General features: G+C 37.8%; 51 protein-coding genes, 1 riboswitch and 1 other annotated feature. Of the genes, 41 read left to right on the top strand and 10 right to left on the bottom strand.

Annotated features, from left to right (window positions below; all coding sequences use genetic code 11):
• Positions 1-144: 144 nt before the first annotated feature.
• Positions 145-1,287 carry a YncE family protein gene (locus tag ACFYKT_RS20590; RefSeq protein ID WP_449257599.1) on the top strand — a complete coding sequence of 381 codons (1,143 nt, stop codon included), beginning with the start codon at positions 145-147 and terminating at the stop codon, positions 1,285-1,287.
• Positions 1,288-1,396: 109 nt separating this feature from the next.
• Here the strand turns inward: ACFYKT_RS20590 and ACFYKT_RS20585 are convergent, their stop codons facing one another.
• On the bottom strand, positions 1,397-1,987 hold the full coding sequence (locus ACFYKT_RS20585) for a YdhK family protein (RefSeq protein ID WP_389223498.1): 591 nt from the start codon (positions 1,985-1,987) through the stop codon (positions 1,397-1,399).
• Positions 1,988-2,239: 252 nt separating this feature from the next.
• Here ACFYKT_RS20585 and ACFYKT_RS20580 point away from each other — a divergent pair, with 252 nt between their 5' ends.
• The 13 genes from ACFYKT_RS20580 (at position 2,240) to ACFYKT_RS20520 (ending at position 15,888) form a co-directional block, all read left to right on the top strand.
• The gene (locus tag ACFYKT_RS20580) at positions 2,240-2,794 is read left to right on the top strand and encodes a GNAT family N-acetyltransferase (RefSeq protein WP_389223495.1); all 555 of its coding nucleotides are present in this window, start codon (positions 2,240-2,242) and stop codon (positions 2,792-2,794) included.
• A 54-nt stretch (positions 2,795-2,848) separates the two neighbouring features.
• A complete protein-coding gene (locus tag ACFYKT_RS20575) occupies positions 2,849-3,193 on the top strand; it encodes a hypothetical protein (protein ID WP_389223492.1) in 345 nt (114 codons plus the stop codon).
• Between the two features lie 253 nt (positions 3,194-3,446).
• A complete protein-coding gene (locus ACFYKT_RS20570; RefSeq protein ID WP_389223489.1) occupies positions 3,447-4,703 on the top strand; it encodes an MFS transporter in 1,257 nt (418 codons plus the stop codon).
• 73 nt (positions 4,704-4,776) lie between these two features.
• Entirely contained in the window at positions 4,777-5,721 is a 945-nt protein-coding gene (locus tag ACFYKT_RS20565; protein ID WP_389223486.1) for a Gfo/Idh/MocA family protein, read from the top strand.
• A 364-nt stretch (positions 5,722-6,085) separates the two neighbouring features.
• A complete protein-coding gene (locus ACFYKT_RS20560; protein ID WP_389223483.1) occupies positions 6,086-6,793 on the top strand; it encodes a M48 family metallopeptidase in 708 nt (235 codons plus the stop codon).
• Between the two features lie 113 nt (positions 6,794-6,906).
• Positions 6,907-7,197 carry a hypothetical protein gene (locus tag ACFYKT_RS20555; RefSeq protein ID WP_389223480.1) on the top strand — a complete coding sequence of 97 codons (291 nt, stop codon included), beginning with the start codon at positions 6,907-6,909 and terminating at the stop codon, positions 7,195-7,197.
• A gap of 29 nt (positions 7,198-7,226) precedes the next feature.
• The gene (locus tag ACFYKT_RS20550) at positions 7,227-7,556 is read left to right on the top strand and encodes a DUF2085 domain-containing protein (protein ID WP_389223477.1); all 330 of its coding nucleotides are present in this window, start codon (positions 7,227-7,229) and stop codon (positions 7,554-7,556) included.
• Positions 7,557-7,590: 34 nt separating this feature from the next.
• Positions 7,591-7,956 carry a DUF4180 domain-containing protein gene (locus ACFYKT_RS20545; RefSeq protein ID WP_389223474.1) on the top strand — a complete coding sequence of 122 codons (366 nt, stop codon included), beginning with the start codon at positions 7,591-7,593 and terminating at the stop codon, positions 7,954-7,956.
• Between the two features lie 172 nt (positions 7,957-8,128).
• Positions 8,129-8,219: riboswitch (cyclic di-GMP riboswitch) on the top strand.
• Positions 8,220-8,332: 113 nt separating this feature from the next.
• Positions 8,333-10,024, top strand: coding sequence for a methyl-accepting chemotaxis protein (locus tag ACFYKT_RS20540; protein ID WP_389223471.1), 1,692 nt, complete (start codon positions 8,333-8,335; stop codon positions 10,022-10,024).
• Between the two features lie 344 nt (positions 10,025-10,368).
• Positions 10,369-11,607 carry a serine/threonine transporter SstT gene (gene sstT / locus ACFYKT_RS20535; protein ID WP_389223468.1) on the top strand — a complete coding sequence of 413 codons (1,239 nt, stop codon included), beginning with the start codon at positions 10,369-10,371 and terminating at the stop codon, positions 11,605-11,607.
• 215 nt (positions 11,608-11,822) lie between these two features.
• Positions 11,823-12,830 carry a hypothetical protein gene (locus tag ACFYKT_RS20530; RefSeq protein ID WP_389223466.1) on the top strand — a complete coding sequence of 336 codons (1,008 nt, stop codon included), beginning with the start codon at positions 11,823-11,825 and terminating at the stop codon, positions 12,828-12,830.
• 324 nt (positions 12,831-13,154) lie between these two features.
• Positions 13,155-13,634: a DUF6530 family protein gene (locus tag ACFYKT_RS20525; RefSeq protein ID WP_389223463.1), complete on the top strand. Its 480-nt coding sequence runs from the start codon at positions 13,155-13,157 to the stop codon at positions 13,632-13,634.
• Between the two features lie 25 nt (positions 13,635-13,659).
• Positions 13,660-15,888: an AAA family ATPase gene (locus tag ACFYKT_RS20520; RefSeq protein WP_389223460.1), complete on the top strand. Its 2,229-nt coding sequence runs from the start codon at positions 13,660-13,662 to the stop codon at positions 15,886-15,888.
• A gap of 58 nt (positions 15,889-15,946) precedes the next feature.
• Here the strand turns inward: ACFYKT_RS20520 and ACFYKT_RS20515 are convergent, their stop codons facing one another.
• The 3 genes from ACFYKT_RS20515 to ACFYKT_RS20505 all read right to left on the bottom strand — a co-directional run bounded on the left by ACFYKT_RS20515 (position 15,947) and on the right by ACFYKT_RS20505 (position 19,097).
• Complete coding sequence (locus ACFYKT_RS20515) at positions 15,947-17,356, bottom strand: trypsin-like peptidase domain-containing protein (RefSeq protein ID WP_389223457.1); 1,410 nt, start codon at positions 17,354-17,356, stop codon at positions 15,947-15,949.
• Positions 17,357-17,493: 137 nt separating this feature from the next.
• A complete protein-coding gene (locus tag ACFYKT_RS20510) occupies positions 17,494-18,237 on the bottom strand; it encodes an AAA family ATPase (protein WP_389223507.1) in 744 nt (247 codons plus the stop codon).
• A gap of 266 nt (positions 18,238-18,503) precedes the next feature.
• Entirely contained in the window at positions 18,504-19,097 is a 594-nt protein-coding gene (locus tag ACFYKT_RS20505) for a GNAT family N-acetyltransferase (protein ID WP_389223454.1), read from the bottom strand.
• Positions 19,098-19,487: 390 nt separating this feature from the next.
• Positions 19,488-19,757 (top strand) — a binding site (T-box leader).
• A 67-nt stretch (positions 19,758-19,824) separates the two neighbouring features.
• Between ACFYKT_RS20505 and ACFYKT_RS20500 the strand changes: the two genes are divergently transcribed.
• The 9 genes from ACFYKT_RS20500 (at position 19,825) to ACFYKT_RS20460 (ending at position 28,432) form a co-directional block, all read left to right on the top strand.
• Entirely contained in the window at positions 19,825-20,682 is an 858-nt protein-coding gene (locus ACFYKT_RS20500) for an SAM hydrolase/SAM-dependent halogenase family protein (RefSeq protein WP_389223451.1), read from the top strand.
• Between the two features lie 29 nt (positions 20,683-20,711).
• On the top strand, positions 20,712-21,269 hold the full coding sequence (locus tag ACFYKT_RS20495; RefSeq protein WP_389223448.1) for an ECF-type riboflavin transporter substrate-binding protein: 558 nt from the start codon (positions 20,712-20,714) through the stop codon (positions 21,267-21,269).
• Positions 21,270-21,306: 37 nt separating this feature from the next.
• Entirely contained in the window at positions 21,307-23,019 is a 1,713-nt protein-coding gene (locus ACFYKT_RS20490; RefSeq protein WP_389223445.1) for an ABC transporter ATP-binding protein, read from the top strand.
• A complete protein-coding gene (locus tag ACFYKT_RS20485; protein WP_389223442.1) occupies positions 23,010-23,840 on the top strand; it encodes an energy-coupling factor transporter transmembrane component T family protein in 831 nt (276 codons plus the stop codon). The genes ACFYKT_RS20490 and ACFYKT_RS20485 overlap by 10 nt, the downstream gene beginning before the upstream one ends.
• 113 nt (positions 23,841-23,953) lie before the next feature.
• Positions 23,954-24,499, top strand: coding sequence for a cupin domain-containing protein (locus ACFYKT_RS20480; RefSeq protein ID WP_389223440.1), 546 nt, complete (start codon positions 23,954-23,956; stop codon positions 24,497-24,499).
• A gap of 348 nt (positions 24,500-24,847) precedes the next feature.
• Positions 24,848-25,525 carry a PspA/IM30 family protein gene (locus tag ACFYKT_RS20475; protein ID WP_389223437.1) on the top strand — a complete coding sequence of 226 codons (678 nt, stop codon included), beginning with the start codon at positions 24,848-24,850 and terminating at the stop codon, positions 25,523-25,525.
• A gap of 59 nt (positions 25,526-25,584) precedes the next feature.
• Positions 25,585-26,613, top strand: a complete 1,029-nt coding sequence (locus ACFYKT_RS20470) for a TFIIB-type zinc ribbon-containing protein (protein WP_389223434.1) — start codon at positions 25,585-25,587, stop codon at positions 26,611-26,613.
• Positions 26,614-26,663: 50 nt separating this feature from the next.
• Entirely contained in the window at positions 26,664-27,410 is a 747-nt protein-coding gene (locus ACFYKT_RS20465; protein WP_389223504.1) for a TPM domain-containing protein, read from the top strand.
• A 26-nt stretch (positions 27,411-27,436) separates the two neighbouring features.
• On the top strand, positions 27,437-28,432 hold the full coding sequence (locus ACFYKT_RS20460; protein ID WP_389223431.1) for an SPFH domain-containing protein: 996 nt from the start codon (positions 27,437-27,439) through the stop codon (positions 28,430-28,432).
• Positions 28,433-28,484: 52 nt separating this feature from the next.
• Here ACFYKT_RS20460 and ACFYKT_RS20455 read toward each other — a convergent pair whose 3' ends face one another.
• Together ACFYKT_RS20455 and ACFYKT_RS20450 are read right to left on the bottom strand one after the other, a co-directional pair.
• Positions 28,485-29,576 (bottom strand): DUF1648 domain-containing protein, encoded by a 1,092-nt coding sequence (locus ACFYKT_RS20455; protein WP_389223429.1) that lies wholly within the window; start codon positions 29,574-29,576, stop codon positions 28,485-28,487.
• A gap of 35 nt (positions 29,577-29,611) precedes the next feature.
• Positions 29,612-29,992, bottom strand: a complete 381-nt coding sequence (locus ACFYKT_RS20450) for a GntR family transcriptional regulator (RefSeq protein WP_389223427.1) — start codon at positions 29,990-29,992, stop codon at positions 29,612-29,614.
• Positions 29,993-30,151: 159 nt separating this feature from the next.
• Here ACFYKT_RS20450 and ACFYKT_RS20445 point away from each other — a divergent pair, with 159 nt between their 5' ends.
• The 11 genes from ACFYKT_RS20445 (at position 30,152) to ACFYKT_RS20395 (ending at position 42,820) form a co-directional block, all read left to right on the top strand.
• Positions 30,152-30,973: an alpha/beta fold hydrolase gene (locus tag ACFYKT_RS20445; protein WP_389223424.1), complete on the top strand. Its 822-nt coding sequence runs from the start codon at positions 30,152-30,154 to the stop codon at positions 30,971-30,973.
• Between the two features lie 457 nt (positions 30,974-31,430).
• Positions 31,431-32,312 carry a GNAT family N-acetyltransferase gene (locus tag ACFYKT_RS20440; protein ID WP_389223421.1) on the top strand — a complete coding sequence of 294 codons (882 nt, stop codon included), beginning with the start codon at positions 31,431-31,433 and terminating at the stop codon, positions 32,310-32,312.
• A gap of 192 nt (positions 32,313-32,504) precedes the next feature.
• The gene (locus ACFYKT_RS20435; RefSeq protein WP_389223418.1) at positions 32,505-33,605 is read left to right on the top strand and encodes a sugar ABC transporter substrate-binding protein; all 1,101 of its coding nucleotides are present in this window, start codon (positions 32,505-32,507) and stop codon (positions 33,603-33,605) included.
• A 93-nt stretch (positions 33,606-33,698) separates the two neighbouring features.
• On the top strand, positions 33,699-35,219 hold the full coding sequence (locus ACFYKT_RS20430; RefSeq protein WP_389223415.1) for an ATP-binding cassette domain-containing protein: 1,521 nt from the start codon (positions 33,699-33,701) through the stop codon (positions 35,217-35,219).
• Positions 35,220-35,230: 11 nt separating this feature from the next.
• Entirely contained in the window at positions 35,231-36,406 is a 1,176-nt protein-coding gene (locus tag ACFYKT_RS20425) for a sugar ABC transporter permease (RefSeq protein WP_389223412.1), read from the top strand.
• 174 nt (positions 36,407-36,580) lie between these two features.
• The gene (locus ACFYKT_RS20420; protein ID WP_389223409.1) at positions 36,581-37,558 is read left to right on the top strand and encodes a sugar ABC transporter substrate-binding protein; all 978 of its coding nucleotides are present in this window, start codon (positions 36,581-36,583) and stop codon (positions 37,556-37,558) included.
• Complete coding sequence (locus ACFYKT_RS20415; protein WP_389223406.1) at positions 37,555-39,021, top strand: sensor histidine kinase; 1,467 nt, start codon at positions 37,555-37,557, stop codon at positions 39,019-39,021. The genes ACFYKT_RS20420 and ACFYKT_RS20415 overlap by 4 nt, the downstream gene beginning before the upstream one ends.
• A complete protein-coding gene (locus ACFYKT_RS20410) occupies positions 38,996-40,540 on the top strand; it encodes a response regulator (RefSeq protein WP_389223403.1) in 1,545 nt (514 codons plus the stop codon). The genes ACFYKT_RS20415 and ACFYKT_RS20410 overlap by 26 nt, the downstream gene beginning before the upstream one ends.
• 35 nt (positions 40,541-40,575) lie before the next feature.
• Entirely contained in the window at positions 40,576-41,667 is a 1,092-nt protein-coding gene (gene xylF, locus ACFYKT_RS20405; protein WP_389223400.1) for a D-xylose ABC transporter substrate-binding protein, read from the top strand.
• A 241-nt stretch (positions 41,668-41,908) separates the two neighbouring features.
• Positions 41,909-42,292 (top strand): DUF4183 domain-containing protein, encoded by a 384-nt coding sequence (locus tag ACFYKT_RS20400; RefSeq protein ID WP_389223397.1) that lies wholly within the window; start codon positions 41,909-41,911, stop codon positions 42,290-42,292.
• Between the two features lie 180 nt (positions 42,293-42,472).
• A complete protein-coding gene (locus ACFYKT_RS20395) occupies positions 42,473-42,820 on the top strand; it encodes a DUF4183 domain-containing protein (protein ID WP_389223394.1) in 348 nt (115 codons plus the stop codon).
• Between the two features lie 133 nt (positions 42,821-42,953).
• On the opposite strand, the gene ACFYKT_RS20390 is transcribed toward ACFYKT_RS20395, so the two are convergent.
• The 3 genes from ACFYKT_RS20390 to ACFYKT_RS20380 form a co-directional block, all read right to left on the bottom strand.
• Positions 42,954-44,051, bottom strand: a complete 1,098-nt coding sequence (locus ACFYKT_RS20390) for an ABC transporter ATP-binding protein (RefSeq protein ID WP_389223391.1) — start codon at positions 44,049-44,051, stop codon at positions 42,954-42,956.
• Between the two features lie 142 nt (positions 44,052-44,193).
• Entirely contained in the window at positions 44,194-45,090 is an 897-nt protein-coding gene (locus tag ACFYKT_RS20385) for a PucR family transcriptional regulator (protein WP_389223388.1), read from the bottom strand.
• A gap of 100 nt (positions 45,091-45,190) precedes the next feature.
• Positions 45,191-46,426 (bottom strand): helix-turn-helix domain-containing protein, encoded by a 1,236-nt coding sequence (locus ACFYKT_RS20380; RefSeq protein WP_389223385.1) that lies wholly within the window; start codon positions 46,424-46,426, stop codon positions 45,191-45,193.
• 119 nt (positions 46,427-46,545) lie between these two features.
• Here ACFYKT_RS20380 and ACFYKT_RS20375 point away from each other — a divergent pair, with 119 nt between their 5' ends.
• Complete coding sequence (locus ACFYKT_RS20375; RefSeq protein ID WP_389223382.1) at positions 46,546-47,844, top strand: MFS transporter; 1,299 nt, start codon at positions 46,546-46,548, stop codon at positions 47,842-47,844.
• 102 nt (positions 47,845-47,946) lie between these two features.
• The gene (locus ACFYKT_RS20370; RefSeq protein WP_389223379.1) at positions 47,947-48,228 is read left to right on the top strand and encodes a hypothetical protein; all 282 of its coding nucleotides are present in this window, start codon (positions 47,947-47,949) and stop codon (positions 48,226-48,228) included.
• A 59-nt stretch (positions 48,229-48,287) separates the two neighbouring features.
• Here the strand turns inward: ACFYKT_RS20370 and ACFYKT_RS20365 are convergent, their stop codons facing one another.
• Entirely contained in the window at positions 48,288-48,716 is a 429-nt protein-coding gene (locus ACFYKT_RS20365) for a VOC family protein (protein WP_389223376.1), read from the bottom strand.
• A 291-nt stretch (positions 48,717-49,007) separates the two neighbouring features.
• Between ACFYKT_RS20365 and nagA the strand changes: the two genes are divergently transcribed.
• From nagA to ACFYKT_RS20340, 5 genes are read left to right on the top strand one after another with little or no spacing between them, the layout of a single operon-like run.
• Positions 49,008-50,168 (top strand): N-acetylglucosamine-6-phosphate deacetylase, encoded by a 1,161-nt coding sequence (gene nagA, locus ACFYKT_RS20360; RefSeq protein WP_389223373.1) that lies wholly within the window; start codon positions 49,008-49,010, stop codon positions 50,166-50,168.
• A gap of 29 nt (positions 50,169-50,197) precedes the next feature.
• On the top strand, positions 50,198-50,920 hold the full coding sequence (locus ACFYKT_RS20355) for a GntR family transcriptional regulator (protein WP_389223370.1): 723 nt from the start codon (positions 50,198-50,200) through the stop codon (positions 50,918-50,920).
• Positions 50,921-50,925: 5 nt separating this feature from the next.
• Entirely contained in the window at positions 50,926-51,639 is a 714-nt protein-coding gene (locus ACFYKT_RS20350; protein ID WP_389223367.1) for a sugar isomerase domain-containing protein, read from the top strand.
• A gap of 19 nt (positions 51,640-51,658) precedes the next feature.
• The gene (locus tag ACFYKT_RS20345) at positions 51,659-51,928 is read left to right on the top strand and encodes an HPr family phosphocarrier protein (RefSeq protein WP_389223364.1); all 270 of its coding nucleotides are present in this window, start codon (positions 51,659-51,661) and stop codon (positions 51,926-51,928) included.
• Between the two features lie 37 nt (positions 51,929-51,965).
• Positions 51,966-53,153 carry a GNAT family N-acetyltransferase gene (locus tag ACFYKT_RS20340; protein WP_389223361.1) on the top strand — a complete coding sequence of 396 codons (1,188 nt, stop codon included), beginning with the start codon at positions 51,966-51,968 and terminating at the stop codon, positions 53,151-53,153.
• The last annotated feature ends 234 nt before the right edge of the window (positions 53,154-53,387 follow it).

Raw genomic sequence — 53,387 nt, 5'->3', positions numbered from 1 at the left:
GCGTACCCATGTGTTGGAATAGATTCACATAATATGAAAGTAATGTTAGGAAGCGTGTCGAAAAATATTTTTTTGACACCCCACCAACGGGTCAAACCGTTGATAAATCAATATTTATAGAGGGAGGAACACATTATGAAAAAAATGACTGTTTTAGCTATTTCTTTAATAACAAGCATTTCTTTGGCTGCTTGTGGAAATACAACGGACAACAAAGATAAAGAAGAGGTAAGCCTAGCGCAAAATGAGCAAGTGGAAAGTGCTTCATTTTACTTTACCGCTAATGAAGGTGGTATTTCAAAAGTTGATGCTACTACGAATAAAGTGATTGAAACGATTGAAGTTGAGGGTTCGGTGCATAACGTACAAATATCACCTGATGACAAAATTATCGGTGCAACGGTTGTTCCTTCAGGGGCACATGGAGCACATGCAGAGCAAACTGAAAAAGCAGAAACACAAGATGAACATGGTAAAGCCCATGGGTCAAATGGTGAAGAAACAACTGAAGCACACTCAGAACATAATGAAGATGGACACGGGGAGAAAATTAATGGAATGGCATTATTCTTTAATGCAGAAACAAATGAACTTATAAAACAAGTAGATGTTGGTTCACACCCTGCACATATTGTTTTTACTGAAGACAATAAATATGCTGTTGTAACAAATAATGAAGATAATAATATCTCAGTGATAGATTTAACAACATATGAAGTTTCTACTCAAGTTACAACTGGTAAAGGTCCACATGGATTTAGAATTTCAAAGGACAGCAAGTTTGCGTATATTGCAAACATGGGCGAAGATACTGTAAGTGTAATTGACATGGAAAGTATGAAAGAAACAAAAAAAATCACAGTAGGAAAAGTTCCTGTTACAACTGGTATTACAACAGATGGGAATACACTTGTGACAACACTAAATGGTGAAAACTCATTAGCGATTGTGGATCTTACAACTGATGAAGTAGAAAAAGTTGAAGTTGGCGAAGGCCCTGCACAAGTTTATATCCAATCAGATGATAAGTTCGCATTTGTTGCGAATCAAGGAACACCGGAAAATCCTTCAAATAGTGTGACGAAGGTCGATTTAGAGACTAAGGAAGTTGTTGCAACAATTGAGGTTGGTAAAGGTGCTCATGGAATTGTAACGAGTGATGATAACAAATATGTGTATGCAACCAATATGTATGATAATACCGTAAGTGTTATTGACAACAATAGTAATGAAGTGATTGCTACTGTTAGTGTTGGTGGAGTTCCAAACGGAATTACTATACAGTAATTGTGTTTAAAAACAATAATGAGTAAAAATTACTTCAATTGATAAGGTTCATGCAAAAAAAGAGCTTGGAACTCCAGGCTCTTTTTAAAATTATTATAGGGTTTTATCCTTATTCGGCTCCAAGTTCATCCTCGGTTACCCATTTATGGTTCGTTACTTTTTCTCCGCTAGTAGTTGTAGTAAAGTCAATCATGTACACAGTGGTTTGTTCGGCTGAATCTATTTCAGCGGTCGCACCATCCATTCCTTCCATATGAGAGGCATTAATAACTACTTCTGTACCAGGTTCTAGTGGTTCCTCGCCCACGTCTTTTAGTTCTTCGTGGATTACCCATTTATGATTTTCAACTCTTGCCCCACCTGTTGTTGGTGTATATGAAACAGTATAAACTGTTGTATTATAGGCACCAACAATTGTTGCTTCAGCACCCTTCATTCCTTCCATGTGAGCATCTTTAATAATGGCTTTACTTCCAACTTTAAATTTTGGATTTTCTGCTTTCTCCAAACCTTCCGGAACTTCACCAGAGCTAGAGTGGTCCATATTAGAATGATCCATCTCACCATGGTTTGATGCTGCATTTTCTGTTTGGTCTGTTTCCTTTTTTGGCGTTGTCTCCTCATCATTACTAGTACAAGCAGCTAATGTAATTACTGTGACTAAAGAGACAATCCCGATAACAAATTTTTTCTTTATCATTTTTAATCCCTCCTAACAGATTTTAAAATAAAAATACCAGGATAATTTGCAGAAAGTGTGCATTTCTATCCTTTCATGTTCTAAAAATTCTATACGAGTTTATAAGGAAATGATCTTGTTATTTTTAGTTTGTAGATCTATTGGGTGTGTATTATTTCTAAACAGTTTGTTAGAGTAACGCTATCTGGATGGGAGTATGTATAATGATTATAAGTAAGTAATACAAAGTTATATTTTAAAGGGGCTGGGAAGATGAATCATCGTTTATTTCATTCATTAGAAGGTGAAAATATCTATTTTAAAGTACTAAGTACAGATGATGTGCAAGAGATACATAGTTACGCGTCTGATGAAGATGTTTCACGATTTATAGGTTGGGCTTTAATGAATACTTTGAATGAAACTCGCAGCTACATCGATGTAATGTTAAAACGGGAGTCAGAAGGAACTCATTATTATGCATCGATTATTCAAAAATCAACCCAAGAAATTGTAGGGACAGCTATGATTTTTAATTTTGACGATGAAGCAAACCAAGCTGAAATTGGTTATGTTTTGCACAAAAGTCATTGGGGGAAGGGATATGGTACAGAATGTGTTGCTTTGATGAGTGATTTTGCGTTTAAATCACTGAATCTTCACAAAATCCATGCTAGTGTTGTGGATGCAAATGTAGGTTCTGCTCGGATACTTGAAAAAAATAAGTTTGAGTTAGAAGGACGTCTAAGAGATCATTATTTTATAGAAGATAAATATTATGATGCATTACTTTTTGGGAAAATTGCAACAGACAGCAAAAAGGAATGATATAGAAAACAGCTATAAGCTGAATCAAGTTATCCCGAAAGGAGTAACGGGTAAATGAAGCTTAATTTTTCATATTTAGCAATAATACTGTTTTCAATCTTGTTAATTTCAGGTTGCTCTTCTAACCAAGACAATGTAAAGACCAATGTGATGGATAATTATGAAAGCGTAAGAGAAGTTGCATGGCTATTTGTTGAAGAAAAAGGTTGGAATTATAACGAAGATGACTGGAAACATGCACAGGTGGAGAAAAAAATAGTCAATGAAAATTATAATTTGGATGGAGAGTATCTTGGTAAGGAGATATTTACAGTCACAATAGAAGATGCTGTAGCTTCACCACTAATCCTTGTTGACCCCAATTCGAAGGAAGTAATAGGTTATATCCCTGGTGAATAATTAGTAAATAAATGGCAACTGATACTGAATCAGTTGTTATTTATTTTGGCTATGCTACCGCTGATTGCTGTTTTTTAATTTCACCAAAAAGATTAGTTGAGTGGAGCGAGCAGCCTAGAGTGGAAATCAACTTCTACCCAATTATATTAAAAGCAGCAAAGTTTGCGAAAAGATCCTTATTTTAAAAACTTCATTTCTACCTTTAAAAGAATTCCATATACATAAGAGTAAAAGCTAACAGGGGTAGAAATCATTGGACAAACAAAATAGCCGTTTTAGATGGGTTGTATTTGCATCTGTTCTGTTTACTTATTTATTAATGGCGAGTCAACGTACGGCGCCAGGATTAATTACAGACCAAGTGATGAGAGATTTTAGTGTAACTGCATCAACGATTGGGTTACTGACAAGCATTCAATTTTTTGTATACACTGGTTTACAAATTCCAATGGGAATTTTGGCTGATCGTTATGGACCAAACTTTTTTCTAATTATCGGTGCCATACTTACAGGCTTAGGCACAATCATTTATAGTCTTGGTACACATGAATTTGTCCTGTTTTTTGCTAGAATACTAACGGGTACAGGGGATGCGACCATCTGGGTCAATATGGTGTTAATTTTGGGTCAATGGTTTAAAGTGAAGGAATTTGTTCGTTTAATTGGTCTTGCGGGAATGACTGGAAGTCTTGGTTTCCTTTTGGCGACCGTTCCTTTTTCGGCATGGATTGATTTACTTGGTTGGAGGACCGCATTTTTTTCTGCGGGAATTTTATTATGTCTTTGTGGCATTCTTCTTTATTTTGTACTTATACAAAAGCCAAAGCGAATTTTTAAAGAATCGATCTCTGTAAAAAATGAGCTGCAACGCGAAAAAACGTCGGTTTTATTACGCAGAATATTTTCGAATCGCCAAGCATGGGCTTTATTCTTTTGTCACTTTGGTGTTGTCGGTGCGTATGTAGGATTTATTGGTTCGTGGGCAGTGCCTTATGGGATGAATGTATATGGTATGACGCGGTCAGATGCTAGTCAGCTCATTATGGTTGGTCTTATTGGTGCACTCATTGGTGCGCCATTGATGAGTTGGATTTCAAGTCGGTTGGCAACAATCAAACGGCCTTATGCTGTTGTGCATATCACTATATTATTGAGCTGGGCGACTTTTCTATTATTCAAAGGAAACCCGCCATTTTTCATGCTGTATTTGCTTTTCTTTATCATTGGTTTTGGCTATGGGGCAAGTGCCTTAACCTTTGCTGTCGTTCGGCAAACTTTTCCGATTGAGGAAGCTGGCGTTGTTTCAGGGGTTGCGAATACGGGTGGATTTCTAAGTGCCGTCCTGCTGCCAAGCATTTTTGGATTGGTATTGGATCATTTTCAGACGGCTTCAAGTAGTCTTAGTCATGGATACTATTACGGTTTCATTACTCCGGTTATTTTCTCGATCATTGGCGTGATTGGGGTAGTTTCTATAAAGGAAAAAGGTCTGGAGACAGAGCGATCATAGGATTAGAAAAATAAATGACAGTCTCTTATTCTCTAATGTAGGATAGAAATAGTTGTAATTAGGGGGAATTCTCATGATAAATATCGGTATTATTGGCTTAGGAGCTATCGGTCAACGCTTAATTAGTCAGTTTGAGAAACATTCAGAAGTGAAAGTTGTCACTGTATGTGATCAGTTGGAGTCACTTGCCAAAGAATCTGCGGGTGCACTAGGTGGCATTCCGTTTTACACAGACCATAAAAGCTTAATTGATCATCCGCTAGTAGAACTTGTTTATGTTGCGGTACCACCAAAATTTCATTATCACATTGTGATGGATATATTAAAGGCTAATAAGCATGTCCTTTGTGAGAAGCCATTAGCTAACTCTTTAGAGGAGGCAAAGGAGATGGCTCAAGCTGCCAAAGAGGCGGGTGTGATTCATGCTATGAACTTCCCGCTCAATTATGGACAAGCAGCAGCTAAATTTGCCGAATTGTTGAAACAGCAATATGTAGGTAAGCTGCGTCGATTACAGCTTACGATGAATTTTCCGGAGTGGCCACGTGTTTGGCAGAAGAATGATTGGGTAGGCGGAAGAGAGCAAGGCGGTTTTGTTCTAGAAGTAGGCGTTCATTTTATCCAGCAAACTTTAAAGCTTTTTGGTGAGGTAAAAAATATCCAAACCCATCTAGAATTACCGGATAATCCGGAAAAGTGTGAGACGGGCATTATCGCTACAGCTGAACTGGCAGATGGAACACCAATTTTAATCGAGGGATTAAGCCAAATTGCCGGAAATGAGTATATTGGCTTTACAGCATACGGCTCAGAAGGCATTTTATCTCTTGAAAATTGGAACCAATTAAGAGGTGGTAAATTCGGTGAAGAACTCAAGGGAATTTTGTTTGAAAACATAACTCCGAAAAACTTGATTAATGAACTAGTAAAAGCAGTTAATGGCCAAGATGCAGAACTTTATGATTTTGAAGTGGGATACAAGGCTCAACAAGTCCTAGAACAGCTAAGGAAAATGTGAAGGACTTAAAGATAATTAAACTGACTGGCGGATCACCGGAATATGAAAAGGCTGTTTATAAATGAATATTGTTTTATAAATATATTGAGTGAATGCAAATCATTCACAGAAAAGGTTGGTTGATTGGAGCGGAAGGTGCGAGACTCCTGTGGGAGAAGTGGGACAGCTGAGACCCCACAGACGCTTTAGCGTCGAGGAGGCTCAGCGCCCACCCCGCGGAAAGGGAGTACCTGGAGCGGAAATCAACCTTTACTCACTCAAGTAAAAGCAACAATGTTTGCGGAAACAGCCTATGAATAGGAGACCGTAGTTAATTGGTTTAAGATCAGAAAAGGGCTGGCAACCAAAAAGAGAGGGTAACATGATGTTACATACCTATTCAGGTGAGACAATACGATTTGAAATAAAGTACAAAAACCGAACTACAATAGGAATGACGATAGATAGCTATGGAAATGTGGAAGTCCAGGCTCCGAAAAAGACGCCTGATGAAAGAGTGCTTCAAGTATTAGAGGAAAAGTGGGATCTTATTCAGCAAAAGATAAAAGAAATGAAGGATAGGCAGCAGGGATTACAGAAAAAGGTCTATGAGCATGGAGAGAATTTTCTTTATTTAGGAAACAGCTTCCCAATAAAGATTTTCCAAGATATAAATCTAACGCAAGACCATGTCGTGTTTGAGGGAGAAACATTGCATATATATGTGAAGCTTCTTGAGGATGAAAGAATAAAGCAAGCTTTAAAACGATTCTATTACAAACAATGTAAGTCATTAGTGGAGAAGAGTATTGCCTCCTATCAAAACAAATTTAAGGAAAAACCGCGTTCCATCCGTATATCAGATAGCAAAACTACGTGGGGAACCTGTGATTCAAGGAGGCAGTTAACTTTTAATTGGCGGTTGGCGATGGCACCTCGTGAAGTAATTGACTATGTAGTCGTTCATGAAATGTGCCATTTCGTTCATCTGAATCATGACCGCTCCTTCTGGCGCCTTGTTGGAAGTATCATGCCTGATTATAAAGACAAGGAGAATTGGTTAGCTTTATCTAATTGGAAAATGACTGTTTAGTATAAAATAATTCCCAATGAATTCTAATAGTAAATGATAATAATGGTTAGGAATTAAACGATTTGATAGGTATTGAATGAAAGAGCAAGAGAAATAAATAAGGGAGGAAGTACATGTTTTTTATCGGATTAACCATTTCGCTTATTTTACTTTTGTCGGGAATCGTTCTGCTTGTACAATCTTCTTATATAATAGGAGGCATTCTATTAGGTTCGGGCATAATTGTACTCATATTATTGATTCATTATTATCGAAAAAGAAATCGTAAAAAAGATAGCGGGATTTCGGATTGTTTGGATTGTGATATTCCTGTAATGAATTGTCCAAGTCTATCATCAATGAAAAAAATGGACTGTGATTGTGATGGAGATAAAGGATTTGATTGTGATTGTAGTCCCAATTGATTGACCTAACAATAGGGAGGAAAAAAACAATGAGGGAGCTTTTGATGACTGTCCCGTGTCATCGTATACCTGAAAGATGTCTTCACTTCAAAGGGAAGCCCATGCCCCTATGTACAAGATGCTTTGCAATGCTGCTTGGCTATCTTTTTACACCGATTGCTTTAGCTTTTCACATGGTCGTACCTTTGTGGGTCCCAATTATTTTGGCGGTTCCTCTTGTAATAGATGGATTTACACAGAAATGGAAGTGGAGGAAGAGTTCTAACCCTACTCGTTTTATAACCGGCATTCTTTTTGGAATTGGGCAATCACTATTTATTTCCATTATGATTTGGAGTATTGTTCAATTCTTTATATAGCGCTATAAAGATTATTGAGAGAGGATGGATAATTATGGAGATAACTGCAATAACAGAAAATGGCATAGGTATTGCTGTTGTAAAATCTAATGAAATCCTAATTAATGATGTTCAGTCGGCTTTGGATTTTATGGCAACAGTACAGTATGAATCAGGCTGCAATCGTATAATTATAAATAAATCAGCAATTTGTGAGGACTTTTTTCACTTAAAAACAAGACTTGCAGGAGAAATATTACAAAAATTTGTTACTTATCATGTTAAATTTGCAATAGTTGGTGACTTTTCTAATTATGAAAGTAAGAGTTTGAAGGATTTTATTTATGAGTGTAACAATGGTAAGGATGTATTTTTTGTTCCAGATGAAGAAAAGGCGATAGAAAAAATGATGAATGTTTAATTCATAATTCAATTCTTTATGGACATTAAAATAAACAATTCGACAAAGAGGTATGCGGAACAATTTAATCAATCAAATATTTAGGTGTGGGCAGATGTTCGTACAAGTTTTATTTGCTAATATTCATAAATACCTATATTATTATTTTTATATAGTAATAAGGAATTAGATAATTAATAAGGGGCAAATCTATTGAAAAATAGAGACGCAAAACTACAGGGGCTAAAGTATGGATTGATATACTATGCCAGCCAGTTGCTGAAAACAATTGTTTTCATTACTAGACCCTTCTATTTAGAAGGGTTATTTTTGTGTGAATTAGGTTAATATCACAGCTTTGACCATGACAATAATTAATAGGGAGAGAAACAAAATAATGAGGATAAGTGTAAGAAAAAAATTACTGCTCGGTTTTATTTCAATTATTATGTTAATAGCGATCATTTCAACTAGTTCCTATTATCAGTACGATATTATTAACAGAAATTATGCCGAAGCCATTGATGAAGGCCTTCAAAAAAATAAGCTTGTTTCTGAGATGCAGGAGTCCGTTTTATCAGAACAGATTGCTTTGCGTGGTTTTATTATTAGCGCAGATGAAACCAATATCAAGCGTTTTAATCAATCACATGATGAGTTTGTAAAAAGTTCAAAAGAATTTTTAAGTCTAAAGATTGATTCAAAGGCACAAAAGATAATCGAGGATTTAATTGAAGTAGAAGTGCAATACCGAGAAGTAGCTTTAGAGGCGATTGAATATAAAAAGACGGAACAATTGGATAAGATTACAGGATTAATGAAAATAAGAGGAAATGCCATCTCTAGCAGGGTAGCTGAAAATGTTGAAAAGGCCCTTCTTAATCAGGAATTGTCATTTAAAGAAATGAGTAAGGAACAATCGAATCAAATCACGCACATGAAAACCTTATTAGTTGTTATTTCCCTAGCTGCATATCTTATTGGAATCGCTGTTGCCATCTATTTAAGCAAAATAATCTCCAAGCCTGTTCAGCAAATTTCAAAATCGGCCGAGCAAATTGCTAATGGAAATTTGCGATTGGATGATATCAAGATCAAGAATAGAGATGAAATTGGTCAATTAGCAGACTCATTTAATCAAATGACCCATAATTTAAGGGAATTAATTGTACAGGTGGATCATACATCCGGACAGGTTGCATCTTCTGCTGAGGAATTGACTGCTAGTGCACAGCAAACGAATGCGGCAACCGAGCAGATTGTAACTGCCATTCAGGAGGTTGCTAGCGGATCCGAAATACAAGGGAAAAATACAGAAGATAGTGCGATAGCAGTGAATGAGATGGCTTTGGGGATTCAGCGAGTAGCGGAAAAAACGGCAACTGTGGCTGAATCGGCATCAGATACGACAAAACAAGCCGTTGTTGGCAATGATTCGATTATAAAAGTAATCGAGCAAATGAGGTCAATAAATAGTTCTACCGATGAAACGAACAAAGTAATTAAAGAATTAAATAGTAAATCAGCAGAGATTGGTCAGATTATTGATATGATAACGGGAATAGCAGAGGAAACGAATTTATTAGCTTTAAATGCTGCAATTGAATCAGCTCGAGCTGGTGAACATGGGAAAGGTTTTGCTGTTGTTGCAAATGAAGTGAAGAAACTGGCTGAGCAGTCACGAGCATCAGCAACCCAAATTGCTAACCTTGTACATGTCATTCAAAATGATACGGTGCGAGTTGCTGATATGATGGACAAAAATACAAATGAGGTCAATGAAGGAATGGATTTAGTACAGGACACTGGAAAAACGTTCGACTTCATTATGAAATCAATTGAGAATGTAAGTGATGAAGTTCAAGAGTTATCTGCTATTTCAGAGGAAATGTCAGCAAGCGTGGAACAGGTCAATTCCTCTATTGCCGAAGTTTCACTAATTGCAAAAGGGGCTGTTGGCCGTACAGGCGAGATAGCTTCTGCTTCAGAAGAACAGTTGGCATCAATGGAAGAAGTCACTGCGTCTTCATCCACATTAGCAAAAATGGCTGAGGATTTAAAAGGTTTGATTCGACGATTTACAATTTGATCCCAACTAATTGGATAGTCTTAAAAACAAGCGCTACTCATCGTAAATGAGATAGCGTTTTTTTATTCCTTTTTGTCAAATGTTATTAGTATAGTGAATACAGGCAAAATACTATTTGACAAATAATATTTTCTTTAATACATTTATAATATTCTATTAATTTATAATAATCTTAATTTAAATAATAGTATTGTAATATATTAAGCAAGAAAGTATAATACAATTCATAGATAAAAGACAGATGTCCATATAGGGTGGAATACCCTGAGGGTGTCAATTAATTAAATGAATCAATATACACAAATTGTTAGCAATATCAGAATTTTAACTAAGGGGGAACATCTATGAAGAGCTTATTCAAAAAGTGGAATCAAGTGAGCTTAGTCAAACAAATCATCATTGGTTTAATTATCGGTATTATTTTGGCTTTAGTTATCCCAGAAGTAGCCAAGCCTGTTGCTATTTTTGGTTCATTATTTGTAGGTGCTTTGAAAGCCATTGCACCAGTGCTTGTACTATTTTTGGTTATGTCAGCTATTGCTGGGCACAAAAGTGGCAAGAAAACGAATATGAAGTCCGTTATTATTCTTTATCTTTTAGGAACTTTTTTAGCAGGTTTAATCGCTGTTCTTGTAAGTTTTATTTTTCCAGTTAACTTAACGCTTGTGAAGGGTGCAGAAGGTGTGACTCCTCCTAGCGGTGTGGTTGAGGTTATTAAAACTTTATTGCTGAACATTGTTGATAATCCAGTGAAGGCCATTTTTAACGCCAACTATATCGGTATATTAGCTTGGGCGATTCTTCTTGGTTTGGCTTTGAAAAATGCTGCCGATTCAACAAAAACACTGATTTCTAATTTCTCTGATGCTGTTTCTAAATTAGTTACATGGGTAATTAAGTTAGCTCCATTAGGAATCATGGGTCTAGTATTTGAGTCAATTACGACAAGTGGGCTAGATGCTCTACTTGGCTATGGAAAATTGCTTGCCGTATTAATTGGCTGTATGATCTTTGTAGCGTTGGTTGTCAATCCAATCATTGTGTATGCATTTATTAAACAAAATCCATACCCGCTTGTTTTTAAGTGTTTAAAGGAGAGTGGAATTACCGCTTTCTTTACACGCAGCTCAGCTTCAAACATCCCTGTAAATATGAAATTATGTGAAGATCTTGGTTTAAATAAGGATAGTTATTCAGTTTCAATTCCATTAGGCGCAACAATCAATATGGCTGGAGCTGCTGTGACGATTTCTGTATTGACTCTTGCAGCAGTTCATACGCTTGAAATTCCAGTCGATCTTCCAACAGCTATCATCCTTAGCGTCCTGTCAGCTGTATGTGCATGCGGTGCCTCTGGAGTTGCAGGCGGATCGTTATTACTGATTCCTCTAGCATGTAGCTTGTTTGGAATCCCTGGTGATGTTGCTATGCAGGTAGTTGGAGTCGGCTTTATCATTGGTGTTCTACAGGACTCTTTTGAAACAGCCCTTAACTCGTCTACTGATGTCCTTTTCACAGCAGCTGCTGAATATAAAGAATGGCGTAAAAAAGGGAAGAAAGTAGAGATTAGAAAAGTAGCTTAAGAAAGAATCTATTAATAAAAAAACTGTACCTTTATTGTTAGAACACTAACAGGGAAGGTGCAGTTTTTTTAATGGGAAATAGTATTAGGTGTTCTGTTTGACTACCAATTCATAATTTTCACTTATATTGTGTTAGTATTAAATTATTAAGCTTATTGCTGTATCCGATTTAAAAGATGAAGAGGGATCATTTTACTATAAAGGAGGCATGGACAATGAAGAGGTTTTTACTTAGCCTAGTATTTTTAGTAATCGCCGGAATACTTGCGGGCTGCACTAATCAAACAAGCACAAGCGAGGCTAGTGAAATAAATGAATTAAACAAGCAAATAGAACAGCTTTCACTTGAGAATGAAGCCTTGCAAAATACGGTGGAGGAATTAAGAAAAGAACTTGAGGCAACGGTGAATAATGAGGATGCGGTTATTGGTGCAAAAGAAATTGAAAATTATCCGCGTTCGCTATATAAGGAAATAACTTTTGATATTGATAAGGATGGAGAGGACGAAATCATTGAATTGTATGTGAACGCAGACAGAATGGAAAATGGCTTATTTGCCTGGGATGATGGGCAGACATGGCTGTTGGTGGTAAAAGACGGTAACAAAACCTATCCCCTCTATGATGGTTTCGTTCAATTAGGGTCAATCGATTTGAGTACAGCAACCCTAGATGGAAAACCGAGTATTGTGATGCTGGAGAGGTGGCATGCTGACAAATCCGTTTACACATTTGCATTCGACCATGAAGCAAAGGGATTTGTTAAAGAGACATTGTATAAAAAAGAGAATCTATTACAGCATTATAATCAGCCCGCTTCCTATGCTTTTTTCAAAGATGCTTACGAATTAACAAAACAGGCTTTTACAGATAAAGCGGTGAAAGCTTTAGAAGCTAGTGAGAATAATCTACAGGAGCTTCATGATCGTGCTGCCATCTTTGACCCAATCCTTGTTGAGCTTGGAAATGCGCAGCGTTTGTTTGAATCTGTTGGTGAATTGAATCCAGAGCTAAGCGTTTCTATAAGTAAAATATATAATTTACTTAATCAAATGGTTATAAATCCGCCAACAGCAGAGCAAATGAACCAGCTAAGGTATATACATGAAGAGTTCATAGAAAATGAAGGTGAAGATTTAATCATAGAAGAGGAAAATCAGATTCACCCAGATATTAAGGAGAAACTTCAAAGGATTGATAGCATTCTTAATGGGGAAAAATGATCATATCTTACTAAGGTGCCTATCCTTCACACAGGATAGACACCTTTACTTTTTTATCTTCCAGATTCTAAACATCTGAACTAGACCGTAAGAAGTGATTATCTTCTTATGGTTTTTTTTATGGAAAAATGTTTGGGATTGTATTTATTTAAACAAAATTTTAAAATGTTTGTGTTATGGTAAACAAAAATATATAATGTTTATGTATTAAAATGAAGTGCAGATTGATTAATGTCCCACTGGGGCAATATGAAACTTTCTAGATTCCGTTCAGGACAAGGGAATTGACTGAACCGATATTAATTATATTCTGGAGGCTAAACAATGAAAATACCAACTACTTTAACGGAAAAGTCAGTTATTGTATCTGATAATTATGAACGTATTGATGGAAGAAATGCTTATCATACTGATGTAAAACGTCTTTCATTAGGATTATCTCAAAAGGGTGAACAAGGTAAGGCGGATATTACAGCGAAAATATGGAAGCAGATTGGAGAAGAGTGGTCAAATAAATCAGAGGAATTGCCAATACATCGTGTGATTGATCTGGCCATTTTGATTTGTAAAAGCAGTCAATATTTTCAGGATGCTTATCGTTTTCCTAAACTATATGAACCTGAAAATCCTAAAGTGGATCGGATTGGGCTGCAAGGGGATGCCATGGATGTATCGATTTGCATAGAAAATCCCATGATTGATGAAGATATTAAATTATTCTCTCAGGCGCTTAGTGATAATGGGGAAATGATTGGCGAACGACTACGAGTATTATCCCGATTATTAAAAGAAATGGGGTACTAGAAATATTATTTAAAGGAGAAATATTATGAATGCAAAAAAAGGTGGGAACGCCTGTATCCAAAAAGAATACTATTTGTCACCTGCAAGACATTTAACAGATGTTGAATTGGAACTTGTCTGGAAAAAACCTTTATCCCATAAGATCAGTGTAGAGGAAATTCGTATCTGTAAGGAAGTGAAACGTAATTGGGATCGTGGAGAGATGAAGATCGCCAATATTTTGTTAGAAGGTGATGCAGGATCTGGAAAAACTCAGCTTGCAAAGGCATTGTCAGCTGATTTTGGACTGCCCTACACAAAGGTAACCTGTTTTGCGGATATGGACAAATCAGATATTATTGGAGCAATTTTGCCGGTTATTTCATCTGAACGTTTGGAGAAGATGGAGCCAACTGATCAAATCATTTTGAAAGCATTATATGAAAGCGATGGGTTTCAAAGTACAATTAAAATATTGATGGACGTGCTTGGGGTTACACAGGAGCAAGCAGTATGGAAGATGAAGCAGTTGCTGAAATTAGTTGAAGAAAATACAGGAGAAGAAGTGGTCGAGTATCGGTTTTATCCTTCTGAAATTGTTAGAGCCTACCAGAATGGATATCTACTTGAAGTACAAGAGCCAACTGTTATTCGCGATGCTGCAGTGTTAATGGCATTGAACTCTGCCTTGGAATCAGATGGAAGCATTAACCTCCCCACGGGAACGATTAACAGGCACCCAGATTTTATTGCCGTGATCACTACCAACCGGAGTTATGTAGGATGCAGACCATTAAATGAAGCATTGAGAGATCGTATTCAACACGTAGAAAAGATGGATTTGCCGTCAAAAGAAGTGATGATTGAACGGGCAATTGCCAAAACAAATTATAGAAATGAAAAAGTGCTGGACGTTTTGGCCGATATCATTATTCTTCTAGACAGGACAGCACGTGCCAATGCAATTAAAGGTGTAGCTGGAATGCGATCATTTTTTTTCTGGACAGATGCGATTGCTGAAGGAGCTTCTGTAAAAGAATCTATCTATCATAAAGTTATTTATAAAATTACAACCGATGCTGAAGAAATAAAATTATTGGAAGAGGCTTTGAAAAGCCAAGGTTTATTTGCCAAGTTAGATAATATGGAAAATGAGCAGAAAGACTATCTTGATGCAATTGAGATAAGGACTGAGGGGAAGATTGATGCTGTCGATTTACCATCTGAAAATGGTTCAGATGAAAATGGGATCCCATTAAAAAAATCCGATGATAGTGATCAATGTTCATCCGATATTTCTGATGAATCAGCTGTCATGGAAAGTTCAGATCTAGGTGAGAGGGGGACTCCCGTTTATCACCAGTCAGTACCTGAGCTCATGTCAGAGGATTTGAAACAAAAGGAACGGGCATTTCGCAAAAAGCTAAATCAAGAAGCAAGAGAGATTGTATCGAAATCTATTCATAAGGGTGTAAAGCTTATTGTTCATCGTCCTGATTTTTTATTAGAAAATCAACGTGAATATGAAAGTCTAAGTAAGGAGCTTATGCCTGTTGTACAGGAAATTGCCAAGAGGACCATTCCACTATTAGACTATGAAAATGCAACTGAATTGGCTAAAAAGCAATATTACGGAAGTAAGTTTCAAGCAGATAATGTGGCTTATCAAGATTTTAGATACTTTTCTAGGAAACTTCCTCCAAATGAATCTCCCTCTCTTGTAGTAGGGCTGAGGGTAGATGAATCAGCATCAATGTCGGCTTTTGGAAGATTAGAAGCAGCTAAGCGGGCTGTTCTTGCTGTTTATGAATTTTGCCAAATTTGCGATATTCCTATATTGATTTACGGTGATACGGCAGATGCTTCCAAGTTAGAACAAATGTCTATTTATGCCTATACTGACTTTGAACAGAAAAATGTCAATGATCGCTATCGACTAATGGGGATCCGGGCCAGAAGTAATAACCGAGATGGAATGGCCCTTAGGATAATTGCCGAACGGTTAGCTCTTTCCCCACAAAAGACAAAGCTGTTAATTAGCATAAGCGACGGTCAGCCAAAAGCAATGGAAAACTATACCGGAAGTTATGCAGTCAAAGACATGCAACAAACAATAAGTGAATTCGAACGGAAAGGGGTTACCTTTCTTGCTGCCGCAATTGGCCAAGACAAGGAAGTGATCAGCCAGATCTATGGGAAAGAAAGATTTCTAGATATTACAGATCTTAAACAATTCCCTGCTCAATTAGTGCAGATTATTGCTCGGTATTTATAAATCAGTCAACTGATATTGATTTCCACCACTTCATATTTGAAGTGGTGGATTTGTTTATCTAATTCGTATGTTCAATAAAGTTTTGGGCAAATAAATATATTTTTTGCGAAGGTACGGCTAAGTTTAGATTTTGGCCGTTATCAAAACCTGCAGTTATCAATCCGACTAGCCTTCCGAACATATCTAGAAGAGCGCCCCCTGAACTTCCATTAGAGATTGGAGCAGTGAATTGAATCATAGATAAACTATCAATCTCTCTAAAACCTGAAACGATGCCATCGGATATGGAATTAAATAACCCTAACGGACTGCCTATGGCAACAATTTTTTGACCGCGAACTAACTGACCATCCATTTTAATTGTGAGTGGCGAGCAGTGTTTATCCACTTTAATAATAGCAAGGTCGTATTGCTGGTGATATTTAATAAAATGATCTGTTATATATTCTTCCGTTTCATTTTCATAAAGTACGGAGAAAAGATGCCCACCTTGAACTACATGTAAATTCGTTAAAATATACCCTTTACTATGAATGACGACACCAGAACCATAGCATAAAACCTTATTCTCATCATCATATACCTTAATCATAACAACCGAGTTTGATAAACTAGCCAATTGCTCATAACTGAGTTCCTGAGTTTGCACTTGGCTTTGGATTTGTTTTGCAGGATTAGCTATGACAGTAGGTTGGGAGCTAATATTTGGTTTTGAGGGTAGTGATGTATGGCCAATTATGGGTGCAGATGAAAAATCGGGTAGTTTTACATTTTCCGAATATAACGAGCTGCACTTATATAATGTTGAGTATTTGTCTATTTTGGGGTCCAAATGGACAATATCCTCTTTGGGATTCATATAGCATATGTCACAGCCAAGTTTATATAAGAAATACAAAAATAATAACTCATGTTGTTTAATGTCTCCAATAAACATGACTTTTGGAGAAATGCTTGTGGCATTAAAAAGTTTTGGTAAATAGACTTCCATCCAATTCAAAAATTTAACAACGAAGTTTTTAAATAAAGTTGGATTGGAATTAGGATGGGCCTGCTGATACAAAGAAAGAATTTGTATAAAGGTAAGCTTTTTCGTCCATTCCAGGGTCTCATTATCCAAAGGATAGCTAAGAGGTACTTGATAAAAAGAATTGGTGTCAGTGGAAGAGGTAACCATCGCTTGCCAATTCTCCCAAATGCCTGATAGCCTTTTTATATCATTTATATTTGAAACAATCTGAAGCCCATGTAATCGTAAGTAAGATGCTGCAGTCATACTGGAAGCGAAATGCTGGTCAATTCTAAGAATATGATCTGTGTAGTGCTTGACGGAATCAGGGATACCAATATATCTTGCAAAGAGAACTTCTTTTGTGACGGACTCTTTTTTATTTATAATCAAAAAATCCTCTAGAGGGTTATGGGTTTCCTTAAGTTTGACCTTTAAAGGTTTAGTTTTCACTATCATACGAATTCTCCTGCTTCCAATAATTTGTATAATGTAATTATAAGTAAATTTCAAATCAGTGCATAGGTAGAATTTCAACAAATAATTGGCTACAGGATAATGATAGGACAAAGGAAGGAACCTGCCCACCTTTCCTGCTACTCTTCTAGTAAATGATGCAGTAGCCTATTCCTATTATCAAAAAATTGTTTCATGATGCTGTAATGATTTGTTTCTTCTAGTGATGTTTCCTTTGCACCTTTCTCCGTGAATTCAATGATCTTAGCATTTGGATACGACATAATAATTGGCGAATGGGTAGCAATAATAAATTGTGAATTTTGATGAACGAGATCATGGATGCGGGTTAACATCGATAATTGTCTTAGGGGAGATAAAGCAGCTTCAGGCTCATCCATTAAATAAATGCCATTACCGTAAAATCGGTTCATAAAGGTCGCCCAAAAGGATTCCCCATGTGATTGTTCATGGAGTGATACACCACCGAATGAATCAATAATACGCGAACCACCTCCTGGTTCTCTATCAAGTTCCTCAATATTGGTTGCAACATTATAAAACGATTCCGCTCGCAGAAAAAATCCATCCTTAGGTTTTTCAATTCCCTTTACCAGTTTTATATACTTGTCCAATATAGAATGTGAATGATGTGTAGAAAAATTAAAATTAAATGACCCTCCTTCTGGATTAAATCCAGCTGCTATCGCAATGGCCTCTAATAAAGTTGATTTCCCCATCCCATTTTCACCAACAAGAAAAGTGACATTTGGATGTAAGACTAACTCATTCAAGGTCTTTATGCTAGGCAGATGGAAAGGAAAGGTATGAAAGGAAGGGATCTCCTCACGTTTTAGACTGATGCTTCTAATGTATTGGTTCATTTTATTTTCTTCCAATTTGAAAACCCCCATTAAACGATAAATCATTATATTAAGCTTAATAAAACAGCAGTAAATATCCAAAATTGGATTTTTTGAATGTATTATAATCTAAAAATCTTTCTGATCTTAGCACTAATTCTTTGCAACTACCAAAGGAATGGTTATTCCAGCCCATGAAACTAACATTAGTAAAAGGATGACAGCAACAAACTTAATAATGCTCCTTATGTAAAAAAGACTTATTTTTAAACAGTGAAAGTAGCTTATCAGTATTTTTTCTCTAATAAGTAATTCAATTTTTCTTTTACTGTCTCCCATTCACTATCTATAATACTGTAGAATATGTTGTCGTGGATTGTACCATCTGCCTTTATTCTATGGTTACGAAATGTTCCTTCTTTTGATGCCCCAATTCGTTCAACTGCTCTTTGAGAGCGTAAGTTTCGCCCACTAATTGAAAACTGAACACGTATTACCTTAAGTAATTCAAAACAATACTGAAGCAGCAGAAATTTACATTCTGTGTTTACTTTTGTTTTCCAAACCTTTGGTGAAAGCCAAGTCCAGCCAATTTCCACGTTGCGATTTTCTATATCAATATCACCAATTCTGGTTGTCCCTATTACTTCACCTGTCAGTTTATCTTTAACTATAAAAGGAATTTGTTTACCTTCCTTCTTATTGTTAATGGCAATTATTAATATTTGTTCTAAGTCATTCATTGTTTTAACTTCTCGCCAGGTATATTTCCATACTTCAGGACTTTTTATAGCTTCAAATAATAGTTCCTTATGCTTCAGTTCGAGTGGAATAAGAGAAATTGAACTTCCTTCTAGGTATATATCTGTTTCAATTATCATAAAGTATTGTCTCCCTTTTTAAGTAAATAGTCGAATAGCCATTGTTCCTACTAATTCCATATGGAAAAGAGTATTCCTCCTTGAAGGAGCTAATTCTTCCTGAGATTCGTATAAGAGAACGCCTTGTTTCTTTGTTAAAGAGTAGCTGCTGACTCGAACAAACAAATTATGATGGAGGATCATGAACCCAAGTTTCTTAAAAGGCTTGAGAATTGGAAAATAAATTGATTAATGAATAGATAAAACAAATGTGAATAGACTATGTAGAAGCAAAATTATGGGAAAGGGAAGCTGTCCCTCTGTCCCAAAAAAATTTTCTTGCATATGTTTTATGTTTCTTCTATAATCATAAATAACAAATTTTGAATTAAATGATTATTTTGAAAACAACTAAAGACGATGAAGAGAAAAGTAGGATTAAGTTATTTTTACACAGAGAGCTTCGGTAGCTGAAAAGAAGCGAAAAGACTGATCTGAACAATGGCCTCTGAGTTTCGTGCTGAAAGTATCGAAAGGTATGAGTAGGTTCCGACGAGATTTGGTACTCGTTATCCATACCACAGTATTCAGGGTATTGATATATCTGTGTACTTGTTGAGACTGTTTTGCGTGAGCAAGCAGTGAAGTAAGGTGGCACCGCGTGAAAACCACGTCCTTATCCGAATGGATAAAGACGTGGTTTTTTGTTATCCAAAAAAGTATCAGACAGATGAATGGAGGAGTAAGCATGAACAATTTTTTAGTCATACAATCGGATTTTGGGACGAGTGATGGTGCTGTGAGTGCAATGTATGGTGTTGCATTATCGGTGAAGCCATCGGTTCGAGTTTTTGATCTTACACATGATATTCCTCAATACAATATTTGGGAAGGAGCATATCGTTTATATCAAACGATTACCTATTGGCCAGAAGGAACGGTCTTCGTATCTGTAGTTGATCCAGGTGTTGGGTCTGAACGAAGAAGCATTGTTGTGAAAACGGCAACGAATCATTATATCGTGACTCCTGACAATGGAACGCTAACACAGATTAAGAAGCAAATTGGGATTGTAGAAGCCAGGATCATTGATGAAAAGGTGAATCGTCTTCCGAAATCTGGTGAGTCTTATACTTTTCATGGTCGTGATGTGTATGCCTTTACTGGTGCCAGGCTATCATCAAGCGTCATTACTTTTGAACAAGTAGGTCCCGAAATTTCTGTTGATTCGATTATTGAGCTGCCAGTTCCTGAAGCAAATGTGAATAAGGGGAAAGTGGCAGGAAATATTGATGTTCTTGATATTCGGTTCGGGAATTTATGGACGAATATTGATCGGGAGCTGTTTAAGCAACTTGATATAAAATATGGTGACTCGTTTGAAGTATTGATTGAGAACGAAACACGTCAGGTATATAAAAATATTATGACTTTTGGAAGGTCTTTTGCAGATAGTCATTTAGGTGAACCACTGCTTTACGTTAATTCGCTTGATAAAATTGGAGTTGCATTGAATCAAGGCTCGTTCGCAAAAGCCTATCACATACAATCAGGTGCAAATTGGAAAATTTTCATACAGAAGGTTTCGAACCTTGCATATAATTAACCATCATTATAAAAAGGGGGATGTGTATTTTGAAAAGAAAACCATTAACTATTAAAACAATTGTGGCCATTGGCATCGGAGCAGCAGTATTTATAATTTTGGCTAAATTTGCAGCGATCCCTTCACCAGTTCCTAATACCTCTATTCAAACATCATACGCGTTTTTAGCATTAATGGCTGTTGTATTTGGTCCAATTGCTGGAGGGTTAATTGGCTTAATTGGTCATGCACTTAATGATGCGATATCGTATGGTTCTATTTGGTGGAGCTGGGTCGTCGTGTCAATGATTATTGGGTTCTTAATCGGCTTTGCGGCAAAGAAAATTGATATTGAATCAGGCGTTCTTAATACGAAAAAGATTATTAGCTTTAACGTGGTTCAAGTGATTGCACAAGCATTCGGATGGTTTTTAGTAGCACCGTTACTGGATATTTTAATCTATGCGGAGCCAGCAAATAAAGTTTTCGTCCAAGGGCTTTTTGCAGGGGTATCAAACATGGTAACAGTAGGTGTGCTAGGGACAATTTTATTACTGGGTTATGCCAAAACACGAAGCCAGAGCAATAGTTTGCATAGAGAATTATAGATTAATTATCGGATAAAAGAACGGCTAGGAGATAAAAATGAAGAAACCAGTTATTGAATTCAACAATTATAGTTTTAAGTATCATAGCCAGACAGTGCCCACCCTTCAAAATATTAATTTAACGATTTACGAAGGTGAAAAGGTTTTAATTGTAGGACCTTCTGGTTCAGGGAAGAGCACGATTGGGCATTGTATCAACGGGCTCGTTCCCTTTTCTTATAAAGGTGAAGTGAATGGAAGCCTTCAGATTATGGGAGAAGAAGCAGGGCATTTAGACATTTTCTCTCGCTCGAAAATGGTAGGGACAGTTCTTCAGGATCCAGATGGTCAATTTATTGGGATAACAGTGGGAGAGGATATTGCTTTTTCATTGGAAAATGACTGTATGGAGCAAGGGGATATGGTGAATCTAGTTGAAGAGGCAGCCAAAATGGTGGAGATGGGAGAGTATTTGCCAACCTCCATTCATCATTTATCTGGAGGGCAAAAGCAAAGGGTGTCACTTGCAGGAGTAATGGTAGATAAGGTTGAAATTATTTTGTTTGATGAACCGCTTGCTAATTTGGATCCTGCAACAGGGAAATATGCAATTGAATTAATTGATCGAATTCATAAAGAAACGAACAAGACAGTGGTTATGATCGAGCATCGTCTAGAGGATGTCTTACATTGTCATGTTGACCGAATTATTGTCGTAGATGATGGCCGGATTGTGGCTGATATGAGTCCAAATAAGCTTTTATCGAGTCATTTCTTAGAAAGAGTCAATATTCGTGAGCCTTTATATGTAAAAGCGGTCAAATATGCTGGCTGTACAGTGACAGAGGATATGAAGCCAGCCCATCTTGATTCATTTACTGTTGAAAGCTGTAAAGATAAGTTATTAGATTGGTTTGAGGCAGTTAATCCCAAAGTATTAAATGAAAAAACTTCACCTGTTTTGGAATTAAAGGAGATTTCTTTTAGTTATGCACCTGGTCATGAAACAATCCATGAGGTTTCCATCTGCATTAATAAAGGTGAAATGGTAAGTATTGTCGGAAAGAATGGGGCGGGAAAGTCGACCTTGTCCAAGCTAATATGTGGGTTTGAAAGACCTCGCTCAGGAAGCATCCTTTTTTATGGGCAAGATATTACAAGTGATACGATTATGGAACGGTCACTTCGGATTGGGATGGTCATGCAAAACCCAAATCATATGATTTCCAAGCATATGGTCTATGATGAGATTGCCTTCGGTCTTGTGATTCGTGGTGTGTTAGAAGATGAAATAAAGGAGCGAGTGGAAAAGACGCTGAAAATTTGTGGTCTGTATCCATTCCGAAATTGGCCAATCTCCGCATTAAGCTTTGGGCAAAAGAAACGGGTGACGATTGCCTCCATATTAGTGTTGGAACCTGAGGTTATGATTTTAGACGAGCCTACAGCTGGACAAGGTTTGCGTCATTATACTGAGATTATGGAATTTTTAGTGGAATTAAATCGTCAAGGAATCACGATTATAATGATCACACATGATATGCACTTAATGTTGGAATATACGCCGCGTGCCATCGTGATTGATGGTGGTAAAAAAATTGCTGATGAGTCAGCAGCAACCATTTTGACAGACTTAGAGATTATAAGTCAGGCAAATTTAAAGGAAACCTCTTTATTAGTATTAGCAAAACGCTTGGGAATTGTGGAACCGAAAGCGTTTGTTTCGCGTTTCATTGCATTTGATCAGGAGGTAAGGAAGCAATGGCAGTAGAGATGTTATCATATATTAACCGGAAATCCCCTGTTCATCAGCTGACTGGTGTAACGAAGCTTGTCTGTTTTATCATATGGTCGTCTGCTGCCATGTTAACCTATGATACTCGTATTCTTATTTTTCTTTTCGTTTTAAGTATGGTCATTTTTATTGTCTCGAAGATAAAGCTACAAGAGATTTCATTTGTGCTTATTTTTATTTTGCTATTTTTGTTGATCAACAATATTGCCATCTATTTGTTCTCGCCACAAGAAGGTGTAAATATCTATGGAACTAGCCATGTATTATTTGAGATGGCGGGGAGATATAATGTCACGATTGAGCAAATCTTTTACCAAAGTAATGTGACATTAAAATATTTTGCCGTGATTCCGGTAGCTTTACTCTTTATTGTTACGACTCACCCAAGTGAATTTGCAGCATCTCTAAATAAAGTTGGTGTGAGCTATCGAATTGCCTATGCTGTTGCTCTGGCTTTGCGTTATATTCCAGATGTCCAGCGAGATTTTCGAAACATTGCTCTCACGCAGCAAGCTCGGGGGATTGATATGTCCAAAAAGGAAAAATTGACAAAGCGTATAAAAAATGCGGCATCAATTATTGTTCCCCTAATATTATCAAGTCTAGACAAAATTGAGACAATCAGTAACGCAATGGAACTTCGTGGTTTTGGAAAAAATAAAAAGAGAACTTGGTACAGTGCACGTCTTTTTCAGGCCGGAGATTATCTGACAATGATCGTATTTGGACTCATTTTTGTGACTGCAATGGTTGTTACATTTCATGATGGAAGCCGTTTTTACAATCCATTTGAATAGACTCATTCTTTCTTCGTATTCAAACCCGATATATCTAATCCTAGAATCTCAGTACCATTCCCTTAAGATAGCGCATAGGATAATTTAGTTTATTTGTGGAGGGATTGAGAAAAATGTATTATATTCCTTATACGTATCAACATCCATATTCTTATTATGCTAACGGACAGATGGAGCATTATTATAGACAGCCGGCTTATTGGACGTTACCGAATGAGTTTATGCAAAGAAATCAATTTGGTTTTCCGCAGCCATCTACTGAAGGTCGCCTTGTGTTAAGAGACCATGGGAATGAACCTTTTGTGGTGAATATTGAGGAGGCTACAAAGAGTAATAAAACTTTTCGCACAGCTTTATGGACAGGGAATCATTTGCAGGTTACTGTGATGAGTATTCCTGTTGGAGGGGATATTGGTTTAGAAGTTCATCCTCGAACAGATCAATTCTTGCGTATTGAAGAGGGGAAAGGCATTGTTCAGATGGGGAACTCAAGGAATCATCTAGACTTTAATCAAAGAGTTTCTGATGATTATGCCATTATGGTACCTGCTGGGAAATGGCATAATATTATCAACACCGGAAACAAACCACTAAAACTTTACACAATATACGCGCCGCCAGAGCATCCATTTGGTACTATTCAAAAATCAAAAGCCTAGGGACAAGGGGACAGGAACCTTGTCCCTATTTTAGCGAAAGAAGGGACAAGTCTTCTGGACTCATGTGAAAAATGAAGATACATAAAAAAAACCTAAAGTATTTGGTCATCGAGCTGATCGTGATTTTCCTAAAACATGAAACTTTTTTTCCATAAAGCAGTATAGTGTAGTATTGGTCTTTTCTATATCGCTTTTAATTGACAGATAGAATTGATCATTATAGAAGGATGTCAGCGAGGTTTAACGGCACTAACTCTAAAAATGACTTTTAACTTAATTGGAATGAAGATCAATGCAGAGATTCCAATTGTAAAATGGGTGAAACATTCAAAGGGGGAATAGCAAAGGATGAGTATTATCACAAGATTTAAAGATATTATGTCAAGTAACATTCATGCGTTATTAGATAAAGCAGAGAATCCGGAGAAAATGATCGATCAATACTTAAGAAATTTAAATCGAGATTTAGGCAAGGTTAAATCAGAAACGGCGTCTGTCATGGCTGAAGAGCAGCGGGCAAAAAGAGGATTGAACGAATGCCAAGATAATATAGAGAAAATGGAGCGCTATGCTATTAAGGCATTGGAAGCAGGAAATGAAGGAGATGCGAGGAAATTTTTGGAGAAGAAAGCTGCCTTGGCAATAAACCTTACAGAATTAGAAGCATCCTATCAGTTGGCTTCAACCAACTCCCTTCAAATGAAACAAATGCATGACAAACTTGTTGCGGATATCGGTGAATTGGATTCAAGGAGAAATACACTGAAGGCAAAATGGTCAGTAGCTAAGACACAGGAACGAATGAATAAGCTTGGGGCATCTGGGGCCAATTCCGGACAATCCATTTCTGCATTTGAAAGAATGGAAGATAAAGTGAATCGTGCACTTGATGAAGCAAATGCAATGGCAGAACTAAATGCAGGGCCGAAAGATGAAATTGCTGAGCTAACAACTAAATATGATGAGCCAAGCGGAAATGATGTAGACCGTGAACTTGCAGCACTGAAAGAAAGAATGAAGAAATGAGAGAGGGACAAGGGGACAGGGTTCCTGTCCCCCTGTCCCAAAAAAAGAGGAGATAGAATATGATTCTTCATTATAAATGCCCGAGTTGTGGGAGTGATATGAGTTTTGATTCTGAATCAGGGGAACTGGCATGTGAAAGCTGTGGGAGACAGGATAAAATCGAAAGTTATCCTGAAGATTTAATAATAACTACATTTTCTGAGGATGAGGCAAAGGAGTATCATTGTGAGAATTGTGGTGCTGTCTTAGTTACAGCAGCTGAAACAACCGCAACGAAATGCAGTTTTTGTGGAGCGGGTGTAGTGATTGCAGATCGATTATCAGGGCATCTTGCACCAGCAAAGGTCATCCCATTTACAATCAGTAAAGAAGAGGCAACAAAGGCATTTCAGAAATGGTGCAGAAAAGGGCTACTTACCCCAAAAGGCTTTATGAATGCGGACCGAATTAAAAGCATTACAGGGATGTATGTTCCGTTTTGGTTATTTGATTTAAATAGTAAGGTGCAAGTGAATGCTGTTTGTACAAAGGTTAGAACCTACACAAGTGGGGAGTATATTTATACAGAAACAAAGTATTATGATGCTTTCCGTGATATAAATCTTGATTATGTGAAAATCCCTGTTGATGCATCAGAAAAAATGAATGATGGATTAATGGATAAACTAGAGCCTTACCCATATGATCAATTGAAAAATTTTAAAACGCCGTATTTGGCAGGTTATATTGCGGAGAAATATAATTATACAGATGAAGAACTCCTTCCACGGGCAAAGGAAAAAATCAGCGGCTATATTGATTCCTATATTCGTTCAACATTATCAGGCTATCATTCCGTTAATTATAAGGATAAGAGAATTGATACAAAAAACGTGAATAGCTACTATGTTTTGTTGCCTGTATGGATGGTCAGCTATGATTACAATCATTCTGAGCATACCTTTGCAATGAATGGACAGACAGGAAAAGTTGTTGGCAAACCGCCAATCAGCACGGGTAAGGTGACTATGTGGTTTGGAGGCATTGCAGCTGGAACCTTCTTCGCATTAAAATGTGCGTCCTATATGCTGGGAGGTGGCTTTTGGTGAGAAAAGAGAATAGGATAAAATGGAGTCTTTTTTTCATTTTGACTACTTTCATGCTACTCTTTCCTTGGGGGCTATCCATTCAGGCAGAATCTATTAATCAAAAGCAGTTTATTTATGATTATGCCGAGTTGCTAACGGAAGCAGAAGTAGAAGATTTAGAATCATTATCCAGCGAGTTAAGTGAACAAATGAATACGGCTTTTATGATAATCACTGTAAATGGAACAGAAGGAAAGGACATTGTTCCATATGTAGAGGATTTCTATGATGAGTATGCTCCTGGCTATGATCAACCGCATGGGAATACCGCCATACTAACTATTGACTTAGAAGAAAGAGATGTATATCTAGCGGGATTTAAAAAAGCGGAACAATATTTGGATAGTGCGCGCTTAGATATGATCCGTAATAAAATAACGCCTGATTTGTCAGAAGGGAAATATTTTCAAGCGTTTTCTGGGTTTATCAATACAGCTCACGATTATATGGGCTATGAACCAGGTGTCAATCCAGAAAATATCTTATTTAAATGGTGGTTCCAACTGGCTGCATCAGTAACTATAGCTGGGATAGTTGTAGCACTCATGGCCTATCGCTCTGGCGGCAGAGTCACAGTAGGTGCGCAAGACTATATGAATAGCAAGCAATCGGGTGTAATTAGCAAGTATGATAACTATGTAAGACAAACCGTAACGAAACAGAAAAAACCATCTAGCAACACGAATAGTGGTGGCGGAGGTGGCGGTGGAATCTCCCGAGGTGGTCACTCGCATAGCGGGAGCAGAGGGAAATTTTAATAAAGGTAGGAAGGAGCAGGTGATCGATGTCTTTTTTTAGAAATCAATTTGCAAATGTAGTTGAATGGCAAGAATTTAGAGATGATATGATTTTCTATAAATGGAGTAATCGCGAAATTAAAAAGGGGAGCAGATTGATCATTCGCCCTGGTCAGGATGCCATATTCTTAAACAATGGAAAAATCGAAGGAGTCTTTCGCGATGAAGGCGAGTATGATATTGAATCGCAAATTATTCCTTTTTTATCGACTTTAAAAGGCTTTAAGTTTGGATTCAATAGTGGAATGCGGGTAGAAGTACTGTTTGTGAACACAAAAGAGTTCATCGTGAAATGGGGAACGAAAAATGCGATTAATATCCCAGCACCTGGGCTCCCAGGCGGCATGCCGATTCGAGCGAATGGAACAGTAAATTTCAAAGTAGATGATTACATTGCTTTAATTGATCAAATTGCCGGTGTAAAGGATCAGTATGTTGTTGAAGATGTCAGAATACGCATCACTTCCGTACTTGATCAACTTTTGATGAAATGGATTTCAAGAGAAGGAAAGGACATGTTCAATCTACAGTCCAATTCATTCGAAATTTCCAAAGGCATCCAAGAGGATTTGGATATGCAGATGATCAAGAGCGGAATGACGATTACGGGCTTCAATGTCATGAGCTTCAGCTATCCAAAAGAAGTTCAAGACATGATTACGAAAAATGCTTCACATGGAATGGTTGGCAATGTCGATAGATACCAGCAAATTTCGATAACAGATGGTCTTGCTTCTGGAAAAATGAGCGGAGGAGGGACTGCATCAGATATGGCTGGGATGATGATGGGGATGAATATCGCTAATAAAATGCTGAATCAAATGAATCAGCAGCCGCAAAATCCAGCTGCACCATCTCAAAACGATGCACCATCTTCACAAATGAGGCCAGCCGATCAAAAAAGACCAAACTTTTGTCCGAACTGTGGGACAAAAACAGGTGAAGGGAATTTCTGTTCTAACTGTGGACAAAAGCTGATATAAGATACAGAGGCCAATTATGTGATGCACATAATTGGCCTTTATTCCTATTCCACTATAAAAATGAAATAAGCAAAATAATAATAATTGGCATAATCAAAATGACATATCCTAATGGATTTGCAAGATTAAGTGTCCAGCCTACACCAAAACGTTTTTCTACAAAGATGGAGGGATCGTTTTTATTAAAATAGAACAGTCCACCCTTCCAATAGGAATCTTCATCAAAATCAGTAATGTCCCCCTCGATATCTGCAGGTAGCTGTTTATCAGCCCGCCCTACTTTCAAGGCAAAAAGAATGGTGCCAACTAAAACCACAATTAGAAAGACAATTGGAACGAGGAACATAACAAAATCTGAGATTAAATTCGGATGGATCGTTGAAAATTGTAAAAAGCTAAATAGCATGGTTAGCAATAAACTAATTAAAAACATGAGCCAGCTCGTATTCTTCCTCAAAGTAAGCTGTCGGTTGCGGGAGGCATTTGTATGTGTCGCACTTAATTTGATCCCTGACTTTTTTGTCCCGATATGCATGCCTAGGAACATGACCTGCATAATTAAAAGGATCAGTGGAAGGGTGATGACAGAGAATGGCGTTTTAGCAGTAAACGCATCTGCTTGCCCATTTGGCCCCCAATGTGTAGGAATTTGTTCTGGCAGAATTGAATATTGGCTGATCGTATAACCAATCATGCCAATGGTGATAATGATCGGCAAGAAATAGACATAAGAAGGAAGCATGGTATCCTGAGAACGCATGGTTAAATCTGTTATCTGTACTTGCTTTAAATTCTTTGCAAACCTTGGAGATCTCTTCAATTGACTGATCTTCCCATGGAAATAGAAGTACAAGGACATACTGATAAAAATAATGCCGAATTGGATAACAGTACCTGCTAGAACAATGAGTTCCTCCGTAGGTTTGCTTGTTATTGCCCAGATTGCATAAGCTCCTAAAGCGATGGCTGAAATGAGAAAAACGAGAATGGCGTATCTCTTCTTATAAGATATAATTTGCTCGTCTTCAATATATTTCTCTGGGACCGTAACGCCAAAAACAATGGTTCGTTTCGTTAAAAATGGAATGGCCGTCTGTATAGCTGCGAGAAAGACAATAATGACGAAAAAAATAGCTAAAGACATAAAATGTACCTCCTTTATATAATAAAATTCCTGTACTAATTCTTTTCTTTAAAATTGAAAATAATTAATTCAATTAACTCGTGAATTTCTTCTTTCTCCATTCCTAATACAATCGCTTCTGCAACTAGGGGTCTAAATTCAGTGCTAAGTCTTTGAAGGCTAGAGGCATGAAAGTCTTTAGGCGAAGAAATAACCGCTCCGGATTTTGGAGCTATTCGAATAATTCCTTTTTTTTCTAGCTCGTGATAACTTTTATTTACGGTATGCATATTTACGCTTAGATCTGCTGCAAGTGCCCTAACGGAAGGCAGGGAATCCCCCGGATGCATATCTCCTCTAGCAATGCCTTCAATAATTTGATTGATCAATTGTGTATAAATAGGAATATCAGATTCGGCTTCAACTCGAATAATCACGTTTCACCCACCCTTCTGTTCTATATTTATTATAACAAAACTGTTCTATAAAATCTATAACAAAGGGACATGGGGACAGGAACCTTGTCCCACATTAATGGAATTAATAGTCTTGCCTACGAATATAGTAGTTAAAAAGGACTGTGGGGTGTAAGGACTATGCCTTTAGTTAATGGAAGTTATATTGAGGTTGATTCAGGTGTCGAATTGTTTGTACAGGAAGCAGGAAGTGGAGAACCCATTGTTTTTATTCCTGGATTTACATTTACAACAGAGGTTTTTGAGAAACAAGTAGAATTTTTCTCGAAAACAAATCGTGTGATTGTCGTAGATCCAAGGAGTCATGGCCGCTCGACAATGTCCATTCATGGAAATGATTATGTCACCCATGGAACCGATTTAAAATCAGTACTTGATGTGCTAGATGTAAAAAATGCAACATTAGTAGGCTGGTCCTTTGGTTGCCTCACCGTTTGGGAGTACTTGAAACAGAATGGTTTTGATCAGGTCAAATCCTTAATATTCGTTGATATGCCGCCTAAGTCTTTATCAGTAAGTAAAGAGGATTGGGTGGAAGGTCCACTTGATGATATTGCAGCAATCTACAATGTGTATTTACGAAACTCTAGTGGGCAAAGGGAATTCATTACGAATTATATTACTCAAGTAATGGTGCAAAGAGACCTTGAGGAAGAAGAATTAACCTGGCTTGTTGAGCAATCTTTAAAAACACCATCATACATCGCAGGCAATCTGTTCGCTTCAGGCATGTTCTCTGATTATCGGGAAGAAGCAAAAAAGGCAAGTCAAACAGTCCCTACATTAAATGTTGTGGCTGAACACTGGGCCGAAACAGCAATCAAATATATAAACCAATTAACACCAGAAGCAAAAGTAGAAGTACTAGGTGGACATATGATGTTCTGGGAGCATAGTGAGAAGTTCAATGAGGTTGTTAAATGTTTTATGAATGAAAATTAAAGGCTCTTTACTAAAAGATTGTTGTTATTGGATCAATTTTGTAAATAAATAATGTTCACCAAATTGATTGTTGATTGGAGCGGAAGGTTGCGAGACTCCTGCGGGAGCAGTGGGACAGCTGAGACCCCACAGGCGCATGGCGCCGAGGAGGCTCAGCGCCCACCCCGCGGAAAGCGAGCGAGCTGGAGTGGAAATCAACCTCTACGAATTCGTGTTGAAAGCAACAATGTTTACGAAAATAGCCAAATTAAAATAGGAATGTAAAGCCAACCTGAATTCATTTGAAGATTTCACATTCAAATGGATTCAGGTTTTTATTATGGAATAAACCTTCCCAAAATTGACTTAATAAAAAATATTGAAAAGTAATCGTAAATATCAAAGGATGATCATGGCCTTTGTAGAATCTTAAAAATAGTTACACCAAAATATTGCTTAAGAGAGTGGGGAAGAATAAATGATTGAGATAAAGAGATTAGTAGAATGCACGATTGAAGAAGGAGTAGAAGCTTGGAATACAGGCTTTGAAGGATATTACTTTGATGCTACGACAACAGCGGATAAATTTATTAACCGGTTGGTTCAGGAGGGCTTGTCTCCCAATTTATCCATCGTGGCTTTTAAGGATAAAAAGCCAATTGGCATCGTTAAGAATGGCATTCGTGAATGTAATGGAAAGAAATTAGCCTGGAATGGCGGGACAGGTGTTGCATTAGAATTTAGAAATAAAGGAATTGGGAAAATCTTAATGGAAGCAACATTAGCTATCCTTAAAGAAGAAAAGGTGGATTATGCTACGTTAGAGGCGATAAGTGATAATCAAAAAGCAATTAAATTATATGAAAAGATGGGCTATGAAGTCGTGGATTCCTTGGAATACTTAAGTTTAAAAGGTGCTAAAGTAAATAATTATCTATCTGACTATGCGAAGAATTATAAAGTGGAGAGAGCGGTCCCGCAACAAATTGGGAATCTTTCATTCTATAAAGGAATGAATCCGTGGCAGACACAGTGGCAAAGTGCGAAAGAAGGAGAAGCATTCATTGTTAAAGCTACAAGTGGAAGCCCGATTGGTTATGCTTATTATCGCAGAGTATTTGACTCAGAAGGTAAGCATATAAATACTGTTCTATACCAGTGTGAGGCAGAGCCAGGGCGTGAGGATGCAGAAGGAATAATAAAATGTTTACTAAATGAGGTATTCGGCACATTCACAGACGATATTAATCGAGTGATTCCTAATTTGCCGATTGGAAAAAGCAAAATAACCTACTCTATCTTAAAGGAAATGGGCTTTGAAGCCATTACTAGTCAAGTGTATATGATTAAAGAGATGTAAGAAAGGGGACAAGGTTCCTGTCCCCCTGTCCCGCTAGCGCTCTTGTTTTCTATTTAAATAACTGATTATTTTAAAAAGTTAAAAAAGTACAGAAGATGCTAAAAGAGTGCTATTGATAACGCTTTCATCTGTAATTATGGCAGTTATAATTGAGCTGTAATGAAATGAAAGCAAAGGGAGAGGGGCAAAAGAATGAGTAAAAGATGGAAAATGATTTTTTTCGTTGTTGCTATGATGTTCACATTGGTTGTTGCAGGGTGTAATAACGGAGGAAGCAGCAAAGTGGACGTAGGAATTGTGCTGCCGACGAAAGATGAGCCTCGATGGGTACAAGATGAACAAAGATTCAAAGATGCCATTTCGGATACGGATTACACAACTGAAATTTTGTTTAGTCAAGGTTCTTCTGCTAAGGAAAAGGAAAATGTTGAAACGTTGATTAATAAAGGAATTAAGGTACTTATTATTTGTCCTCAAGATGGTGATGCTGCTGCAGCTGCAGTGGAAGCAGCTAAAAAAGAAGGAATTACAGTCATTGCTTATGATCGCCTTATCACGAATACAGATGCGATAGATTACTATGTTACGTTTGATAGCTTGGCTGTTGGTGCTGCTCAAGCACAATACTTAGTAGACCATACGAAAGGTTCAGAAGCTCCGTTATACCTATATGCTGGAGCAGCTTCAGACAACAATGCCTTTTTATTCTTTGAAGGTGCTTGGAACGTGCTTCAGCCAAAAATTGCTGATGGCACATTTAAGATTGCTAATTCAAGCGAAGCCGAAAATTTGAAGGATACAGCTGAGCTTTCTCGTGATCAGCTAAGTAAAATAATTGGTCAAGTTACAACAAACTGGGATGCAAACGAAGCAAAGAACAAGGCACAAACGCATTTAACGGCTATTGGGGACGATAGCAAGGGGGATGTTTCTGTTCTTGCACCGAATGATGGAACGGCTCGTGCAATTGCGGACGTATTTGCTTCAGATAGTGCGATTTCAAGCTATGTGGTAACCGGTCAAGATGCAGAGAAAGCATCCATCCAATATATTATTGATGGCAAGCAATCAATGACTGTTTTCAAGGATGTACGTACACTCGTGAAAGATGCGATGGGAATGGCTGTAGATGTTTTGGATGACAAAACACCTGAAACCACTGGCTCTTATGATAATGGAAAAATCGAAGTCAAAGCGAAACAAACAAACGTTATTGTGGTGAATAAAGACAATGTAAAGAAAGAGTTAATTGATTCAAAGTACTACGAAGCTAGCGAATTTACAGGTCTTTAATCAAGCAGCATGTATAGGGAATGGGGGATAGTGATAGATTCGTCTATCACTATTTCGCCATTGTTCTCATTGTTTCGTTAAGGAGGCGATTAAATGAGTGAATATATTTTGGAAATGAATGATATATCAAAGGAATTTACAGGGGTTAAAGCACTTTCGAATGTGAACTTTAAAGTAGAGAAAGGGGAAATTCACTGCTTAATTGGAGAGAATGGAGCAGGTAAATCTACGCTAATGAAAGTCCTAAGCGGTGTCTATCCATACGGTACATATCAAGGAGACATCGTCTTTGAAGGTGAGATTCAGCAGTTTAATAAGATCAGTGATAGTGTAAAGGCTGGAATTGGCATTATTTATCAGGAGCTGGCATTGTTCCCAGATCTGACTGTATACGAAAATATCTTTGTTGGCAATGAAGTGAAGAACGGTCTGTTCGTTGATTGGAACCAGACGATTGCAGAGGCTAATAAAATGCTGGAGAAGGTAAAGCTGAGTGTGACCCCTGAAACCTTGATTAAAGATTTAGGTGTGGGGAAGCAGCAGTTAGTTGAAATTGCCAAAGCTTTAAGTAAAGATGTGAAGCTCCTTATTCTCGATGAACCGACTGCAGCTCTTAATGAAGATGATAGTGAGAACTTGCTCGAGCTGCTGACTGAACTGAAAAACCAGGGCATCAGCTGTATCATGATTTCACATAAGCTGAAGGAAGTCATTTCAATTGCAGACAAAGCAACAGTCATCCGGGACGGTCGGACGATCTGTACTCTTGATTCATCCAAAGGCGAAATTTCAGAAGCTGTCATTATCAAAAATATGGTAGGCCGTGAAATCAACGATATTTATCCAAAGAGAATAAACAAAGCAATAGGTGAGAGGGTTCTAGAGTTATCGAATTGGTCTGCATATGATACCCAGTTGGGCCGACATGTTGTCAAAGATGTCAATCTGCATCTGAAAAAGGGAGAAATCATCGGCATTGCCGGATTAATGGGATCTGGCAGAACAGAACTTGCACTTAGTATTTTTGGCAATCCAAAAGCCTATAAAGTACAAGGGGAGTTAATGCTGGATGGCGCAGTAAAAAAAATTAAGCATCCGAGTGATGCGATTAAGGCTGGGATTGCTTACGTAACGGAAGATCGTAAGGGTGATGGGTTGTTTTTGATTCAAGATATTAAAAATAATGTGTCTATTGCTTATTTGAAGGGCATTTCGACGAATGGTGTGATTAATCCAAATGAGGAAGTCAAAGCAGCAACTGAGTATAAGGATTCTCTCTATATTAAAGCAAGTTCGCTGGAGCAGATGGTAGGAAATTTAAGCGGGGGCAATCAACAAAAGGTGTCACTTGGCAAATGGTTGTTTACAGAGCCAAAGATTCTAATATTGGATGAACCGACACGTGGCATTGATGTAGGAGCAAAGTTTGAGATTTATACGATCATGAATCAGCTAATCAGCGAAGGAATGAGCATAATCATGATTTCATCAGAGCTTGGTGAAATACTTGGAATGAGCGACCGCGTGTATGTCATGGCAGAAAGCGAAATCAAAGGTGAGTTATCAATGGAAGATGCCACTCAAGAAAAAATTATGGAGCTAGCAACGCAATAGGAGGGAAACCGATGAATTTTTTCAATGAAGCAAAATCACTAATTAAGGTGAATATTCGTGACTACGGTATGTACATTGCTTTATTCCTAATTATGCTTACGTTTTCCATCATGACGGATGGATTATTTATGTCTTCGCGCAATATTAGTAATTTACTAGATTCTGCAGGTTATATTGCCGTTTTAGCCGTTGGGATGACACTTGTGATTGTCATTCGCCATATAGACTTGTCAGTCGGATTTGCTGCTGGGTTTTTAGGGGCGATTGCTGCGATCCTTCTCACCCAGGCAGGAGTCCCTGTATATTTGACCATTCCTATTATTCTATTGCTTGGTATTGTTGTCGGGCTTTTTAGTGGCGTGTTAGTTGCCCAAATCGGGATTCCTTCTTTTGTTGCTACACTTGCAGGAATGCTGATCTTTCGGGGAGCACTCCTGCAGGTAACGGAAAAGACGGGTACGATTATTATCAAGGATGAGAGTTTTAATGCAATTGGGAACGGCTTTATTCCATCTATTATTCAAGTGAATGGCTTGCATTTGCTATCATTGCTTGTTGGATTGGTAGGTATTTTATTGTACATATACAACGAAATATCTACACGTAGAAATAAGCTTAAGTATAATTTTGAGGTAGTTTCCAAGGGGATTTTTACAGTTAAATTGGTTTTCGTTTCGGCCATTATTGCTTATATTACATGGATTCTTGCAGGTTATAACGGATTTTCCTGGACAGTTGTTATCATGCTCCTAACCGTCATTATCTATCATTTCCTGACGACCAAGACCGTGCTCGGTCGCCATATTTATGCAGTAGGCAGTAACCCAGAGGCTGCACATCTTAGTGGTATCAATGTTAAAAAGGTTACGTATATTGTGTTCGGCTCCATGGGGATGCTTACGGCGCTTTCAGGTATCCTCTTCACTTCCCGTTTGCAATCGGCTACGACAACTGCAGGTACTCTTTTCGAGCTTGATGCTATTGCAGCCGCTTATGTTGGGGGTGTTTCCTCTGCAGGGGGAGTAGGGAAAGTAACCGGGGCGATTATTGGTGCCATTGTAATGGCCTCACTCTCCAGTGGCATGAACTTGCTGGGTGTCGGCATTTCCTATCAATATATGATTCGTGGCGGCGTATTGGCTGTAGCAGTCATTTTTGATGTGATGACACGCAAACAAAGAGGATAGATTTAGCGTTTTCAAGAGTCTAAAGAACATGATTATTTGCGATAAATAGAATAATGGGCTCGTAAAATATCAACTATTCAAAAAAAACAAACAAGTTACATCCGGAAGTATGGAAGGTTTTCTGGCAGATGGTAGAATAGAAGGAGGTTAATGGAGGAAAAGGAGGCCCTTCTTTTGAGCAAAAAAGTGATGATCATACTCTGCTTCCTATGCCTGCTCTTAAGCTATTTTACGTTCGTATCTGCTGAAAAAGCATTTCAATCCGATAGCCAGATGCCTCAAGCAACGGATTCGAATGAAGTGAAATATCGGCTTGTTCTGATTACCCAGGAGCTGGAGACACCATTTTGGGATCGAGTGGGAGAAGGAGCAAAAGAGCAAGCACAAAGGGAAGGTGCAAGCCTTGAAGTATGGGGAAGCTATGGCAATAATCAAGAGGATTTTTTGAAGAAGATTGAGATTGCGCTCCATTCGAAAGTGGATGGTATTATCGTTCAGGGACTGGATACAGAAGAGTTTAAAAATTTAACAAAGGTGAAAGCGGCATTTTATGGGATTCCTATTATTACCGTGGCTAATGATGTGCCCATGAATGAAAGCCTCAGAAAAACGTATGTTGGTTCTGATCAACAGCTGGCTGGAAAGCTGCTTGCTAAGCAGCTGCTATCTGATATGGGCCATAAAGGAAATGTGATTATTTTGGGTGACAGAGATCAGTTGTATTATCAGGAACAGCGGCTTCAAGGAGTTCTTGATATTTTGAAGGGTTATCCAAACATTAAGACACTATACGCTGAAACAAGTGAAGCAAAGGAGCAGGTAACTGCCACTACACAGGAGTTACTGAACCAGTTGCCTGATGTAGATGCTTTTATCGCGATTAATGCGAATAATGCGGGTGCCATGATTGAAGAAATTGGCAGGCGTTTTCAAGTTTCACTGTTTCATATTTATTCCTTTGATGATGGTTCGGACTCTTTAGCACTACTAAAGCAAGGAAAGCTTGACGGAATGATTGAACAATCTCCAAAGATAATGGGGGAGCGTAGTGTGAATTTGATGATGAAATGGCTAACAGATGAAAACGTTCCGCTCAATATGGAGGGCTATCTCACAAGTATTCGGGTCGTAAAGGCAAGAGATGCGAAATGAACACCATTCAAAAGAAAATATGGATGCTTGCCATGGTCATTCTGTTCATCATGGCGGTAATATGGCTAGCGCTTACTTATTATAATCAGAAAACTCAGAATCAATATAATGATATTTTACAGCGTTACTTAAGTATGAACGAAGTCACAAGTTCAAGTCAGCAGGTCATAACAGATTTAAACAACTATTTGCTTAAGCCAACATTAGCGAATTTGGAACAAGTGAATGGGAGTCAAAAGAAAATTCGAAACGTAAAAAAGGAAGTCCATGATTTAATAAATGCAGAAAATGAGTTTGCATTAACCAACTATATGAATTTGATTGATAGTTTCATTGAAACGACAGATCGATCACTGATGTTTCAGTCGGTAGAAGAAACGGAGGCTTCAACAAAGGAATTCACCGAAGCAACGCGTATTTCCAAATATATTTCTGAAATGACACTAACATTGATCGATACGGAGCTTAAGACATATGACCGCTTTTATCGTGGGATTATTAAGCAATCTGCAGAATTAAAAAAACTGGGTATCTGGCTGTTGCTATTAATCACAGTGTTGCTGCTTATGTTTACATACTGGATCTCGCTAACAATTACAAGACCTGTGCATCAATTGACGAAGGCAGCCAATGAACTGTCCAAGGGCCGCTTTGATTTGCAAATAAAAGTGGTATCAAATGACGAGATCTCCTTTCTTGCGAAAACATTTGATCATATGCGCATAAATATTAATAACTTAATATCAGAAATTCAGCATAAGGCACAGCTTGAGCATGAATTGCAGCAGAATAAGCTGCTGCTGCAAGAAAGTCAGCTTCGAAGCTTGCAAAGCCAAATCAATCCGCATTTTTTGTTTAACACGCTGAACACCCTTTCGAAGAAGGCCTATTTGGATGGGGCTGAAGAAACGAGTGATTTGCTTGTTAGTGTTGCGGGATTATTGCGTTACAATTTAAGACGTTTAGATCGATCCGTTACACTTTATGAGGAGGTTATTGTTTTACGGCAATATATGGAGATTCAGAAAGCTAGATTCACAGACCGCCTAGAATTTCATTCGGAAATCGATGAGTCATGTATGCATATTGAGATTCCAGGCCTTACTTTGCAGCCAATTGTAGAAAATGCGGTCATTCATGCAATTGAACCAGAAGTAGACGGTGGCAGTATTTGGTTTCGAATAAAAGATGGAATCGAATGGGTGACAATAGAAATTGAGGACGATGGAAAAGGAATGGCAGAAGAAAAAATCAAACAAATTTTAAGCGAGCAGCCTGAGCAATCGGAAGGACATTCAACCGGGATTGGATTTAGTAATGTTGTTAAGCGCCTGCGTTTATTCTTTGGCTTTGAGGATGTCATTGATATTGTAAGTATGGAAGGAAGTGGAACAAAGGTACGCTTGAAAATACCGAAAATAAGGAGAATCGAGAACAATGATGAAACTCCTAATTGTAGATGATGAACCAATCGAGAGGGAAGGGATGCAAGCAATTTTGCATAAAGCTTATCCAGATCTCGAAATAAAGCAAGCTAAAAACGGGAAAATAGCAGTTGAGATGGCTGGTGAGTTCAAACCAGATTTGATCTTGATGGATATTATGATGCCAGGAATGAACGGTCTAGAAGCAGTAGAACAAATAAGTGCAAATGATCCAAGCATCAAATTTGTGATGGTGACTGCATTCGATATGTTTGATTATGCACGTCAAGCGATCAAGCTTGGGGTAAAGGATTATTTGCTTAAGCCAAGTAAAGTGAGTGAAATCGTGGCAACCGTTGGAAAAGTTCTGAAGGAAACAGAAATGGAGCGAGATTTAGTTATAGCCAATAAGCTTCAGCAGGAAGCGATGCAAAAAGCTTTGACATTAGTGGAAACGGATGTTGTGACACAATTATTATTTGATCATGTTCATGAAGTACATATTGATATGCTCGTTGAGATGCTGGACATTCGCTCAACAAATGAGAAATTTGTCATGGTTCTCTTGCTGCCAGCAGGATCAGAAGCCTTTTATTCAGCCATTAAAGAGAAAATCAGGCAAACAGGAAGTGGCTGGGTAGGGGCCTTATACGGCCGCCAGCTTCCGATTATTGTATTTCGTGAACAGGATAAGTCATTTCGTTCACAAGCTATTTATCTAGCAAATCAAATTCTCTCAATAGCCAAATCCAATCACCAGGAAGGCTGGTTTGTTGGAATCGGTAATGTATGCGGTTCACTGGAAGAAATAAGGCAATCCTATCAAGAATCATTGATTGCGACGATGGATACATCACGAGCCATTCACTATCGCTTTTATTCAGATGTACCTGTATTAGGAGCAGGAAGCGATAGCCAGCTAATCAAGCAGCAGGAAAAGCAATTTTTTGATCAAATTCGTCTTGGGCAATGGGAAAAAGTTCACTTAAGTGTGCTGGATGTAATTCGAGGGCATGAGAATGAAGGAACGAATTTACTGCAAGGACAGCAGCGCGTGCTTGAATTACTTTGGATCACAACAAGAGTATTAGGAGAGATGGGAATTGAAACAGAAGCTCCATTCTTTTCTTTTCAGGCACAGGATTATCGCCAGCTACGAGCCGAAACCGTTCATTTACTTGAGCGAATGAAACAGTCTTATGTTGAGCACTATGGTCGTTTGGAAGCAGATAAAATCCATCAAATTAAACAATATATTATTAAGCATTCACATGAGGATATTTCGTTGGATGCTTTAGGGAAAAAGGTAGATTTAAGTCCGATTTATATCAGTAAAATGTTCAAAGAAAAGCTTGGAACCAATTATATTGATTTCTTAACGGAATGCCGGATTGAAAAAGCAAAAAAACTGCTGAGCAATCCTGACAAAAGTTTAAAAGAAATCACATTCGAGGTCGGTTATCACGAACCTAATTATTTCAGTAAGGTTTTTAAAAAAGTATGCAGTGTTTCTCCAAAGGAATATCGAAAAATGCTTATGGGCAGCACAAAAGACTAATGATAGGAAGGCAGCATCGTAAAGGAGAGTGGCTGGTGGGAATTATATCGATGAAAGGAAGGGTCATCCTGTTCCTATTGGCACTTAGTGTTATAGCAACAGCCTGTGAAAAGGGATCAGCTAATTTCACTATAGCGGAGCAAACTAATCCTTCTATTAAATTGCATAATATAGCGTCTGTAGAAAAGAAAATCAAAATAGGGTTTTCAATGGATACTTTAGAGGAGGAGCGTTGGCTTAAAGATCGTGATCTGTTTAGAGTGTCCGTGGAAGCACTCGATGCGGAAGTAGAAATAATGGCAGCCAATGGTGATGATGCGCTGCAAATTTCTCAATCAGAAACCTTAATTAGCCAAGGCATTGATGTTCTCGTCATTGTTCCCCACAACGCTGAGGCGACTGCTGCAATCGTTCATAAGGCTCATAAGGCAGGAATTAAAGTGATCGCCTATGATCGCTTAGTAAAAAACGCAGATATTGATTTATACGTTTCTTTCGATAATGAAGAAGTAGGGAAATTGCAGGCGGAAGCGATTACAAAGCGTGTTCCAAGAGGGAATTATGTATACATAGGGGGTGCAATAACAGATAATAATGCCATTTTATTGAAGAAGGGCGTCTTCAGTGTGCTTCAGCCATTGATTGATAGTGGAGATATTAAGATTGTCTATGACCAGTGGACAAAGGACTGGACACCTGCTAATGCTTTGTTAAATATGGAAACGGCCCTAAAAGTGAATGGCACTCAAATTGATGCAGTGATTGCTGCCAATGACGCAACGGCTGGCGGCGTCATTCAGGCGCTCGCTGTAAAGGAGCTATCAGGAAAGGTTCCTGTGGCAGGCCAAGATGCGGAATTGGCGGCTGCCCAGCACATTGTCGAAGGGACCCAAACCATGACTGTCTATAAGCCGATTCGAGCACTAACAGAAAAAGTAGCTGAGCTTGCCGTCAAACTGGCAAAGGGTGAAAAGGTTGAAACAAATCAAAAAGTGAACAACGGAAAAGTTGAAGTCCCTTCTGTCCTGCTCTCACCAATTGCTGTTGATCAAACGAATATCGATCAAACGATTATTGCAGACGGTTTCCATTCAAGGGAGGACGTTTATCGGAACATGGGGGAATAAGTAGTGAAAAGCAAAGCTAGAAAGGCTGATGCTAAATTCTAGATCCCCTATCACTTTTTGTGTTTACCAGTCCCAACTACATGAACAAAATTCCCATTCAATGAAACTTCACCTTTTTCTATTCAGTACTAATTTGGTATTTAATATGAGCCATCAAATGTGTTATTACACTAAAACAACTTGTCCTGAAAACTCATATGATATTAAGGAATGTAAATTGAGCTAGAAAGGAGTGGGGAAAATGGCTTTACAGCTTATGAAACTGTTTATAAATGCTACAACTACAACCACTGTTAGTCCGCTTAATGCTAAATTTTTCTATGTAACCACTGCAGATGCAGTAGCAGGATCAACCTTAACTATTGATGCAGCTGACTTTTTTCAAGATAATGGGGATCCTGTAGATAGCCTACCTGAATTGTTGTTAAACAATAGTTATTTTCAAGTTTATGTAAATGGTGTCTTACAAATGGAAGATCTTTCTACGTATACGGCAGGGGCTACTACTGTTGGTTCACTTGCTTTTAATGTGCCTGCTGGTGGAGAAGATATTTTAGCAGGCTCACCAATTGTTTTGAAAGTAGTAAACTTTACACCAGACTCGACTACTGATATTGAAACATAAGCTTAAGGCTTATCTCATGTTGTAGAATCCTTTTATTTCGTGGAATAGAAATACAAAGCAGGATGTCATTTTGACTATCCTGCTTTGTACATCTTTAATGATGAGTTGTATCAATTACATCAAATATTCATATGTTTTGTTATATAATGGAATCTAAGATGGGAACAGGTGAGTGTCAAAATGATGAATTATAGCAAGAAACAAATTGTTTCCTTGCCAAAAGTATGTGTGGATTTGTGTATTTCTCTAAACATATCTCCGAAAATCGCTAAAGTCGATACGTATCATTACTATGCATTGTCTGATGGGGTCAAGCATATTTATACGAACGAAGATGAATTAAAGGAATATGGTGGACGGGGAATTTTAGCTCCTGAAGCGGCTTCCTATATTAATCTTTTTGTAAATGGTGTCCTGCAGCCACCGAACGTTTATGAAGTTAAAGAAGGGTATCTACATTTAAAGACAAGTGATGTGCCGCAAAAAAATGTACCGATCACGCTTGAATATATTACAATATATAACTAAAAAACGGTCTAAGCAGTGGGGCATGGGGGCAGGGACCTTGTCCCAAAAGAAACATTCATGGGTGGAAGTACAGATTTTCGAAAAAAAAATCCGTTGTTATATAAACAACGAAACCTTTTTTTTGAATTATTTCCTATCGAATTCTTAATTCTGTTTCCGCATCAAAGAAGAGGATTTTATTCATATTAAAGGCAAGATTAATTATTTGTCCACTTTGAACATTTGTGTTGGCATCTAATCGCGCGACGAAATTTTGTCCTTCAATACTTGAGTAGATCATTAATTCTGCACCTGTAAGTTCGGAAACATCAACTTGTGCGCTTATAACGGCTCCATCTGAGGATTCAACAAGGGTGGACTTATTATGAATATCTTCAGGACGGACACCAAGAATTAGTTGTTTGCCAACATAACCTCTTTCGCGTAAATCCTTCATTCTCTCCTCTGGAATGGCCAACCGCGTTTTTCCTACCTTAAATCCGTGGTCTTCAAGATTTCCTGTAATAAAATTCATTGCCGGGGAACCAATAAATCCACCAACAAAAACATTCTCTGGGTTATCATAAACCTCTTTAGGGGATCCAACCTGTTGAATTACTCCGTCCTTCATGACAACGATGCGTGTTGCCATAGTCATCGCCTCTGTCTGGTCATGTGTAACATACACAGTCGTTGTTTGTAGCCTATTATGAAGCTTAATAATTTCCGAACGCATTTGTACTCGCAGCTTAGCATCCAGATTAGATAAAGGTTCGTCCATCAAAAATACTTTTGCATCACGAACGATCGCTCTGCCTAGTGCAACACGCTGGCGTTGACCTCCAGATAGTGCCTTTGGCTTTCGATTTAAATAGTCTTCAAGACCAAGAATTTTAGCTGCTTCATTAACACGGTGCTTAATTTCATCTTTAGGCAATTTGCGAAGCTTTAGACCAAATGCCATATTATCGTATACAGTCATATGAGGGTAAAGGGCATAGTTTTGAAATACCATGGCAATGTCACGATCCTTTGGAGCAACTTCATTTACTCTTTTCCCATCAATATAAAAATCACCCTTTGAGATCTCTTCAAGTCCAGCAATCATCCGTAACGTAGTTGATTTTCCACAACCGGAAGGACCAACAAAAACTATAAATTCTTTATCATTAATATCGAGGTTAAAATCTTCAACGGCTGTCACTTTATTATCATAGACCTTGTAAATATGTTCGAGTTTCAATTCTGCCATTTCATTCAGCCCCTTTTCTCATTCCTTTTATTCATTGTAAAGCTAAGAGAGTGAGTGTGAATATGGGCTGTGTGCATAAACTTCTTTTCCTATTTTTGGGCGACGTGCACATCCAAACTATGCAATACCTCAAAAGATGCATTTACTCCTTGCATAGAAGACAAGCTAGATAAACCGTTATCGAACTATTAAAATCCTTTAAATTTATTCCTGTTTTTTGCATGAATTTATCTAATCTGTATTGCAATGTATTCCGGTGAATATATAGTTGTTTTGCGGTTAAAGTAGCGTTAGAGTTGTTTTCCAAAAATCGTTTAACGGCCGTTAATAATTCAGGTTCATCAGTAATAAATTGAAGCAATTGCGAGTTTAGCCATTCATGCATATCTATTGGAAGCTGTGCTGATAGCAGGTAGGGGAAGCATTTTTCAAACGTATATACTCTTTCAGACGGGATAAGCTGTATAGCTTTTTCAAAGAATTGATTTTCTTCTTCAATAAGTTTGGGTAGTTGTAAGGATAGATTCAGCACTTTTCCGCAGAAAAAAAAGGCTTTAATAAAAAAATCACTTTCAAGTGTTTGAGAAAGGGGTAGCAATAATTTCTCACTTATTCTCTGGTCGGGTTTGCGTTCAATAATGACCCCATTCATTTGATCTTTCCAAATGATGATAGAATCATCATGGAAAAAGCCGTATATAGCCTCTTCTATATCAGAATGTTCCCATTCCGTCCCATAAAGTTGAAATTGTATAAATTGATACCTTGATTTATGATCAGCTTCTGGAATAATTCCATCTAAAAATAAAAAATCATACCATTTTTTTGCTTTTGTATTTATACTATTTTTCGTAAATTCATAATGTAATAGAGTTTTGAGTAATGCAAGCTCTTGCTTCTGGATGGATTCAAATGGAATGCCAAGCCACCTAGAGCTTTTTTCATCTTTAAACCAGTGGTAATTAGAATAAAAGCTAGAATTCGGTTTCTCCGATAATAATAAGGAATGATTATAAAATCTATGTAACTTATCTAACATTTGTATTCTCCCCAATGTAAGAATGATCCTTCTAATATTTTACTATAAACAGGGACAAGGGGATAGGAACCATGAAACTAAAAAAACCAGCAGAGAGCATTTATGCTTCTGCTGGTTTTGCCATTTTTATTCTTTCATAGGTAGCTTGACTGAAATCTTTATAAGATGTATCAGGCAATGGATCGAAATTTTTCACCGCTATTTCAGCAAAGTGAGTAGCTGCTTTTACATCTTTTTGTTCCAAATGGCAAAGGGCCATATAGGAGTCCGCAATATAAAAAATGGATAAATCAAATGGATGATGAAGGATAGAAGGGATGCGAATTTGGCTGAGATAATGAAGAGCCTCAGAAAATTGTCCAAGACCATATAAAGCTCGTCCCCTTTCTAGCAAGAAGTATGGTTGATAATCTACTGGTTTTTCTTCATTCAAAAGTACCTGATCAATCCATTCAATTGCCTTAGCATATTCATGTTCGTCAGAAATGAGTGAATCAATATGTATTAGCTCACAAAACCATTTTGAATTGATATCATCAGCAAACTCCTCATATTGCTTCAGCTTCTGTGTGTAATAAGCTTTCTTTACAATATCTTTTGACATCATTGCATATCCAGCAGCAAGTCTGTATAAATCATCTATAAGGTAAAAAATTCGATTCTCTTTTGAAAAAGTTATCGCATCATTCATCACCCGTGTGGCAGATTCTGTATCACCGACGGCAAAGTATAGTGCTGCCTCATGATAATCCAGTGATAACCTTGTCATTGGATCAATGTAAGCATGAGTTGCTTCAATTTTGCACCGTTCGCTTAAATGTATGTCTAGCGACTCTGCATAGTCATGAGCAATAAACTTTACCTTAGAACGAAAAATACCAAGTGATGATCGTCGTGAAGTAAGGTTCATCTGATCATACATTTGTGCAGCTTTGTCTAATAATTTATGCCATCCGTCCTTTTTTTTAATGTAAAGAGAACGGCTGTAAATATCTAATAATCGAGCTGATTCGTATCCATTTGCAAGGCTGCCTGCATAAGGTTCAATGAGAGCAATGAGTTGTGTATACTTATCATTCACTTCTTCTGAATCTTGATTAAATATCTTTTCGGCCTTTTCAAGAACTCCCCGTAATTCCTGTGAACTAACTTCCTCTAATAAGTCGGTTACTTCTACACCTAATTGCTGTGCGATATATGTTAGGCTTTCCATTGATGGATTTGCCTTATTATTCTCAATGAGACTAAGCATACCTTTTGTGAGCGCCTCACCTGCTAGTGCTTCAAGTGTCATTTTCTTTTGTTTGCGTAATTTACGTATTCGTTCACCTAACATGGCTTCAGTACACTCCTGCTTTCATAATAGTTTAATTATATTAAACTTTTGCTTGAAAAGAAAGGGGTAAGATGGTACGATTTGTTTAATTAAATTAAACTTCTGAAAGGTGTGTTTTTGTGGAAGAGGCTCTAAAGTTAAAGAAGGCAACCTATCACTTATGGACATTTACGATTAGTAAAATCATTTCCACGTTTGGAGCACAAGTGTATTCATTTGCGATTAGCTTTTATATTTTACAGATGACGGGATCTGCAACAAACTTTGCTGCAAACCTAATTTGTAGCCTGCTGCCTCGAACAATTGCAGCACCATTTGTCGGGTATGTGGCAGATAATTATTCACGCAAGGCCATTGTCATTTGCTCACAAATTGCAACAACCTTAGCCATTGGAGGACTCCTCATCGTTAGCTTCCATTCGGGTCTTTCCCTTGCTGCCATTTATACAACCACCTGTATATTATCCATTACGTCCACCTTTGCTGGTGTCACATTTTCCTCATCCATTACAGGACTTGTGGATGAAGCAAGAATCCAGAAAGCAATGTCATTAAACCAGATGTCTATTTCCTTTGCCTCCATAGGCAGCCCAGCTATCGGAGGGCTTTTATTCGGTGCTGTTTCTATGCCAGTCTTTCTCATAATCTATATAATTGCATCGAGTATAGCGATCATTCTTGAGTCGACGATGAATTTCAACCTGTTTGCAAAACGGAAGGGAAAAGTGGAAGGAGAGCAAAAGGAATCGATGTGGCAAAGCATGAAGGCTGGATTCAATTATTTAAAATTACAGTCATTACTAATCATCGTTATCTGGATTGCCCTACTTGTTAATTTCCTTATTGGCGCATTTGAGGTTGGCTATTCCTTTATTCTTATTGAAAAGTTAAAAATGACTTCACAGCATTTTGGACTAACACAAGGTGCGTTTGCAGTAGGAATGCTAGTCATGTCCCTTTATTTTTCAGTGAGAAAAGAAGTGAAATTCCCACTCCTTGTCTCAAAAAGAGGGATATTGGCGATGGGAATCATTTTGGCTGGAATTTCTATTCCACTAATGATTTCGCTGAATAATATCTCCCTGTTCATTTATTATATTGTGCTCATGTTTGGTTTTGGCTCAATCATTATTATTGTCAACACACCGTTGCAAGTTATGATGCAAAAGCAAATTGATGATGATTATAAAGGACGTGTTTTTTCTTTATTTGAAACAATGGCAATGGCGCTCATGCCATTGGGAATGGTCTTGTACGGCTTCTTATATGATGTATTGCCAGCGCAATGGATATTGATCATGTCAGCTGCACTTCTAATCGGTGTTGTCCTTGTACTTGCCAGACCTTCTGTTATAAGAAAAGTGTACCCAGAACTTGCTGGAGGGAACGAGGCTAAGCAGAAAGTAGAAACTGTATAAGGACAAAGTACTAAAAAACCTCTAAAACCCACTTTTATCCTTTTTCTTGCTGTATAATGTCAGTACATTGGAAAGTGGAAATGATAGTAGAGGTGAATGCTGATGAAAAAGGGGATTACTGCTCTTGGCTGTTTTTTTATCGCGATTGCGGCTTTCTTGTATGTTTCAAAGCACCTAACTGCGGCATTAATGACTGCCTATATTAATACGCCGGATGTCACTTATTATGAAGGCGCGTATGATTTAATTGGTTTTGGGATGACATTTTGGACCCTGTTATCTCTCTTTGTAGGAATCCTTTGCTTGTTTATTGGCATAGGGCCAATTTTTAAAAAATTGTTTCAGGTTGAGGATTCGAAAAGGAAGATGAACAAAACTGTATGAGAAATAAAAAAGGAAATAGTCTCTCGATGAGAGGATCTATTTCCTTTTTTCATGCTAGTTTACATGCCTGTTTCCCCACTGTCATGGCTTAATTGCCACCCAATGCCAAATTTATCAGTTAATTGACCATAGCATTTGCTCCAGAAAGTTTCCTGAAGTTCCATGCCGACAGTCCCGCCTTCCTTCAATTTACTAAATACGGATTTAATTTCATCGATGTCCTTGCTAACGAATGCAAGGGTAATATTATTTCCTTGGGTAAAAGGCGATCCAGGAAACGTGTCAGAGAACATAACGTTGCTCCCACTAATTGTAAGACGTGCATGCATAACTAAATTTTTTGCTTCTTCTGGCAGCTGATATCCAGGGTTTGGAGGTGCATCCCCAAAGGTCATAATTTGCGGCTTTTCAGTACCGAAAACCTCTGCATAATATTCTACAGCTTCACGACAATTTCCATTAAAATTAAAGTAAACCTCAATAGCCAATCTGACCACTCCTCAAATATTAGTACAATCTCATTATAACCACCCAACCCTAAATCCAACATAAAATTTTCTAGAATTTTCCAAGAATCACTGCTTTGAGAAAGTAATATGAATGAAAACAGCCCTTTTTAAAAATAAAAAATTAAATATTTAGACTTTTCTTTTTAATCCATCTAAACTATAATTGGTATAGACAACTATACCAATAGATACAACAAGGCTGCTTAATAAATCAAGACATCGAAGGCAGAAGAGAATGTTTCTTTTTTAGCCTTTTAGGAGCTGGTTAAAATGGAAAGAAAAACACTCATTTCCAATGTCACAATCGTTAATGATGATCAAGAACAATTTGTTGGTGATATATTTATAAAAAATGGAAAAATCGAAGCGATAGGTAATAATTTAGAAGTTGATGCGAATGAACATGTGGACGGAACTTCAAAAGGATGGATCGTGTTTCCAGGTTTTATCGACGTGCATATTCATGGTTCAGCGGGCTTTGACACGATGGATGGAACAGAGGAAACCTTGCGAGGGATGGCTAGATCTCTAATTAAGGAAGGAACGACCAGTTATTTAGCAACAACGATGACACAATCGATTGATGCAATTGAGGCAGCACTGGAGAATATCAGTCATTTTCAAAGCAATGAAGATGAAGCGGAGCTTTTAGGCATCCATGTGGAAGGTCCCTATATATCAAGAAAATGGGCTGGTGCTCAGCCAGTAGAACATATTATTGATCCATCCATCGACCAGTTTAATTATTGGCAGAAGCTCAGCGGAAATCGGATCAAGCAAATAACGGTTGCACCAGAAGCTAGGAATGGATTTGAATTTGTTGAAACGATTAGCAAAGCGGGAATTCTTGTATCCATTGGACATTCAGATGCAACGGCAGAAGAAGTGCAAAGGGCAGTTGTATTAGGGGCAAAGCAAGCCACGCATTTATTTAATGGAATGCGGCCATTCCATCACCGTGAACCAGGCATTGTTGGGGCTGTACTGCTTGAGGAGCAGGTGAAAACAGAGGTAATTGCTGACTTTTTGCATAGCCATCCAGCTGCATTAAAGCTATCCTTTCGTTTAAAAGGGGCTCATGGGATCATTATGATTACAGATGCGATGCGTGCAAAAGGACTTCCGTATGGGGATTATGATTTAGGCGGCCAAACTGTACATGTGACAGAAAAGGGTGCGCATCTTTCCAATGGGGCTTTAGCTGGCAGTGTATTAACAATGGATCAGGCTGTCCGCAATATACGTAAAGTAACTAATTGCTCCTTACAAGAGCTTGTTTCCATGTCATCTACAAACGCCGCTAAACAGTTGCGACTGCCTAATAAAGGGTATATTGCAGAAGGTTCTGATGCAGATTTGGTTATTTTAGATAAAGAGTTGAATGTACAAAAGACGATCTGCCGCGGAAGAATCGTTTTTGAAAAGCAATAGTAAATTTTCTTAGAAGGAAGGAGAAAGGTTTGATAGATAAAGAATCTCGTGTGCCCATCTATCTCCAAATAGAGGAGTTGTTAAAGCAGCGCATTGAACTAGAAGAATATAAGATAGATGAAAGTATTCCTTCAGAGCGTGAGTTGTCTGAACAGTTAAATGTGAGTCGGATGACTGTCAGACAATCAATTACAAATCTTGTGAACAGTGGACTTTTATATCGAGAAAAGGGCAGAGGCACTTATGTTGCCAATCCAAAGCTAGAGCAGCCTTTAAATGGGTTGACTAGTTTTACAGAGGATATGAGAGCAAGAGGAATGGAACCGAGCAGTAAATTAATCAATTTTGAGAAGGTTATTCCACCAGCTGATATTGCTCGAGAGCTCCAAATTGAACTAGATGAGCTGGTTTTCAATGTTGTTCGAATACGGAATGCGGATCTAAAGCCTATGGCGATTGAAAGAACCTATATCCCAGTGAAAATCTTCCCTGATCTAGATGAAAAGAAAATAATGGGATCTCTCTATGCACAAATTGAAGCTCGATCTCACCAAAAAATAGGGAATGCCATTCAGCAAATGGAAGCAGCAATTGTTTCGAAGGAAGACAGTAAATATTTGCAAATTGGTCCTTCACAAGCCGTGCTTATTATTAAAAGAACTAGCTTTTTAACAGATGGGGTTCCCTTCGAATTAGTGCGCAGTACGTATCGTGCAGATCGATATAAATTTATTAGTGAAATTAAGAGGTGAGAAGTATGCAGTCTTATTTTGCGGGGATTCAACACCTCTTGAGTATAGTAAGCGAACAGGAACAAAGACAAATTGAACGGGCTTCGGCAATTATCGTTGAGAGTTTCCATAATGGAGGGATTCTCCAATTATTTGGCTGTGGTCATTCACATCTGCTGGCTCAAGATGCTTATTATCGAGCAGGTGGTCTCGTCCCAGTACGTCCAATCACCATTGAATCATTAATGCTCCATTCAGGTGCATTAGCCTCTTCGAAAAATGAAAAGGATCCAGCTTTTATAGAAAAAAATCTGGAGAACTTTGAATTTAAGAAAAATGATGTGCTTATTGTCATCTCGACTTCAGGATGTAATCCTGTTCCTATCGATGTTGCTCAATTGGGAAAAAAAGCGGGGATTACAGTCCTATCCCTTCAATCTTTAAAGTATAAAGAACAGTTAACACGACACGAAAGTGGACAACGATTAGAGGATGTTGTTGATCTTGTATTAAATACCCATATACCAGTTGGAGACGGGATTTTAAGCCGCCAAGGTATTCAATATGGACCGGCTTCTACCGTAGTTGGTTCTGCTATTTTGCATGCTTTATTTAGTCAAGTGATAGAAAAGCTTGAAATGGATAGATTGCCAGTCTTCCAGAGTGCAAATGTCTCGAGCGATCAATCTGCGAATATGGCTTTAATCGAGAAATACAAAAGCCGTATTGATTTTGAATAATGAATGAGGAGGATTTTTTATGAAAAAAGTATTTAAAATCACTGCACCCGAAGGATTGCATGCAAGACCGTGTACATTATTGGTGACAGCTGTAACGCCCTTTTCTTCTGATGTACAGCTTATTTATAATGATAAATCCGTTAATTTAAAATCGATTATGGGTGTTATGGCACAAGGAATTTCTACTGGATCAGTCGTGACAATTTCCGCAAGTGGAGTAGATGAGGAAGCGTTAATCAGTAAAGTAACGGAAGTCATTACTTCAGAAGGACTTGGCGTAGAATGCTAGAAATTCATAGAATTGATCCATCGAAAGGTCTAATGGGATGACGAATGAAATAGAAGTTAAGCTCGTACCTATAACAGATGATGAACAAGTCCATCGGTTAAGAGATTATAGCTTTCCGAATAAATATAATGAAGAACGACGAAAGGATTTCCACTATTGGATTCGACAAAGCACGACAATAGGAGCTTATGATAGGCAACAGCTTATTGGGCAACTCCTTGTATTGCCGTTAAATATGACCGTGCATGGTGTGAATTATGAGATGGGGGGAATTGGCTTTGTAGCGACATACCCGGAATACAGAAATCAAGGGATTGTGAAGAAGCTAATAATCAGGTCTTTAGAAGAAATGCGAAGAAAAAATCAATACCTATCTATTCTTGCTCCATTTTCAGTATCGTTTTATCGCCATTTTGGCTGGGAATTGTTCTTTGATAAACTCCATTATTCGATTCCGAAAGAATCGTTCCCGCAATTTAGTAAAAGCACAAATAGAATAATCCGATTCAGTTTTGAATGGATAAAAGAAAAGGAATTTCAAGAAATTCAACAATTTCATAATCAACAGGCGTTAAAAACAAATGGAGGGATGCTGCGAGATGTAGCTTGGTGGCGTCGGCTTGCTAGGAGGGAACCAGACTGTCATTTCGCTTTATACAAGGGGGAAGATTCTGTAGCAGGCTATATCCGCTACGAGATAAAGGATTTGACATTCTCTATTAAAGATTTTGTTGCTGATGGAATAGATGCCGAACAGGCACTTTGGAACTTTATTTCCTCACATAAGGCAAGTGTTCATGCAATAGAAGGAACAGCTTCTGCAGCTAGCCATTTCGGATTTCACTTTGATCAGCCGCAATTTAAAAAGGAAATAATTCAGGATGTGATGGTAAGGATTGTCGATGTGTATGCCTTTCTTAAGAGGTATCCATGGAGAAATTTAGAGTCTTCATTATATGTAACCATTCAAGATCCCTATGCACCATGGAATGAATTATTCTTTCATATTAAAAAAGATGGAGATGTTGAAATTGTTCAAGATCGTTTCATAGAAAGAAAACGTATTTTATTCTTACCGATTTCTTTGTTTTCTTCTATGATGGTAGGTTATTTATCTGTAAAGGATACCTTACTGTATGCGGAATATTCTTTGGAAAAGGAAACGGTGGAAAATTGGCAGCATGCATTGCCTATTGGCCAGCCTGTTTTTTATGAATATTTCTAAATAAGTAAAACTGAATGCCTGTTTTCGCAAATATTGTTGCTAATTAAATATTAGTGGGTAGAGGTTGATTTGCGCTCCAGGTCGCTCGCTTTCCGCGGGGTGGGCGGTGAGCCTCCTGATATGAACGAAACTGTCAAGGTCCCCACTCTACACCATGTTTTGATCTGCTTTTGGCCAACTCTAAGAAGAGAAGCTATTTTTCGCTTCTTTGCTAGCTTGTTAGATGTTTAGCCA

It is taken from the genome of Cytobacillus mangrovibacter (assembly GCF_042865275.1).
Classification (GTDB): domain Bacteria; phylum Bacillota; class Bacilli; order Bacillales; family Cytobacillaceae; genus Cytobacillus; species Cytobacillus mangrovibacter.
The sequence above is the reverse complement of the archived record's forward strand: the minus strand, read 5'-3'. Positions and strand labels throughout refer to the sequence as shown.

Excerpts from the sequence above, each read along its gene's own strand:
- ACFYKT_RS20590 (WP_449257599.1), top strand. The coding sequence starts at position 145 with ATGACTGTTTTAGCTATTTCTTTAATAACAAGCATTTCTTTGGCTGCT.
- ACFYKT_RS20585 (WP_389223498.1), bottom strand. The coding sequence starts at position 1,987 with ATGATAAAGAAAAAATTTGTTATCGGGATTGTCTCTTTAGTCACAGTA.
- ACFYKT_RS20580 (WP_389223495.1), top strand. The coding sequence starts at position 2,240 with ATGAATCATCGTTTATTTCATTCATTAGAAGGTGAAAATATCTATTTT.
- ACFYKT_RS20575 (WP_389223492.1), top strand. The coding sequence starts at position 2,849 with ATGAAGCTTAATTTTTCATATTTAGCAATAATACTGTTTTCAATCTTG.
- ACFYKT_RS20565 (WP_389223486.1), top strand. The coding sequence starts at position 4,777 with ATGATAAATATCGGTATTATTGGCTTAGGAGCTATCGGTCAACGCTTA.
- ACFYKT_RS20560 (WP_389223483.1), top strand. The coding sequence starts at position 6,086 with ATGTTACATACCTATTCAGGTGAGACAATACGATTTGAAATAAAGTAC.
- ACFYKT_RS20555 (WP_389223480.1), top strand. The coding sequence starts at position 6,907 with ATGTTTTTTATCGGATTAACCATTTCGCTTATTTTACTTTTGTCGGGA.
- ACFYKT_RS20550 (WP_389223477.1), top strand. The coding sequence starts at position 7,227 with ATGAGGGAGCTTTTGATGACTGTCCCGTGTCATCGTATACCTGAAAGA.
- ACFYKT_RS20545 (WP_389223474.1), top strand. The coding sequence starts at position 7,591 with ATGGAGATAACTGCAATAACAGAAAATGGCATAGGTATTGCTGTTGTA.
- ACFYKT_RS20540 (WP_389223471.1), top strand. The coding sequence starts at position 8,333 with ATGAGGATAAGTGTAAGAAAAAAATTACTGCTCGGTTTTATTTCAATT.
- sstT (WP_389223468.1), top strand. The coding sequence starts at position 10,369 with ATGAAGAGCTTATTCAAAAAGTGGAATCAAGTGAGCTTAGTCAAACAA.
- ACFYKT_RS20530 (WP_389223466.1), top strand. The coding sequence starts at position 11,823 with ATGAAGAGGTTTTTACTTAGCCTAGTATTTTTAGTAATCGCCGGAATA.
- ACFYKT_RS20525 (WP_389223463.1), top strand. The coding sequence starts at position 13,155 with ATGAAAATACCAACTACTTTAACGGAAAAGTCAGTTATTGTATCTGAT.
- ACFYKT_RS20520 (WP_389223460.1), top strand. The coding sequence starts at position 13,660 with ATGAATGCAAAAAAAGGTGGGAACGCCTGTATCCAAAAAGAATACTAT.
- ACFYKT_RS20515 (WP_389223457.1), bottom strand. The coding sequence starts at position 17,356 with ATGATAGTGAAAACTAAACCTTTAAAGGTCAAACTTAAGGAAACCCAT.
- ACFYKT_RS20510 (WP_389223507.1), bottom strand. The coding sequence starts at position 18,237 with ATGAACCAATACATTAGAAGCATCAGTCTAAAACGTGAGGAGATCCCT.
- ACFYKT_RS20505 (WP_389223454.1), bottom strand. The coding sequence starts at position 19,097 with ATGATAATTGAAACAGATATATACCTAGAAGGAAGTTCAATTTCTCTT.
- ACFYKT_RS20500 (WP_389223451.1), top strand. The coding sequence starts at position 19,825 with ATGAACAATTTTTTAGTCATACAATCGGATTTTGGGACGAGTGATGGT.
- ACFYKT_RS20490 (WP_389223445.1), top strand. The coding sequence starts at position 21,307 with ATGAAGAAACCAGTTATTGAATTCAACAATTATAGTTTTAAGTATCAT.
- ACFYKT_RS20485 (WP_389223442.1), top strand. The coding sequence starts at position 23,010 with ATGGCAGTAGAGATGTTATCATATATTAACCGGAAATCCCCTGTTCAT.
- ACFYKT_RS20480 (WP_389223440.1), top strand. The coding sequence starts at position 23,954 with ATGTATTATATTCCTTATACGTATCAACATCCATATTCTTATTATGCT.
- ACFYKT_RS20475 (WP_389223437.1), top strand. The coding sequence starts at position 24,848 with ATGAGTATTATCACAAGATTTAAAGATATTATGTCAAGTAACATTCAT.
- ACFYKT_RS20470 (WP_389223434.1), top strand. The coding sequence starts at position 25,585 with ATGATTCTTCATTATAAATGCCCGAGTTGTGGGAGTGATATGAGTTTT.
- ACFYKT_RS20465 (WP_389223504.1), top strand. The coding sequence starts at position 26,664 with ATGCTACTCTTTCCTTGGGGGCTATCCATTCAGGCAGAATCTATTAAT.
- ACFYKT_RS20460 (WP_389223431.1), top strand. The coding sequence starts at position 27,437 with ATGTCTTTTTTTAGAAATCAATTTGCAAATGTAGTTGAATGGCAAGAA.
- ACFYKT_RS20455 (WP_389223429.1), bottom strand. The coding sequence starts at position 29,576 with ATGTCTTTAGCTATTTTTTTCGTCATTATTGTCTTTCTCGCAGCTATA.
- ACFYKT_RS20445 (WP_389223424.1), top strand. The coding sequence starts at position 30,152 with ATGCCTTTAGTTAATGGAAGTTATATTGAGGTTGATTCAGGTGTCGAA.
- ACFYKT_RS20440 (WP_389223421.1), top strand. The coding sequence starts at position 31,431 with ATGATTGAGATAAAGAGATTAGTAGAATGCACGATTGAAGAAGGAGTA.
- ACFYKT_RS20435 (WP_389223418.1), top strand. The coding sequence starts at position 32,505 with ATGAGTAAAAGATGGAAAATGATTTTTTTCGTTGTTGCTATGATGTTC.
- ACFYKT_RS20430 (WP_389223415.1), top strand. The coding sequence starts at position 33,699 with ATGAGTGAATATATTTTGGAAATGAATGATATATCAAAGGAATTTACA.
- ACFYKT_RS20425 (WP_389223412.1), top strand. The coding sequence starts at position 35,231 with ATGAATTTTTTCAATGAAGCAAAATCACTAATTAAGGTGAATATTCGT.
- ACFYKT_RS20415 (WP_389223406.1), top strand. The coding sequence starts at position 37,555 with ATGAACACCATTCAAAAGAAAATATGGATGCTTGCCATGGTCATTCTG.
- ACFYKT_RS20410 (WP_389223403.1), top strand. The coding sequence starts at position 38,996 with ATGATGAAACTCCTAATTGTAGATGATGAACCAATCGAGAGGGAAGGG.
- ACFYKT_RS20400 (WP_389223397.1), top strand. The coding sequence starts at position 41,909 with ATGGCTTTACAGCTTATGAAACTGTTTATAAATGCTACAACTACAACC.
- ACFYKT_RS20395 (WP_389223394.1), top strand. The coding sequence starts at position 42,473 with ATGATGAATTATAGCAAGAAACAAATTGTTTCCTTGCCAAAAGTATGT.
- ACFYKT_RS20390 (WP_389223391.1), bottom strand. The coding sequence starts at position 44,051 with ATGGCAGAATTGAAACTCGAACATATTTACAAGGTCTATGATAATAAA.
- ACFYKT_RS20385 (WP_389223388.1), bottom strand. The coding sequence starts at position 45,090 with ATGTTAGATAAGTTACATAGATTTTATAATCATTCCTTATTATTATCG.
- ACFYKT_RS20380 (WP_389223385.1), bottom strand. The coding sequence starts at position 46,426 with ATGTTAGGTGAACGAATACGTAAATTACGCAAACAAAAGAAAATGACA.
- ACFYKT_RS20370 (WP_389223379.1), top strand. The coding sequence starts at position 47,947 with ATGAAAAAGGGGATTACTGCTCTTGGCTGTTTTTTTATCGCGATTGCG.
- nagA (WP_389223373.1), top strand. The coding sequence starts at position 49,008 with ATGGAAAGAAAAACACTCATTTCCAATGTCACAATCGTTAATGATGAT.
- ACFYKT_RS20350 (WP_389223367.1), top strand. The coding sequence starts at position 50,926 with ATGCAGTCTTATTTTGCGGGGATTCAACACCTCTTGAGTATAGTAAGC.
- ACFYKT_RS20345 (WP_389223364.1), top strand. The coding sequence starts at position 51,659 with ATGAAAAAAGTATTTAAAATCACTGCACCCGAAGGATTGCATGCAAGA.
- ACFYKT_RS20340 (WP_389223361.1), top strand. The coding sequence starts at position 51,966 with ATGACGAATGAAATAGAAGTTAAGCTCGTACCTATAACAGATGATGAA.